This window comes from Jatrophihabitans sp. YIM 134969, from assembly GCF_054456675.1.
The window spans coordinates 1-57,609 of sequence record NZ_JBTJEQ010000032.1; the positions used below are offsets into that span (position 1 = coordinate 1).

Here is a 57,609-nt window from a genome sequence, read left to right on the forward strand (position 1 = left end):
GGCCGCCGCGACCGCGCCGGCCGCCGAACCCGCCGCCGCGCCGGTCGACGACCTGGCCCGGGGCTCGGCCCACCACCGGCTGACCGTGCCGGGCGAGCAGTTCGACCTCACCGTCGACTACTGGAGCACCACCCCGGTCACCGACTGGACCCTGGCCAGCGCCAAGACCGTCCACCTGTCGGCCCACCTCGTCCCGCACGCCGGTGGGTCGGCCCAGACCGTCGCGTTCGCCGAGGTCACGGCCGACACCGTGTTGCAGGGCGGCGAGCTCGCCGGGCGGGTCACCGAGACCTGGACCGACCGGGCGCCGGTGGTCGGCGACCTGCCGGGCTACCTCGTCACGGCCGACTACCCGTACGAGGCGACGCTGGAGCTCGCCGGCGACACCGCCGTGCTGCAGCAGGCCGCCGGGACGACGGACCCCACCGCCGCGGCCACGCTCGCCGCGCTCACCGGGCGCGGCGTCAGCGGGTACACGCTGCGGCTGTCCTACCGGGTCGAGGTGCGCAACCCGGGCGACGCCGGCTTCCACGTCCGCGAGGTCACCGACACCCTCCGGCTGCCCCTGACCTGACCGTTGCACCCCGCCCTCGCCGCCGCGGTGGGCGTGGGCAGGTGCCACGCGGAACGCCGTCGGTAGGCTTCCCGTGTGTCAGTGCGTGTGGGTGTGGTGACCTTCCCCGGCAGCCTCGACGACCGGGACGCCCAGCGGGCCGTGCGCATCGCGGGCGCCGAACCGGTCGCACTGTGGCACGGCGAACCGGCGTTGCACGACGTCAGCGCGGTCGTCCTCCCCGGCGGGTTCTCCTACGGCGACTACCTGCGGTGCGGCGCGATCGCCCGCTTCTCGCCGGTGATGGAGTCGATCGTCGCCGCCGCCCGTGACGGCATGCCGGTCCTCGGGATCTGCAACGGGTTCCAGGTGCTGTGCGAGTCGCACCTGCTGCCCGGGGCGCTGGTCCGCAACGACCACCGCCGGTTCGTGTGTCGCGACCAGGCGCTGCAGATCGAGAACGCCTCGACGGCCTGGACCTCCGACTTCGCCGAGGGCCAAGAGATCGTCATCCCGCTCAAGAACGGCGAGGGCGCGTTCGTCGCCGCCCCCGACGTGCTCGACGAGCTGGAGGCGAACGGCCGCGTGGTGGCCCGCTACCGCGAGGGCAACCCCAACGGCTCCTACCGCGACATCGCCGGCATCACCAACGAGGCGGGCAACGTCGTCGGCCTCATGCCGCACCCCGAGCACGCTGTCGAGGCCCTCACCGGCCCCGGTGTGGACGGCCTGCCGTTCTTCACGTCCGTCCTGCAGAAGCTGGTGGCCGCATCGTGAGCGCGACTGTTGCTGTCGACACCGTTCCGTACGCGGAACAGGATCCCGACCGCGCCCAGCCGTACCGCGAACTCGGTCTCGCCGACGACGAGTACGCCCGCATCCGGGAGATCCTCGGCCGCCGCCCCACGGCGTCGGAACTCATGATGTACGGGATCATGTGGAGCGAGCACTGCTCCTACAAGAGCTCGAAGGTGCACCTGCGCAAGTTCGGCACCATCGGCGATCCCGACGGCGTGCTGCTGGTCGGGATGGGTGAGAACGCGGGCGTCGTCGATGCCGGTGACGGCTGGGCCGTCACCTTCAAGATCGAGTCGCACAACCACCCGAGCTTCGTCGAGCCGTACCAGGGCGCGGCCACCGGTGTCGGCGGCATCGTCCGCGACATCCTCACCATGGGCGCGCGGCCCGTCGCCGTCATGGACTCGCTGCGCTTCGGTCCGGCCAACGCCGGCGACACCGGGCGCGTGCTTCCCGGGGTGGTCGCGGGGGTCGGCGGGTACGGCAACTGCCTGGGCCTGCCGAACGTCGGCGGCGAGATCGGGTTCGACCGTTCCTACCTGGGCAATCCGCTCGTCAACGCGCTGTGTGTGGGCGTCATGCGAGCCGACTCCATCCAGCTGGCGAAGGCCTCCGGCAAGGGAAACCTCGTCGTGCTCTTCGGCGCCAAGACCGGCCGCGACGGCATCGGTGGCGCTGTGTTGGCCAGTGCAACGTTCGCCGGTGACGACACCCCGGCCAACCGTCCGGCGGTCCAGGTCGGCGACCCGTTCGCCGAGAAGGTCCTCATCGAGTGCTGCCTGCAGATCTTCGCCGAGGACCTGGTCACCGGCATCCAGGACCTCGGTGCGGCGGGCATCTCCTGCGCCACGGCCGAACTGGCCTCCGGTGGCGACGGCGGCATGCGGGTCGAGCTGGACCGGGTCCCGCTGCGCGAGGCGTCGATGCCGCCCGAGGAGATCCTCGGCTCGGAGTCGCAGGAACGCATGATGGCGGTCGTCGAGCCAGAGAAGATCGAACGATTCATGGAGATCTGCGCGCGCTGGGACGTTCTTGCCACCGTCATCGGCGAGGTCACCGACGACGAACGGCTCCGGATCAGCTGGCAGGGCGAGACGATCGTCGACGTCCCCCCGCGCACCGTGGCCGTCGACGGACCCGTGTACGACCGGCCGATCCGCCGCCCGGCCGACCAGGACGCCCTCAACGACGACTCCATCTCGCTGCCCCGGCCGCGCACCGGCGAGGCGCTCAAGGCGACGCTGCTGCGCATGATCGCCGCGCCGGAACTGGCCGATCCGTCCTGGGTGACCGACCAGTACGACCGCTACGTCCTCGGCAACACCGTGCTCGCCCAGCCGGAGGACAGCGGCATGGTCCGGCTCGACGACACCACCGACCGCGGGTTCGCGATCGCTGTCGACGGCAACGGTCGCTACTGCAGGCTGGATCCCTACACCGGCGCGCAGTTGGCCCTCGCCGAGGCGTACCGCAACGTCGCCACCACCGGCGCGCGCCCGGTCGCCGTCACCGACTGCCTCAACTTCGGGTCCCCCGAGGACCCGGGCGTCATGTGGCAGTTCAGCGAGACCGTGCGCGGCCTGGTCGACGGTTGCGCCGCGCTGCGCACGCCGGTCACCGGCGGCAACGTCAGCTTCTACAACCAGACCGGCGGCACCGCGATCCTGCCGACCCCGGTGCTCGGTGTGCTCGGTGTCATCGACGACGTCACCCGCCGCACCCGTCAGGCCTTCAGCACCGACGGCGCGTTGATCTACCTGCTCGGTGACACCCGCGACGAGTTCGGCGGTTCGGCGTGGGCGCAGGTCGTCCACGACTACCTCGGCGGCCGCCCGCCCGCGGTCGACCTCGAGCGGGAGCAGTTGCTCGCCGACATCCTCATCAACTCCTCGCGCGACGGCCTGCTGGACTCGGCCCACGACCTCTCGACCGGCGGGCTCGCGCAGGCGCTGGTCGAGTGCTGCGTGGCTGGCCCTGCGGGCGCGCGGATCGTGCTGCCCGAGGGCATCGACCCGTTCGTGGCGCTGTTCTCCGAGTCGGCCGGCCGCGCGATCGTGACCGTGCCGCGCAGCGAGGAGATCCGCTTCACCGACATGTGTACGGCGCGACGCATGCCGCACACGCGTATCGGCGTGGTCGACGTGCTGTCGTCCGACCTCGAGGTGCAGGACCAGTTCAGCGTGCCGGTCACGCAGTTGCGCACGACCCGCCGCGCGACGCTGCCGGCGCTGTTCGGCTGAGCCGTGCCGCCCGCCCGGCTCGCCGGCGAGGTCGCCGCGTACGACGACCAGGCCGCGGCCCTCGCCGAGTGGGCGGCGGCGCTGCCGGCTGACGCCTGGGACGACCCGTCCGTCCTGCCCGGGTGGAGCGTGCGCACGCTGGTCGCGCACTGCGCCGGCAGCAAGGACGGTCTCGCCACCCACCTCGCCACCCGCGCCGACGGCCCGGCCACCCCGGTCGGCTCGCACGTCACGGCGTACCGGGTGGGCGCCGCTGACATCACCGCGCAGTCGGAGCAGATCGGCCGGACGACCCCGGTCGAGGAGCTCCTCGCGGGCCTGCGCCGACCGACCCCGGTGCCACCGCGGGCCGACGCCGACGTCGTGGCGGGTCCCCGCGGCCCGATCACCGCGCTCGACTTCGCCCGGACCCGCACGCTCGACCTCGTCGTCCACTGCGACGACGCGTCCCGCTCCCGGCCCGACGCCGACCCGGTGGAACTGCGCCGCCCGGCGTTGGCGGCCGCGGCCCGGGTGGCGGCGACGATCCTCACCCAGCAGGCGCCCGGCCGGTCGGTCGAGGTCCGGGTGCCGCCGTTCGTCGCGGTGCAGGCGGTGGCGGGCCCGCGGCACACCCGGGGCACCCCGCCCAACACCGTCGAGACCGATGCCGTGACCTGGTTGCGTCTCGCCACCGGCCGGGTGGGCTTCGCCGAGGCGCTGGCCGACGGCCGGGTCCAGGCCACCGGCGCCCGCGGCGACCTCACCCCGTACCTGCCGCTGCTCTCCTGACCCGGCGATGGCGTCAGCGCAGGAGCGCACCCACGGCGGCGAGGTCGCCCGGGTCGGCCGGCTGCGGCTGCCAGGGCAGGGGCAGCGGATCGTCGGCGTAGCGCGGGACCACGTGCAGGTGCAGGTGCGGCACGCTCTGCCACGCCGCCCGACCGCAGGCGTTGACCACGTTGACGCCCGCCGCGCCCAGCCGCTCGACCAGCACCGCCGCGACCCGCTGAGCCCCGACCGCGCAGGCGGCGAGGTCGGCTGCGTCGACCGCGAGCAGGTCACGCGCGTGACGGCGCGGCACGACGAGCGTGTGCCCGCGGGTGGCGGGGTTGACGTCGAGGAATGCCACGGTGAGCTCGTCCTCGTCGACCCGGACGGCCGGCAACCGCCCCGCGACGATGCCGCAGAAGATGCAGTCGGCCGGGTCGGGATCGGGCAGGGCGGTGGGGACCTCGACGCGCACGCCCCCAGCTTCGCTCACGACCGGGTGGTCACGGAGCGGTGAAGCGCGCGATCTTGTGGGTGCCGTCGCACCACGGTTTGAGGGCGGACTTGCCGCAGCGGCACAGGGCGACTGTCCGACGGACGTGGCGGATGGCGGTGCCGTCGGGGTTCTCGATGCGGACGTCGCCGCGGACCAGCAACGGGCCGTCGGGGTAGACGGTGATCGAGCCGTCGGTGCCGCCACGTTCGGCGAGCTCGGCCACCTGCAGGCAGGTCAGCTCGGCGTCGGCGCTCACGCCGCACGCGCCATCGTTGCAGGGTGCAACGACGACCGGCCCGCGGCCCACGCGTCGAGGACGTGGTCGGCGAACAGCTGGTCGAGGTACAGCCCGGCGACCGCACCGAACACGATGTCGCCGGCGAGGGCGGGCTCGGCCTCCGCGAGCGCACCGCACATGTCGTGCTGGGCGATCTGCTCGTGCACGGCGTCGGCCTCGACGTGCTCGTCGAAGAACACGCAGGCCGCGTCGTCCGCGCCCAGCCGCCGGAAACCCTGACCGTAGCGACGGTTCGGCGCCGACGACGTCATCTCGATCGCGGCGAGATGACCGGCTGCGGCACCTCGGTGGCGACGGTGCAGCCCGAACAGCGACATGACGTTGTTGGTCGCCAGGGTGATGCCGGGGACGTCGTCGACGTAGGTGCCGTAGGTGGTGTCGAGCCCGACGCTGCGCATGAGGTCGGCGAACAGGCTGGCGTGCATGCGCTCGGCCCGACCGCCGCCGTACTCGTCGGCCTGGATCTCCACCATCGCGGCCTTGGCCCGACCGGACAGACGCGGGATGGCGAAGGTGTGCGGGTCGGCCTCCTTCAGGTGGTACACCGACCGGTGGGTCACGAACTCCCGGAACTGGCCGAGGTCGGCGGTGCGGTGGATGTGACGCGACATCGACCGGCCGGTGTCGGCGCTGGTCCGACGCGTCAGCTCCGCGGCGACGTCGCCCGGCTCGACCTCGCACGGGCCGACGGCCTCGCGCAACGCGGCGAGGAAGCGCGCCTCGAGGGTGGCCCGCAGCTGCAGGACGTCGGTGTCCCACTCACGGTCGTCGTCGACCTCGTCGAACCCGCGGTAGTGCAGCTCGTAGCAGGTCCAGAGCGCGAGGTGCAGGTCGTCGTCCGTGAGCGGGTCGAGATCGGCTGCGACCGGCGGCGGCGGGGTGGTGGGGGTGCCGACCTGGTCGGCGAGGGTGGCGACGAGCCAGCTGCTGATCGGCCCGCGCGGCAACGGCAGACGCATCGACGCGTCCTCTCTGACGTCCGCGGCGTTCGTCTACACCTCGTACCGGAAGTACCCGGCATCCGAACGCGTTCAAACCCGGCGGCGGTGTGGGATGCGTCCGAACTGCCGGGCGGATGGCGGGTCGACGGGCTCCCGGTCCGTACACTCGAACCCGTGGCGCGCGGCGACGGACGGCTCACGCACGATCTCCTCCCGAACGAGAAGGGCCCGCAGGACGAGTGCGGTGTCTTCGGGGTCTGGACGCGCGGCGGTGAACCCGCCGAGGCCGCCAAGCTGACCTACTTCGGGCTCTACGCGCTGCAGCACCGCGGCCAGGAGGCGGCGGGCATCGCGGTCTCCGACAGCGCGAGCGTCGTGGTGTTCAAGGACCTCGGCCTGGTCTCCCAGGTCTTCGACGAGTCCACGCTCGCCACGCTGCACGGCCACCTCGCGATCGGCCACACCCGCTACTCCACCACCGGTGCGAGCAACTGGGAGAACGCGCAGCCGACGTTCCGCACCACCCAGACCGGCACCGGCCTCGCGCTCGCCCACAACGGCAACCTGGTCAACACCGCAGAACTGCGCGAGCAGGCGGCCCACGGCACGCGCGGTGAGCGGCTCATGGGGGCGACCTCCGACACCGACATCGTCACCGGCCTGCTGGCCGACCGGCCGGACGTCTCGCTCGAGCAGGCCGCGATGGAGGTCCTGCCCACCCTGCGCGGCGCGTTCTGCCTGGTGTTCATGGACGAGCACACGCTCTACGCCGCCCGCGACCCGCAGGGCGTCCACCCCCTGGTGCTCGGACGTCTCGAGCGCGGGTGGGTCGTGGCCAGTGAGACCGCGGCGCTGGACATCGTCGGGGCGAGCTTCGTCCGCGAGGTCGAACCCGGCGAGCTCATCGCCGTCGACGAGGACGGCCTGCGCAGTCAGCACTTCGCCACCGCCGAGCCCAAGGGCTGCCTGTTCGAGTACGTGTACCTGGCGCGTCCCGACACCACCATCGCCGGCCGCAACGTCCACTCGGCCCGGGTCGAGGTCGGGCGGCGGCTCGCGCGGGAGGCGCCGGTCGAGGCCGACCTGGTCATCCCGGTGCCGGAGTCGGGGACGCCCGGCGCGATCGGCTACGCCGAGGAGTCCGGCATCCCCTACGGCACCGGCCTGGTGAAGAACTCCTACGTCGGCCGCACGTTCATCCAGCCCAGCCAGACCATCCGGCAGCTCGGCATCCGCCTCAAGCTGAACCCGCTGCGCGACATCATCCGCGGCAAGCGCCTCGTCGTGGTCGACGACTCGATCGTGCGTGGCAACACCCAGCGCGCCCTGGTCCGGATGCTGCGCGAGGCCGGCGCGGTCGAGGTGCACGTGCGCATCTCCAGCCCGCCGGTGAAGTGGCCGTGCTTCTACGGGATCGACTTCGCGTCCCGCGCCGAGCTCATCGCGAGCGGCCTGGAGGTCGAGGAGATCCGCGCCTCGATCGGCGCCGACAGCCTCGGCTACGTGTCGGTCGAGGGCCTCGTGGCCGCGAGCGACCAGCCCCGCAACCGCCTGTGCCTCGCGTGCTTCGACGGCCACTACCCGATCCCGCTCGAGAGCCTCGCCACCGGCGGGCACGTGCTGGAGGGGCTCGACCGCAAGGTCGCGGGCGACGCCCTCGCCGACGAGCGGGCGAACGGGTCGATGGACCCCGGGCCGGACGCCGAGCTCGAACCCCTCACCCACACGTGAGCGAGACCCCCGGTCTGAGCTACGCCGGGTCCGGCGTCGACGTCGCGGCCGGTGAACGAGCCGTCGAGCTGATGAAGGGCGCGGTCGCGCGGACCCGACGGCCGGAACTGCTCGGCGGGATCGGTGGGTTCGCGGGACTGTTCAGCCTCGACGTCGCGAAGTACCGGCAGCCGGTGCTGGCCGCGGCCACCGACGGCGTCGGCACCAAGATCGCCATCGCCCGCGCGATGGACCGCCACGACACCATCGGCATCGACCTGGTCGCCATGGTCGTCGACGACATCGTGGTCTGCGGCGCCGAGCCGCTGTTCATGACCGACTACGTCGCGGTCGGCCGGGTCGTCCCGGAGAAGGTCGCGACCATCGTGGGCGGGATCGCCGAGGGGTGCGTCCAGGCCGGCTGCACCCTCATCGGCGGCGAGACGGCCGAGCACCCGGGGCTGATGGAGCCCGACGAGTACGACCTGTCGGGTTCAGGGGTCGGCGTGGTCGAGGCCGACGCCGTGCTCGGGTCCGACCGGGTGGCCGAGGGTGACGTGCTGATCGCGATGGCGTCGTCCGGGCTGCACGCCAACGGCTACTCGCTGGTGCGCCGCGCGCTCTTCAGCGACGGGATGCTCGACACGACCCCGCCCCAGCTCGACGGCCGCACCCTCGGCGACGAGTTGCTGACCCCGACCCGGATCTACACCAAGGACTGCCTGGCCCTGATCGAGGCGTTCGGCGCGGACGGCGTCCACGCCTTCTGCCACGTCACCGGCGGTGGGCTCGCGGCCAACCTCGCGCGGGTGCTGCCGGCGGGCGTCGACGCCGAGGTCGACCGTTCGACCTGGACGCCCGGCGGCGTGTTCCGGCTCGTGGCCGAGGCGGGCCCCGTGGCGCGCGACGACCTGGAGATCGCCCTCAACCTGGGGGTCGGCATGATCGCCGTCGTGTCCGCCGCACGGGCGGGCGACACCCTGGACCTGCTGCGCGGACGCGGCGTCGCCGCATGGCGGCTCGGAGCGGTGGTTCCCGGGTCCGGTCAGACCCGGATGCTCGGGGAGTACGCGCGCTGATCGCACGGGCTCCGGTGGGGGAGCCAGCTCGAGAGTCCGGCGGGCGAGAGCCCCCGGGACCCCGGCACGGGGAGGGTCAGCGGGCCGGAGCCCAGCGACCGTCGTCCTCGTAGTCGTCGTCCGCGTCGTCGTCCCACTTGGAGCTCGGCTGCGGGTTCTCGGTGTGTCCACCCAGTTCGTGCTGCAGCGCGCTCAGGTCCGTGCTGGGGGTGTTGTACTTCAACTCCCGCGCGACCTTCTGCTGCTTCGCCTTGGCCCGGCCACGTCCCATGGCTCGACCCCCTCGCTCACGTGATCATGACCGAATCCCTGGCACGGTCGAGCCCTCGGCACGCGGTTCCGGGACTACCGGTCTCCGGTGCGGAGGGCTCGTCGGGCGGGGCGTCGGTGTTGTCGGAGATTTCGACGTGCGCTCAGCCTACCTCCCCCGCGTCCGGCGTCGCACGTTCCCTCTGGGGCGTCACACCACGGCCGCCCGAGCGTGCCGGGACCGGTCGGTCCGCGGGGGCCGGAGGGCCCCCGGCGTCTCGGGAAGTGGGGGAAGTCAGCGACAACCAGCCGGAGGGAAGTGGTGGGACACATGACCTCTCTGTGTTCGAGTGATGTCAGGCGAGCCCGTAACAAGCTGCCACCGGCGTCGTCCGAAAGCCCTTTCTATGGGCCTCGAGGGCCCGAAACGTCGGCCTCGAGCGCGTCGGCACGTCAGAGGTGTCACAAGTTGCCACCAGTCCGATGTGAACTTGGCATCTAGTTCACGTAGGAGAATTCGGACTCGGCGTGCATAGTGGTTGACAGCGCCGGGACAGGACCTCGGTGCACGGAACTCGGGAAGCTGCCACTTCAAGGGTTTCGTTCTCCACCGCCTCGGCCCGGACCGAGGTCTCCCCAGCAAAGGGCTCCCACCATGACCACTCCCCGTCAGCGCCAGGACTCCGAGCCGCTGCTCACCCCGTCCGAGGTCGCGACGCTGTTCCGCGTCGACCCGAAGACCGTCACGCGGTGGGCCAAGGCCGGCAAGCTGACCTCGATCCGCACCCTCGGTGGCCACCGTCGCTACCGCGAGTCCGAGGTCCGCTCGCTGCTCGAGGGCAACACCAACCTCACCGCGGTCTGAGTCCCCCGAATCCCACGAGCCCTTCGGGGCTTGCCGGTTCGCAGGGCCCGCACCACCACACCTCCACACGAACGACTGGATCCCCCGAACCGGTCGTTGCGACGTTCCCCCGGTTCGTCGTTGCTCCACGGCCGAGGCCGTCACCCGTCTGCACACGGGTGGCGGCCTCTGTCGCGTTCCGGGGTCTTTCGACGCCACCCCGGAGCCCTGACCTGATCCGAACGTGACGCGGACCGGATCCGACCGTCCCGACTGGAACAGGATGCGTGCAGCGGGCATTCTGTTGCATGTGTCATGCAAGCAGTTGCTTTCAGCAACCAACCTGATGAGGCGCCCGTGAGCGCCTCCGTCCTCGACGTCGACCCGCCCACGGGCGAGACGCCGGGCACCACCCCCGACAAGCTGGCGGCCGTCGGCCGGCTCGCCGACCAGCTCGGTCAGACCGTGCACACCCTGCAGCGGGCGCGAGCCCAGATGCTCGCGCACGCCGGCGCCGGTGGCGCCGACTGGACCACCCGGGTGGTGCTGGCCAAGATCGTCATGACCGGCCCCAAGCGCGTGACCGAGCTCGCCGAGGCCGTGGGCGCCGACGCCTCCACCGTGAGCCGCCAGGTCGCCGCCATGGTCAAGGACGGCCTGCTCGAGCGGCAGGCCGATCCGGGTGACGGCCGGGCGAGCCTGCTCGTCGCCACCGAGGACGGCCGCGTGGCCGTCGACCGGTTCCGCGAGGCCCGCACCCGGGAGCTGGCCGGCACGTTGGACGCGTGGTCACCCGAGGACTGCGCGACGCTCGCGGACCTGCTCGAGCGCTTCACCACCGACATCTCGAACCACATCGCACCGCCACCCGCGGCACCCGCCGCGCAGAAGGAGCAGTAACCATGTCCACCGCCACCGAGCCACCTGCGACGGTCCAGCTCGACAAGTCCCAGCAGAAGAACGCCGCGGGCTTCACCCACCAGCAGATCATGCGCATCCTGGTCGGGCTCCTGCTCGGCATGTTCCTCGCCGCGCTCGACCAGACGGTCGTCTCCACCGCCATCCGCACCATCGGTGACGACCTGCACGACCTCTCGGCGCAGGCCTGGGTCACCACCGCGTTCCTCATCACCTCGACGATCGCGACGCCGCTCTACGGCAAGTTGTCCGACATCTACGGGCGCAAGCCGTTCTTCATGGCCGCGATCACGATCTTCATCATCGGGTCGGCCGCGTGTGCGTTCGCCACCTCGATGTACATGCTGGCGGCGTTCCGCGCCTTCCAGGGCATCGGCGCGGGCGGTCTGTTCACCCTCGCCCTCGCGATCGTCGGCGACATCATCCCGGCGCGCGAGCGGGCGAAGTACCAGGGCTACTTCCTCGCCGTGTTCGGCACCTCGAGCGTGCTCGGCCCGGTCGTCGGCGGCGCGCTCGCCGGCCAGAGCAGCATCCTCGGCTTCTCCGGGTGGCGCTGGATCTTCCTCATCAACGTCCCGATCGCCGCTGCGGCGCTCTGGGTCGTCTACCGCAACCTCAACCTCCCGCACACCCGCCGTGAGGGCGTCCGCATCGACTACGCCGGCGCCGTCTCCCTCGCCGTCGCGCTGGTGCCGTTGCTCATCGTCGCCGAGCAGGGCCGCACCTGGGGGTGGGGCTCGGTCGACGCCTTCGTCTGCTACGCCATCGGCGTGATCGGCCTCGTGGCCTTCCTGCTGTTCGAGAAGCGGGCCGGTGACAGCGCGCTGCTGCCGCTGCGGCTGTTCAAGATCGGCCCGTTCGCGGTCGGCGCCTCGCAGTCGTTCGTCGTCGGTGTCGGCATGTTCGGTGCCATCACCCTCATCCCGCTCTACCTGCAGATCGTGAAGGGGGCCTCGCCGACCAAGGCGGGTCTGCTCACCCTGCCGCTGGTGCTCGGCATCATGGCCGCCTCGGTCATCGCCGGTCAGATCACCTCGCGCACGGGCCGGTACAAGATCTTCCCGATCATCGGCTGCGTCCTGCTGGTCACCGGCATGCTGCTGCTCTGGCAGCTCGGCGCCGACAGCTCGCTGGTCTACGCCGACCTCGCGATGGCCGTCGTCGGCCTCGGGCTCGGCATGAACATGCAGACCATCGTCCTGGCCATGCAGAACGCGGTCGGCCCGCAGGACATCGGTGTGGCGACGTCGTCGACCACGTTCTTCCGCCAGATGGGCGGCACGCTCGGAGTCGCCGTGTTCCTCTCGATCCTGTACTCAGTCCTGCCGACCAGGACCGGCTCCGCGTACGACGCGGCGAAGGCCGACCCGGCGTTCCAGTCGGTGGCGGGCACGGCCGACGGCCAGAAGGTGCTGGACCTGGTCCAGAGCGGCGCGGCGTTCAACGACACCTCGCTGCTCAACTCCTTCCCGAAGGTCCTGACCGACCCGTTCAAGATCGGCTTCAGCAACTCGATGGACCTGGTGTTCCTCGTCGGCGCGGCCGTCCTCGCGGTGGCGTTCTTCCTGAGCCTGCTGCTCAAGGAGGTCCCGCTGCGGACCACCGTCGGCCAGGCGTCGGCGCCGGAGCAGACCCCGGCCCGTGAGGGCGTCGACGACGCCACCGCGGCCGCGGCCGGCACCGGCACGACGGCCCCCGCCACCACCGCGACCGCGGAGGAGCGCGACCGGGCCACCTCCGTGGCTGCGAACGGGCACGACCAGCTGGTCGGTCCCGAGGGTGGGCGGCACGAGATCGTCGACGACGCCCACGCTGTCCGGGTCGAGGACCTGGTCTCGGCCGTCGAGGCCGACGGCCGGTTCGCCCACGGTGCGCACGAGGCGCCGGTGGAGTCGCAGCGCGGCTGACGCCCCGAACCGACCCGCGACCCGGGTCCGACCTCCTGGTCGGGCCCGGGTCGTCCCGTTCGTCCCCTCCGTGCTCCCTGGCAGGGGATGTGCGGGGAACGACCTGGATGACATCGGTGTGAAGCAGTCCCCGGACGGGCATGCTGGCCGCGCGGATCCCCCCGGTCCGCACCGGACCGACCCCCGGGTCCGAGTCGCCGTGCAGGAGGTGTCCCGCCGTGTCGCTCGCCGTCGACGGCCTCGAGCTGGCGTTGCGCAGCATGCCGGGCGTGACCGTCGGCATGCTCGACGCGAACGGTCGACTGGTCGACGCCGCGGGTCACTGGATCCGGCGCACCGGCATGGCGCCCGAAGACCTCCTCGGCCGCAGCGTCGCCGAGATCGCCGGCCACGAACTCGCCGAGCGGTGCCTGCCGGCCGTCGAGGCGGCCCTCGGTGGTTCCACCACCCAGTTGCGGGTCCGCAACCCGCTGCAGGCCGTCGACCCCGGAGCCCCCGGCTGGATCGAGATCACGATGCAGCCCGCGACCCCGGTCGACGGCGAGCCCCGCGTGTTCTGGCTGCTGCGCGACGTCACCGGTGAGCACGACCTCGGTGACGCGCTGACGGCCGCCGAACAACGTCTCGACCTCGTCGGCGAAGGTGCCCGCGAGTACGCGATGTTCGCCCTCGACGTCCACGGCGTCGTCACGGTGTGGAGCGCCGCCGCCGAACGGCTGCTCGGGCACCCGTCCGCGAGCGTCGTCGGCCGGCACTTCTCCGTCGTCTTCCCCGCCGACACCGCCGAGCGCGGCCTGGTCCACGCCCTGCTCCGCGAGACCCTCACGAGCGGGACCCACCGCGAGGAGGTGTGGCTCGTCGACGACGACAGCCGCCGCGTCCGGTGCCAGCTGTCCCTGCGCGCCCTGCGGGACCGCCAGGACGAGCACATCGGCTTCGCCTGCATCGTCCGCGACCTCACCGAGGAGCGGCGCGCGCAGGCGGCGATCGCCCTGCGCGAGCAGATGTACAGCGCCGCGTTCGACGACGCCCCCTCCGCGATGGCCCTGGTCGAACACCACGTGGGCGGCTGGTGGCGCGTGGTCGAGGCCAACACCGCGCTCGCGAGCCTCGTCGGGCACTCCGCCTCGGCGTTGGTCGGCGGCGCGGCCCCGCTGCTCGGCGACGTCGGCGACGGCGTGGTCCGTGACGTGTTCGACGCCGCGTCCGCGAGCCCGGGTGGTCGCCGCGAGCTGGCCCTGATCCGCGCCGACGGCACCCGCCGCAGCGTCGTCGTCGGGTTGTCGCCCCTGGTCGTGCCGGGCGTCGAACCGGAGGAGTCGCGGCGGTACGTCGCCCAGTTGCACGACGTCACCGCCCGGCGCGAGGCCGAACGCGCCGTCGCCGACGCCCTGGCCAGCGAGCGCCGAGCGGGCGCGGAACTGCGCGAACTGCAGCGTCAGCGCAGCGACTTCCTCGCGACCGTCTCCCATGAACTGCGGACCCCGCTCGCCAGCGTGCTCGGGTACGTCGAGCTGTTCACCGAGGGCGACCTCGGGGACCTCGCCCCCGTCCAGCGACGTGCGCTCGCCACCATCGCCCGCAACGCCGGCCGGCTGCGCGACCTGGTCGGTGACCTGCTGGTGATGTCGTCCATCGAACGCGGTGTCCTGCGGGTCGACGGCTGCCCGGTGGAGGTCGACTCCACCCTGGCCGCGGCGGTCGAGGGCGTGCGGGCCGATGCGGACGCCCGGGACATCGCGGTCGTCACCTCCGGTGCTGCCGGCGCGCTCGTCGAGATGGACGCGAGCCTGCTCGGGCGGGTGCTGCACGCGCTGCTGACCAACGCGGTCAAGTTCACCGGCGCGGGTGGGCACGTCGAGGTCGACGTCGCGGGCACCGACGACACGGTCGCGATCAGCGTCACCGACGACGGCGTCGGCATCACCGCGGCCGACCTGCCCCGCGTCTTCGACCCGTTCTTCCGCGCCGCCGCCTCCGAACGCCTCGCCGTCAGCGGCACGGGTCTCGGCCTGTCGCTGGTCCGCAAGGTCGTCGAGATGGCGGGCGGGACCGTGACGGCCGAGTCCGAGCCCGGTGTGCGCACCTGCTTCACCGTGACCCTGCCGGCACGGGTCGAGGCGGCCGCGGCCGCAGGTGCGGCGTGACGCCTCCCCGGATCCTCGTCGTCGACGACGACCCCGACATCCGTGAGCTCGTCTTCTTCAAGCTCTCGGGTCTGGGTTACGACGTGCACACGCGGCCCGACGGCGACCAGGGCCTCGACGCCACCCGATCGTTGCTCCCTGCACTGGTCCTGCTGGACTGGATGATGCCGGGCCGCAACGGCATCGAGGTGCTCGAGGCCGTCCGGTCCGACCCGGACGACGCCGTCGCCCGTACCCCCGTGCTCGTCGTGACCGCCCGCAGTCAGCCCGAGGACCTCGCACTGGCGGAGTCGGCCGGCGCCAGCGGGTACCTGTCCAAGCCGTTCAGCCTGCGCGAACTCGCCGAGCGGGTCGCGGCCGAGGTGGGACCGGCCGCCTGACTCAGAGCGGCTGGACCAGGCTCCCGAACGCCGGGTGCGCTCCGCGCCGCTCGTAGAGCCGCGTGGCGTCGGTGTTGCTCGCCCGCACCCGGATGTGCAGCGCGACCGCGCCGCGCTCGCGGGCCCACTCCTCGCCGGCGCCCTGCAGGGCGCTGCCGATCCCGCGTCCGCGGGCGTGCGCCGCGCCGACCAACGTCGACAGCTCGATGTGGGGCCCGGTGGGTTCGACGATCGGCCGGACCAGGTCGGCCGGGTCGAGTTCGTACAGGTACGCCATGCCGTCCGGTGCGCCGCCGTCGTCGTGGACGAACACCACGCCCCGGCCCTCGGTCAGCACCCGCCGCGCGCCCGCGTGCCACCCCTCCCAGGCCACGGCGAACTCCCGGACCCGGTACCCCGGCACCGGCGGCAGGGCCGCGTGGTGGTCGTGCAGCGCGCGGCGCAGGTCGCGCACGAGGTCGAGGTCGTCGGGGTGCAGCGTGCGGATCACGGCGTCGATCCTGCCCGCCGGGCCCGAAGCCTTGGTGGCCCGAGAACGACGGAACCCCGCAGCCGTGGCGGCTGCGGGGCTCCGGTGTCGGTGGCCAGGGGCGGGGTCGAACCGCCGACCTACCGCTTTTCAGGCGGTCGCTCGTACCAACTGAGCTACCTGGCCGTCGAACGTCGGACAGCTTACCGGGCGGGCGGGGCGTGGCCATCCGGCAGACTCCGGGGCCATGGACCTCGACCTCACCGGACGCACCGCGCTCGTCACCGGATCCACCCAGGGCATCGGCCTCGCCATCGCGAGCGGGCTCGCCGCCTCAGGTGCGCGGGTCGGTGTGAACGGCCGCGGGGCCGAGGGGGTGGCCCGTGCGATCGGGCAGATCCGCGCCGACGTGCCCGGAGCCGACCTGGTCGAGGTGGTGGCGGACCTGTCCGACTCCGCCGGGGCGGACGCGGTGCTCGCCGCGTTGCCGCAGGTCGACGTCGTGGTCAACAACCTCGGCATCTTCGGCTCGGTCGACCCGTTCGAGATCGACGACGCCACCTGGGAGCGGTTCTTCCAGACCAACGTCATGTCGGCGGTGCGGATGCTGCGGGCGTACCTGCCGGGCATGGTCGAACGGGGCTTCGGGCGCGCGGTGCAGATCGCGAGCGACTCGGCGGTCGTCATCCCGGCCGAGATGATCCACTACGGCGTCACCAAGACGGCCCTGCTCGCGGTCACCCGCGGCTTCGCCAAGGCCGTCGCCGGGTCGGGCGTCACCGTCAACACCGTGATCGCCGGGCCGACCCACACGCCCGGGGTCGAGGACTTCGTCGCCCAGCTGGTCGGCACCGAGGGTGACTGGGACGAGCGGCAGCAGCGGTTCATGCGCGAGCACCGGCCGCAGTCGCTGCTGCAGCGGCTCATCGAACCGGCGGAGATCGCCAACCTGGTCGTGTACCTGTGCTCGGACCGGGCCTCGGCCACGACCGGCGGGGCGGTGCGGGCCGACGGCGGGTACGTCGACGCGATCCTGCCGTAGCCGGTCTCCGAGCCGCCGGGTGCGGCGCGGGTCACGTCCGCGGATGATCCGGGCCCGTCGTGCGGTTGGCAGGGGAGCAGTGTGATCCCAGGAGACGGAGCCCCCGCGTGAACGTGTTCGAGACGGTGTTGAACGCGCACTGGCATGTGCTGGGCGCCGACATCCTGTACCGCGAGATCGTCGGCAACGTCTTCGGACTGGCCTCGGCCGTCGGCGGCATGCGCCGCCGGCTGTGGGCGTGGCCGATCGGGATCATCGGCAACGTCCTGCTCTTCACCGTGTTCCTCGGTGGCGTCTTCAACACCCCGCAGGACCACGACCTCTACGGCCAGGCCGGCCGACAGGTCATGTTCGCCGTCGTCTCGGTGTACGGCTGGTGGCGCTGGCAGCAGTCCAAGCGGGCCGCGCTCACCGCGAACGACGCCGAGGGTGCGCCCGTGGTGCCGCCGGTGCGTCCGCACTGGGCGGGCTGGAGCGGTTGGGCGCAGATCGTGGTGATCGGCGCGGCCGGGACGGCCCTGTTCTCGTGGGTGTTCGGCCAGATCGGGACGTACTACGGCAACTACACCTCGACGGCCGACGCCTGGATCTTCACCGGCAGCTTCCTCGCCACCTACGGCATGGCCCGCGGCTGGAACGAGTTCTGGCTGATCTGGATCGGCGTCGACGCCGTCGGGGTGCCGCTGCTGGTCGACGCGCACCTCTACCCGTCGGCGATCCTCTACGGCGTGTACGCCGTCCTGGTGATCGTCGGGTTCGTGGTGTGGCTGCGCACGCAGCGCCGCGAGGAGGCGGCCGAGGCAGCCCCGGACATGACGAAGGCCCTCACCGGTAACCGGTGAGGGCCTGTCGCCTTCCGCAAGGCGACCCCGACGGGACTCGAACCCGCGACCTCCGCCGTGACAGGGCGGCACGCTAACCAACTGCGCTACGGGGCCTTGCGCGTCGCGTCACACGAGGTGAGCAACCCCGGAGACTCTACCCTCCGGCTGCGCGGCCGTTCACCCGGGTGGCACGCCGGCCGGGCCGAGCAGGGCGGCCAGGCGAGCCGGGGCGTCGCTGAGGACCAGCGACGCGGCCCCGAGGACGCCCGCGGCATCGCCGAGCCGACCCGGCACGATCGTGAGTTCCTCGGCGTGGGCGCTGAGCACGTTCTGCTCGATGGCGCGGCGCATCGGCGTGAAGAGCACCTCGCCCGCCTCGGCGAGTTCGCCGCCGACCACGATCAGTGCGGGGTTCAGGATCATCACGGCGTGGGCGAGGGCCTGCCCGACGGCCTCACCCGCCTCGGCCACCGCCCGGGCGGTCCCACGGTGTCCGGACCGCAGGAGGTCCACCACCTGCTCGGAGCTGACCGGGCGTCCGAAGCTCGCGGTGAGCAGCCGGGCGAGGTACTGCGGGCTCGCGACCGTCTCGAGGCAGCCGCGGTTGCCGCACCGGCAGATCAGGCCGTCGGGCCGGACCGTGACGTGTCCGAGTTCGCCCGCGAGCCCACCGGCTCCGGTCACGACCCGGCCGTCGGAGATGACGCCCGCTCCGATGCCCGCCGAGAGGCGGACGTAGACGACGTCGGAGACGCCGTGCGCCGCCCCGAGGCGGGACTCGGCGAGCAGGCCCGCGTTGGCGTCGTTGACCACGCCGACCGGTGCCGGCACGAGCGCGCCGAGCTCCGGGACGAGTTCCACGCCCGTCCAGCCGGGCAGGATGCCCTCGCTGCGCAGGGCTCCGGTGTGCCGGTCGACCGGGCTCGCGATGCCGACGCCGACCCCGAGCAGGGGCCGCTCGCCTGCGCCCCCGGCTGCGGTGCGGACCAGGTCGGCGGCCGCGTCGAGGGTCTCGCGTGGTCGGCCCTCGATGTCGAACTCGATGGGGCCGGTGTCGTGGACGGCCGTCCCGGTGAGGTCGCACAGCACGCAGCGGAGGTGGTCACGGGCGATGTCGACGCCGACGACGAACGCGGCGTCCTGGCGCAGGGCCACGGCGCGGGCGGGTCGGCCGAGGGGTGCGTCGCCCGAGGGGGAGACGGTCCCGGCGTCGCCGACCAGCCCCTCGGAGTCGAGGTCGGCGAGCACGGACCCGACGGTCGCCCGGGCGAGTCCGGTCGAACGGGAGAGCTCGGCACGCGAGCGCGGCCGGCCGTCGGCGAGGGCCGTCAGCACCCGCAGTCGACCCTCGAGGCGCAGGTTCGGCGGGGGTTCCCGCGACGGCGGCCCGGTGGACACGGGCGTCACCGTACAAGCCGGACGGCGGCCTGGCATGGGCGCGATCTGTCGGTCTTGACAGTTCTCGAACACGTTCGTCCCGGTTCGGGTCTTGACTTCTGTACAAACCCGGCGGATGTTGCTCAGTGTGACGCACACCTCTTCCACAGGTGGCGTCACCCGGCTGATCACGACCGGTCCCCGTCCCCTCCCGGAGGTCCGCATGACCCGTGCTCCCGCGACGCACCGCCGCGTCGCCCGTCCGCTGATCGGGGTGGTCGTCGCCGCAGCGGGCGTCGTCGCCCTAACCGGCGCCCCCACCGCGAGCGCCGCGCCCGCGGCCACGCCGACGCCGATCTACCTCGACACCCACCACTCCTTCTCCGAACGGGCCGCCGACCTGGTCTCGCGCATGACGCTGCCGGAGAAGGTCGGGCAGCTGCGCACCAACAGCGCCCCCGCCATCCCGCGCCTCGGGGTGCAGGCCTACACGTACTGGTCCGAGGCCCAGCACGGCATCAACCTGCTCGGCGCGAACACCAACTCGGGATCGGCCTCCGGCGGCCCGCACGCCACGAGCTTCCCGACGAACATGGCGTCGTCGATGAGCTGGGACCCGCAGCTGACCCTGCAGGAGACGACCGCGATCTCCGACGAGATCCGCGGCGAGCTCGACAAGTCGCTGTGGGGCAACGCCCAGAACAACATCGGCCCGGACCGCAACGCCTACGGCAACCTCACCTACTGGGCACCGACGGTCAACCTCGACCGCGACCCGCGGTGGGGCCGCACCGACGAGGCCTTCGGCGAGGACCCGTACTTCGTCGGGCAGATGGCCGGTGCGTTCGTCGACGGCATGCAGGGACAGACCCTGAACGGCACCTCGACCTCGCCGTACCTGAAGGTCGCGGCCACGGCCAAGCACTTCGCCCTCAACAACACCGAGGACACCCGGCACAGCGGCAGCTCCAACGCCTCTGACGCCGACATCCGCAACTACTACACGGCGCAGTTCCGCGACCTGGTCGAGAACTCGCACGTCTCGGGCCTGATGACGTCGTACAACGCCATCAACGGCACGCCGTCGCCCGCGAACACCTACACGACCAACGAGCTCGCCCAGCGCACGTGGGGCTTCGGCGGTTACATCACCTCCGACTGCGGCGGCGTCGGCGACATCTACTCGCAGTTCAGCCACGACTGGGCGCCACCGGGGTGGACCACCGCGCAGGTGAACGGCCAGACGGTCTGGACCGAGACCGCGACCGGGAAGACCATCCCGGGCGCGGCCGGCGCCGAGGCCATGGCGCTGCGCGCCGGCACGCAGGTCGACTGCACCGGCAGTGAGGTCACCGAGACCGGCATCGAGCAGGCCATCGCGGTCGGACTGCTGAGTGAGAACGTCATCGACGACGACCTCACCAAGCTGTTCACCGTCCGCTTCCAGACCGGCGAGTTCGACCCGCGTTCGAGCGTGGCGTGGACCGGCATCACCCGCGCGCAGATCGAGAGCCCGCAGCACCAGGCGCTCGCCCGCACCGTCGCCGACAACGCGATCGTGCTGCTGAAGAACGGCGCGATGACCGGCAGCAGCAAGGCGCTGCTGCCCGTGAGCCCGGCCGCCACCCACCACGTCGTGGTGCTCGGCAACCTCGCGAACACCGTCACGCTCGGCGGTTACTCGGGTTCGCCGACCTACACCTCGAACCTGGTGCAGGGCCTGACCAAGCAGCTGCCGGCGGGCACGGACATCCGGTTCGACGCCTGCGGCACCTCGACCGCGGCCACGACGCCCGCGGCGTGCTCCGCGGCGACCACGGCGGCGATCGGGAAGGCCGACCTGGTGGTGGTCACCGCCGGCACCGACGGCGCGACCGCCGGTGAGGAGAACGACCGCAACAACCTCGAGATGCCCGGCAACTACACGTCGCTCATCTCGCAGGTGACGGCGCTGCACAACCCGCGCACCGTGCTGGCGTTGCAGACCGACGGCCCCGTCGACCTGGCCGGGATCGCCTCGGAGTTCTCGTCCATCGTGTTCAGCGCGTACAACGGGCAGTCGCAGGGCGACGCGCTCGCCGACGTGCTGTTCGGCAAGCAGAACCCCGACGGGCACCTGAACTTCACCTGGTACCAGAACGACAGCCAGCTGCCGGCGATCACCAACTACGGGCTCGCCCCGGCCGACACCGACGGCCTCGGCCGCACGTACCAGTACTTCACCGGGACGCCGACCTACGCGTTCGGCTACGGCGGCAGCTACAGCTCGTTCGCCTACTCGGGCGTCAAGATGAGCCGCACCGCCATGGACGCCAACGGCTCGGCGACCCTGTCGTTCACGGTCACCAACACCGGCACCCGCGCCGGGACGACCGTTGCACAGGTGTACGTCGACCCGCCGGCGGTCAAGGGCGTGACGCTGCCGACCAAGCAGCTCGTCGCGTTCAAGAAGACGGCCAAGCTGCAGCCGGGGCAGGCCCAGAAGGTGAGCATCACCCTCTCGGGTCGGGCCTTGGCCCGGTACGACGAGTCGCAGCAGAAGCAGGTCGTCTACCCTGGTCAGTGGCGGTTCCAGCTCGCCACCGACGCCCGCCACCCGGTGGCCACCCTGCCGGTCGCGGTCTCCGGCACGCTCACGCCGCACGTCGCGTACGTGACGGTGCAGCCGGACCAGACGACCTTCACGCCGGGTCAGGGTCTCGACCTCTCGGGCACCAACCCGTGGATCGCCGACGACACCGCGCAGGCCGACCAGCACGTGAAGGCCGACGGCATCGTCGAGGCGGTCAACGACGACCAGTCGTTCGTCGACCTGTCGGGCACCACGGTGACCTACGCGAGTTCGAACCCGAAGGTCGCGAAGGTCGACGCCGCCGGGCACCTCACGGCCAAGGCCCCGGGGGTCGCGACCATCACCGCGACCGTCGACGGCGTCACCGGCTCCACGCCGGTGGCCGTGCGGGAACCGCTGACGGTGGAGGCACCGGCGCTCACCGCGTCCGGTTCGTCGTTCACCGCCACGGTGACGCTGCCCAACCCGGCCGGCGGTTCGCCGCTGACCGGCGTGACGCTGACACTGAAGGCGCCGGCCGGGTGGAAGGTCTCCCCGCTCGACCCGACCAGCTACCCGCGGGTCGCCGCGGGCCAGACGGTGACGGCCCGGTTCAAGGTGAAGCCGCCGACCGGCAGCACCGGCGGCAGCGCCACGCTCGCGGCGTCGGCGACGTTCACCTCGCCGGGTGGCACCGGATCGGCCAGCACGGCGGTCACGGTCCAGCAGCCGTTCGCCTCACCGACCGCGGCGTTCGACAACGTGGGGATCTCCGACGACAACAACATCGCGGCCGCCAGCCTCGACGGTGGCGGTCGGAGCTTCTCGGCGCAGGCCCTGGCCGCGGCGACGCCGTCGCTCACGCCGGGTCAGCCGGTCACCCACGACGGCCTCACCATCACCTGGCCCGACGTCGCGCCCGGCACGCCGGACAACATCGTGGCCAGCGGGCAGGCGGTCGACGTCGCGGGGTCGGGCACGACGCTCGTGTTCGCCGGCGCCTCGAACAACGGCACGGCGGGCGGCAGCGGCACGATCGTCTACACCGACGGGACGACGCAGGCCTACGACCTGTCCTACCAGGACTGGTGGGCCAACGCCGGCACCGCGACCAGCGACGTGCTGACCTCGACGCCGTACCTGAACTACACGGCGCAGGGCCGGCAGACGCAGCAGGTCAGCATGTACTGGGGTTCGGTGCCGCTGCAGGCCGGCAAGACGGTGCAGTACGTGACCCTCCCGCACGTCAGTGACGGCCCGGTCTCGGGCCTCGCGATGCACGTGTTCGCGCTGCAGATCGCGGGCTGATCCGCGGTTCTGCTGATCGGCGACGGCCGGTCGGACACCCCGTCGAATGGGGGTCCGGCCGGCTGTCGGCGTCTGGGGGTCTTCCTCCTGGGACGACGGCTGCGGCCTCGCCGCCGTCCAGTAGCGTTTCGTCGGTCGGGCCCTTCGAGACCTCGGGGTGTGCGCTCGACACGGCACGGTGGAGTGAATGGTGCACGGGCACGACGACGCGCAGGAGCGGTCCGCGACGGACCGGGTGGAGGAGCTGCAGCGGCAGCGCGAGGAGGACCTCGAGACCATCGCGGGTCTGCAGGAGCAGTCACAGGTCGACCGGGAGATCCTGGCCTCGCTGGTCGAGCAGGGCGTCGCCGACCGGGCGGAGATCGAACAGCTGCAGGCGGCGCTGGTCGCCGCCCGCCGCATCGGCGCGGCCATGGGCATCCTCATGGCCACGCTGAAGGTCGACGAGGACGGCGCGTTCGACCGGCTGCGCACGGCGAGCCAGCACACGAACCGCAAGCTCCGTGACGTCGCCGGTGATGTCGTCTACGCGGGCGCGTTGCCGGACTGATCCGGGCCTCCCTCGCGCTGGGCGCGAGACGGAGCGCTGTCGCGGCCTGTCGGGGGCGGGATCGGGAGCTGTGGGTGCCCCAGGCCACGGGGTCGCGAGCACGGTCAGGCTCGAACCGTTCTCGCCTGATCGCCGAGTCGTTCACGTCGACGGCGCCAGGCCGGGGCGTCGGGATCGGCCGCTCCTTCGCCCCCGACGCGACGCTCTCAGTACACCCGCAATTCGGCGGGGGTACTTGGGTCGCGGTCAAGCTGATCGCCGTACCGGGCTGAGCGCTGGTGCCCGGGTTGCATCGCACGGGTCGTCGCAATCGACGCACCTGAGCGGGCCAACCGCGTTCACGTGAACGCGGTCGGCGACGGAGCCATGGCGCAGCTGGTGCTGCGGAGGGTCCAGCGCCTCGGTCGACGAAAAGGCGGCCTCGTCTGCGGTGGCCGCGTTCAGCTGAACGCGGCCGAGCGGTCCACGCCCGGTGTCGTGGGCGCCCGACACGCCGAAGCGGGGAACCACAACTCCTCGATCGACCTCGAGGCAAGGCGGCCCGACGCAACTTCGGGCCGAGAGCTACCGCCTTGAAAGTCCGAGAAGGGCAGTTTTCGAGCAACCAGCGATTCCGGGCCTGGACGGCTAGAGGCCCCGTATTCATTGGGCTAGATGCTGCTGGTGGTTGCTGGCTGGAACTGGTTGTTACGAGCCCAGCTTGGACGTCCTGCGGACTGTTTGCGGACTAGCGAAGATCAACTTAGAGCGGTTGTTGCCTCGGCGGACGCGGCTGAGATCATGGACGGCGCTGGCGCACATAGCTCTACGGCGCTGCTTTGCCGCACTGTCGGCGAGCTGGTCGCTGTGAGAGACGGCCGACGACGAGCCGGCCTTCGACTGGGCCGGTCCGGGTGCCGTTGATGCGCCCGCCCACCCGCAACGCAAGGTGAGCAGCGGGTCCTGAGAGGCACGTCACATCGAGGCTGACAGTGAAGAAACGCTGCCGACACTGGGGCGCGACGCCTGGTCTTGTGTCGAAGCGACGCGACGAGGCGGCGTGGCAAGTGAACTAAACAGCTCAGACAGCTTTGTCTGGGCTAGCCTCACGTTCATGCCCGGTCTTCGACAGTCCGACGACGGTTGCTAACGGTGCTGCCCCCCATCGAGATGGATCTGACCTCCGTCGTGGTCCGGGGAATTTTCAATCCCGCGATTGTTGCTCCAGGGTGGCTCACAGCGCAGGAGCTCGTGAGTCCGAAAGAAGATGTCCAAGTCGAGGTGATTTCACCGGAAGTTTCAGTTTTGAAAACGGATTGGTTTCGACTTCAAGTCACTCGCGATGGTCTTCAAGTCGAGACGGAACGTGTCGAAGAGCGTGAGCGCGCCCGCGATATTGTGTTAGGCATCTTGCAAACTTTGCCTCACACTCCGCTGGTAGCTATTGGGATCAATCGAGCGGCGCATGCTCAACTGCCGAGTGCTGAGAAGTATCACGCAGCTGGCGATGCCATCATGCCTAAAGCTTTCTGGGAGAGCTTCCTGACCGCACCTGGTCTACGGAGTTCAACCATTTGGTCTGTGCGACCAGACACCTATGTTGGGCGGTTATCCGAAACGGTGGAGCCGTCTCAGGCTGTCAAGTTCGGTCTTTACATAGCACACAATGATCATTACGTACTTCAGAAGTACGACGAACCTGTGAGCGGACGCGACGACCCTCGATTCTTTGCGGAAGTTGCCCTCGAGCCGAAGCCAGAGAACTTCCCGCTTGCAATTGAAATCTTGCGTGACGACTGGACTAACGCAATGGCTCGTGCGGATGTGCTTGTCGCTAGGGTACTGGAGCTAACCGAATGACGTCTTTGCTTACTTCGTCGATTCATGCCAATTATAGCGTCAGTAACGCAAGGGATGACTCCTCGTCGGGGTTTACTTTTGAGATGCCGTCGGAGCCAGTGGTATATCGCATCAAAGCAGACACCGTTGATGATTCGACATCGAGGTCGCAGAAATCGACCTTGATAACTACCGCATCGCGAGTTGACGAACAGCGAATGCGCGACGCAACAAGCTTGCGCAAGCAAAAGAGAGTATTGCGGCCCGCTCAACCGTATTTCATCGATGGGCTTGAGAAGTGGGAGGGCGTTATCACGCAAGTTTACGCTCGGAACTTCAGTGCAAAAATGTCGAGGCCTGAGGATTTTACAGTGGTTGAAGCGGAGTTCGACCTTCATTTGATCTCAGATCTTGACGCGGATCGCATCAAGCCCGGCTCGCGGTTCTACTTCACGGTCCGAACGGTTGTGAACAGCCGGGGCCGTCCGGCTCGGACGGCATCAGTGGTGATGCAATGGCCCGGGCGGTGGACTGCGGAGGAGATCGTGGCGCGCGACGAGCGGGCGCGTTCGCTCGCCGCTACGCTCGCGGCGGCGATGGGTGACTAGTGCGGCGCAAGACGAGCCGCCGGCAGTGGAGGAGCTCGAGGTCTCCCTCTTTGGTCCAGGCGTCGGTGAATCCATCGCTCTGCACCTTCCGGGCGGTGAATGGCTTGTCGTTGATTCTTGTTTAGATCGGACCACCGGTAGGTCCGCAGCGCGTTCTTACCTCGAGCGCTTAGGTGTTACGTTAGACAACGTAAAGCTTATCGTTGCAACCCACATTCACGACGACCACCTTCGAGGCATCGCTGACCTGTTCGCCGATGCGCCAGCGGCGCGGTTTGTATTGCCTCAGGCCATAGGACCTCGCGAATTTGCGAACCTCATATCTTTCGATGAGGGACTCGCGGCAGCAGCCACCGGTCGTACCAATTCTGAGATCGCCGCGATCGGCCGAGAAGTTGTTAAACGAATCGAGTCTGGCAGTCCTGCATCGCCTGTTGCGAGAGCTGTAGAGGGGCGGGTCCTCCTCGAATCTGAGGAGTATGAAGTGCGAGCTCTATCGCCGTCAGACGAGGCGGTGACGCTAGCGATGCAGAAGTTGCACGAAGCCTTCACGTCGGAAGAACAGTTGAAAGAGTCTGCATTCATCGACCCTAATGAGCTAGCTATCGCGCTGTGGGTGCAAGCTGGTAACGCTTCGATTCTGCTGGGTTCTGATCTGACGAACGGACCGGAACGGTGTGGCTGGTCGGCGGTACTGGCAACGTTTGCGCCCGCCCAGAAAGCTTCGCTATTCAAAGTGCCTCATCACGGTTCGCCTACGTCGCAGAATGACGAGGTCTGGAGCCAACTTCTCGACGACGGCGCCGTTGCGGTCGTTGCGCCCTACCGTGCCGGTCGGCGGCCGCTTCCGAGCGAGACGGACCAAAAGTTTCTCGGCGATCGAGCTGGTGTTGTGTTTCAGACCGCGCCAACGCGAACCTCGCCGGAAACAGAGGAAGACAGACGGCGTTTGGCGTCGATCGCTACGCTCGGAAGTCATGTTCGTCTAGTCAGCGGAGATGTTGGGCAGGTACAACTCCGTTGCGACCCGAAGGAGGCAAGCCCGGTTTGGCGGGCCGCGCTCCGTCCGCCCGCCTATCGGGCTGCGTGACCGCCTCAGTCGCTACGCCACAGGATCAGCGTAGGCAGAGAAGGCGCGGGACGGCGGCTGAGGCGTGGCGGCGATCTATCCCTGCATGAGGTGCGACTCGCGGCGACGGATTGCCGCGACGACCTCGTTGACGGCTGTTGCGACTGTTGCAAGGTCGCGCTGGTAGACGCCGCCCGAGTGGAGATCGTGAGCCAAGCGGCGGAGCTCGGCCGGCCAGTCCCGGCGCGCTGGTGGCGGGGGAGCGGCGGGCGCCTGCGGTCGACACGCGACCTTGACGCGGCGCTCGACGACCTCGACGGCGCTGCGGCCGGAGGTGGCGGCGCGGGTCTGTTCCCATGCTCTCTGCCTGCACGAGGGTGAGCACCACTTCGGCAGCCGGCCCGTCTCCTTCACGTCGATCGCGCCGCCGCACCAGGCGCAGGTCGAGGCGGCGCGTCTGCGCTGCTGGGCGTCGGTGAGGTCCTCGTCCGCCATTGCTGACGGTGTCGACCGGGCGGCGCGACGGCGTTCCTGTTCGCGCCGGCGGGCTCGTTCGCGAGCCTTTCTGTCACGGCTCACGGCGTCCTCCTCGTCGCTCGTTTCGTCACGACGGAACCCGCGCCGACCAAAAGTGCATGAGGTGTGTGCGTCCGGCTGTCGTGCTGTCGAGGGTCGCGAGCGGGGGCCGCGGAGGGAAGCGGCGTGTGGCGTTGGGTTGCGCAATGCGTAGCTCAGCGCGCGACTGGAGCGGCGGAGCGGTGCGACGATGGGGCGACCATGGCCAGCATCGCGAGGCGGGACGACGGGCGCTGGCGCGCCCGGTACCGCGACCCGGCCGGCCGCGAGCACGCGCGGCACTTCACGCGGAAGGTCGACGCGCAGCGGTGGCTCGACGGCGTCGTCACCGCGGTGAACACCGGTGCATGGGTCGATCCGGCCCGGGCGCAGGTGACGGTCGCCGAGTGGGCCAAGGAGTGGCTCGAGGGACAGTCGCACCTGAAGCCGAGCTCGTGGGAGCGCTACGCAGGCATCCTGCGCGAGCACGTGCTGCCCGAGTGGGGCGAGCGGCGCATCGCCGACATGACCCACGCCGAGATCCAGCGCTGGGTCACGGGCTTGATGCTCGAGTCGTCACCGTCGACGGTGCACAAGATCCACCGCACGCTGTCGCTGGTGCTCAAGCTCGCGGTGAAGGACGGGCGGCTGGTCCGCAACCCGGCCGACGGCGTCAACCTGCCGCGCATCGTCGCGACTGAGCACGTCTACCTCACCCACGACCAGGTCGACGAGCTCGCGCAGCGGTGCGGGCCGCACCGGCTGACGGTGCTGTTCCTCGCCTATACCGGCGTCCGGTTCGGTGAGATGGCCGCGCTTCGGGTCCGCCGGCTCGACCTCCGGCGGCGCCGGGCCACCATCGCCGAGTCGGTGACGCTGGTCCGCGGCGAGCGTGTCTGGGGCACGCCCAAGGGCCACGAGCGGCGGGCGGTGCCGATCCCCCGGTTCCTCGTCGATGAGCTGGCCGAGCACGTCGCGGGCAAGGGCCGGGAGGACTTGGTCTTCCCGGGCGTCCGCGGCGGTCCGCTGCGCGCCCAGAGCTTCCAGCGCACCGTGCTGACCGACGCTGCGAATGCGATGGGCCTGACCGGCTTCCACCCCCACCTGCTGCGCCACACCGCCGCGAGCCTCGCCATCGCGGCCGGCGCCAACGTCAAGGTCGTGCAGTCGATGCTCGGCCACAAGACCGCGACCATGACGCTCGACCTCTACGGCCACCTGTTCGCGGACCAGCTCGACGAGGTGGCCGACGCCCTCGACGCGGCGCGTCAGCGCGGACTGTCTGCGGACTTTCTGCGGACTGAACGTTGCACCGGCGGTCAATCCCAGGTCGAGGCAAGTGCCTCTGCCCCAGCAAAGACGGGGCCTGTAGCGAAGTACCCCCAACGGGATTCGAACCCGTGCTACCGCCTTGAAAGGGCGGCGTCCTAGGCCACTAGACGATGAGGGCGTGCCAGGGGAGTTTAGGCGACCCGGTGGGCGCGGCGGGCACTCGGCTCCGACGGGCCGGCTCGGCGGTCGGGCGCCGGCGTTGTGCCCGCTACCGGGCACACGAGCGACCGGCGTGCCCGCTACCGGGCACATCGGGCCGCGATGTGCCTGCTACCGGGCACATCGTGCGCGCCGCGACCAGCCGCCCGCACCCGAACGACAGGGATCAGGTGTCGGACGTCTCGGTGTCGACGGACGCGGGGTCGTCGACCAGCTCGTAGGTGGGGTTCGCGAGGGCGAGGTGGCCCTTGTACTCACCCACCGTGCCCTTGGCGCGGACCCACGTGCCGGGTTCGATGCCGGGGATCGAGGTGCGGCCCATGAACAGCAGGCGGACGCCGCCGGTGTCGTCGAACAGCTGCGCCTCGAGGCTCTTGCCGGCCGACGTGCCGATCTGGACGGCGGTGATGCGGCCTTCGACGACCACGCGCTGCCGCCAGCTGACCGAGCCGATGGGGCTGGTGCCGTCGGCGCGGGGTTCGGCGGGGGCGGTGGCCTTCTCCATGCGGATCGCCTCGCGGCCGCCGTCCTCCTCGACCACGCGGGTGGGCGGCAGGGCCTTCTCCTGCGCGGCGCGCTCCTGCTGCTCCTCCATCCGGTCCTCGACGGCCGGGTCGAGGGTGGTGTCGAACGGGACGATGGTCGCGGCGACGTGGGGGATGCGGCCGACGGCCTCGGCGATGCGGTCGGCGGTGCGGTCGTGCAGCAGCCGCGAGCTCAACCGCGGGAAGGTGCGGCGGGGGAGCAGGACGGTGACCTCGGCGTGGTCCTGGATGACTGTCCGCAGCGCGAGTTCGGTCGAGGCGCGGATGAGGCGGCGGTCCTGGCACTCAACGATCTCCAGCGGCACCCGGTCGCCCAGGCCGCGCTCGATCCACGACCGCTCGAGGCGCTGCGCCACCTCGTTGTCGAGCATGATGTGCACCGCGCGGATCTCGGTGGGGCGCAGCGAGCCGGCGTAGCGGACCGCGCGCAGCACGGCGAGGTCGAGCCGGTCGACCGCCACCAGCACCACGTGCCGGGGGTAGTGCGGCAGGCCCTTGCCGTCCTTGCGGAAGCTCGTCACCAGGTCCAGCGCGCGCGACTCCCGCCGGTACTGCCGGTTGAGGCGCAGGGTGGCGTACCAGAGGATCGGGAACGCGACGATGACCACCCACGCGCCCTCGGTGAACTTGACGACGGCGAAGATCCCGACGACCAGCGTCGACACCACCCCGCCCGCCAGGTTGACCCAGAACTTCTTCTTCCAGCCCGGTTCCTTGTGGATCGTGTGGTACTTCGCCATGCCGTAGCCCGCGAGCGCGAACCCGGTGAACACGCCGATGGCGTAGAGCGGGACGAGCAGGTTGACGTTGGCGCGGGTGACGACGACCAGGACCAGCGCCACGATCGTCAGCACGATGATGCCGTTGCTGAAGGCCAACCGGTGCCCGCGGCGGGTCAGTTGCCGGGGCAGGAACGAGTCCTCGGCGACGAAGTTGGCGAGGAACGGGAAGCCGGTGAACGGGGTGTTCGCGCCGGTCAACAGGATCAGCGCGGTGGCGATCTGCACCACGGCGAACCCGACCCGGCCCGCCACCGAGTCCCCGAAGGCGGCCTTGGCCACCTGCGAGAGCACGGTCGGGGAGCCGGACTCGTAGGGCGTCGCGTGGGTCTCGTAGGCCAGCCACGAGATGCCCGCGACGAGCGAGCCCAGCATCAACGACATGATCGACAACGTGCGCCGGGCGTTGGGGCCGTTGGGTTTCTGGAACGCGCTGACGGAGTCGGAGATCGCCTCGAGCCCGGTCAGGGACGCGCCGCCGTTGGCGAACGCGCGCAGCAGTACGAAGATCGCGGCGCCGGACAGGATCGGGTTGTGCTCGTCGAGGACCTTGATCATGCCCTCGGTGGCGCCGGCGTCGTAGACCGGCAGATCACCGAGGATCTCCCGGATGATCCCGATGATGATCACCGAGCCGACGGAGATGACGAAGAAGTAGGTCGGGAACGCGAACACCCGCCCGGCCTCGCGCAGCCCGCGCAGGTTGGCGTACGCCAGCACCAGCACGATGACGACCGTCATCTCCAGCCGGACCGGGTCCAGGGTCGGCGCGAGCGAGGTCACCGCCGCCACGCACGCCGACGACTGCACCGCGACCGTGACGATGTAGTCGATGAGCAGGGCCACGGCCGCGAGTTGGGCCGTGCCGCGGTTGAAGTTGTCGCGCGCGACGACGTACGACCCGCCGGCGCGGGTGTAGATCATGACGACCTCGCGGTAGCTGAGGGTCATGATCAGCAGCACGACGAGCACGACGGCCGTCATCGGCAGCAGGATCTGGAAGCCGGACAGGCCGAACGCGACCAGCAGCGCCAGCAGGATCTGCTCGGTGCCGTACGCCGACGAGGAGATGCAGTCGCTCGACAGCACGCCGAGCGCGACCTTCTTGGACAGCTTCTCCTCGTGGAGCTTGGCCGTCACGAGCGGCGGGCCGAGCAGGACCCGCTTGATCCGGTAGCCGGTGCGCTCGGGGATGTCGACGAGGTTGGCGATCGCGTCGTGGTTCTTCGACGGCGGGGTCGGCGCGGGCACCGACGGGTCGTCCCGACCGACACCCGACGGGGGCGGTGACGGGTCGCCGGGGGCGGCCAGCACTCCGCCGGCCCCTGGGTCCGGCGCGCTCGCGCTCATGAGCGCTGAGGCTACGACGTGATCGCGCCGGGCACGCGCCGGGTGTGACGGGGCCGTGCGCGGGGTCTCAGCCGTCCAGCAGACCGGCGCGCACGCGCACGCTGCCGACCACGTCGGCGCCGCCGAGCACCGGTTGGGTCGACGGCGGCAGGTCACCGTCGGCGCCGAGCCAGGCGAACACGGCGCCGGCGACGACCTCGGCCGCCCGCACCGCGCCGTCGTCGATCTTCACCGCGAACGCCGCCCCACCCGGCAGGGCCGCCGCGAACACGCCCTCGGCGCCGTTCTTGGCCAGGACGCCGGTGACGCCCGCCAGCACGCGCGTGGTGAACCGGCCCGTGCCGTCGACCAGTACCGGCCGGGCCCGCATGGCCTCGGCGACCGGCGACTCCCGCAGCTCACGGAAGCTGCGGGCGAGGCCGCGCAGTGACAGGGCGTGCAGGGGTAGCCCGCAGCCGTCGACGGTGGACGCGGCGATCTTCTCGCCCGCGATCTGTTCGAGGGTGTCGCGCAGGTGGTGCTGCAGCGGGTGGTCCGGGTCGAGGTAGCCCGCGGTCGGCCATCCCTGCTGCTGACAGGCCCGCAGCAGCGCGGCGTGCTTGCCCGAGCAGTTCATGAAGATCCGTCGGCCGTCCTGCCCCGCCTCGTAGGCCGCGGCGAAGGCCGCGGGGTCCAGGGGCCAGGCGGGCGGGCAGCCGAGGTCGCTCTCGTCGAGGCCGCCGTCGGCCAGCGTCGAGGTGACGACCTCGACGTGCACCGGCTCGCCCGCGTGCGAGGCCGCGGCCATCGCGAGTTGCTCCTGGGTCAGCGTGACGCCCGCTGACAGGACTGCTGCTGCCTGCAACGGTTTGGCGGCGGAGCGCCAGAACACTGGCAGGTCCGGGCGTCCGCGTTCGAGGACGAGGTCGCCCCGCGGGCCGAGGACGACGAGGTGACCGGTGTGCACCGACTCCACGACCCCGCCGCGTTCGACTTCGACGAGCACCGGACCCGGCCCGGCCTGCGATGCGGAGAGGGTCACCGCGGCCGCATCCCGAGCAGGCGCACACCGTCGTCGTCGCGCAGGACGGCCGTCACCCAACCACCGGCGCGCCCGTGGGCCCGCAGCGACTCGGGATCGCCGGAGAGCTCGACCGGACCGAACAGGCGTCGTTCCCAGCCGATCCGCGCGGCGTGGCCCTGCTCGGCGAGCGAGAGCACCGACCCGCCGGAGGCCAGGGCGTCGCGCGCCTGCTGCAGTTCGGCGATGACGTCGTCGAGGGAATCGACCAGGGTGGTGTTGCCGTCACACCAACTCGCGACCAGCGGCGGCCGGGTGCGGGCCACGCGCGACCCGGACGTGTACGAGCCCGCGGCGAGACTCAGGGCGAGCGGCCCCGCGGCGATGCCGCTGACCGCGAGGGCCTCGCCCAGCATGTGCGGCAGACCGATGACCCGCGCGACCGCGGCGTCCTGCTCGGCGGCGGTGGTGGGCACCGGCTTCGCCCCGAGGTCGCAGGCGAGTTCGGCCATGGCCAGCCACGCCTCGAGGTCGGTGTCGGGCTCGATCGTCAGCGCCCACGGGGCGTCGCGGAACAGCATCGGGTCCGACGCCAGCCAGCCGCTGAACTCGGTGCCGGCCAGGGGGTGGCCGCCGACGAACCGCGCGCGTGGGGCGAGGCGGCGGACGGCCTCGAGGACGGGCAGCTTCAGCGTGCCGACGTCGGTGAGCACCGCCCCGGCGCCCAGGTGCGGCGCGGTGGCCTCGACGGCCGCGGCCAGTTCCGGCAGCGGCATGGCGAGCACGACGAGGTCGGCGCCGTGCACCGCGCCCTGCACGCTCGCCGCGACCGGGAACCCGCTGGCCGACACGGCCGACACGGTCGCGGCGTCGGGGTCGTAGCCGACCACGTCGTGGCCGCTGTGGCGCACCGCGCGGACCAGTGAGCCGCCGATGAGGCCGAGCCCGAGCACGGCGACGCGGCCGAAGGAAGCAGTCACGACGCTCAACCCTAAGGCCCCGGGATCGACATCCTCCTTCCCCCGCGGTCCTCCGGGGTGCCACCATGAGGGTGTGACCGCCACGACTTCCGATTCCGTCGGGTTCGCCGTGGCCGTCAGCCGCAGCGAGGGCCGCTGGCGCGTCGAGCCGCTGCCCCCGACCGTCCTCGACGACCTCACCGTGCTGCTCGCCGCGTTGCGCTCGCAACCGTCCGAGGGCGGGCCCTTCGTCGCCGCCGCCGTCGACGACGAGTTCTTCGTGCTCGCCCGCATGGACGGCCCGAAGATCGCGCTGTTGCTGTCGGATCTCACCGCCGCCGTCGAGTACCCACTGGCCGAGCAGGTGCTCGAACGTCTCGGCGAGGAACCCCCCGACGAGGACGAACTCGACGAGGTCTGGCCGATCGGCGACCTCGACCTGCTCTCCGACCTCGGGGTGTCCGAGGACGACCTCACCGACATCGTCGACGACCTCGACGCCTACCCCGACGAGATGCTCGAGGAGATCGCCGAGCGGCTCGACATCGCCGAGGACTACCTCGCGGCCGTTCGGACGGTCTCGCCCGCTCGCCGGTGATCGTCCGCCCCGCCGACGACGCCGCTCTCGCCCTCGCTCTCGAGCACGCCCGCCGTGCCGGTGACCGCGGCGAGGTGCCGATCGGAGCCGTCGTGCTCTCGCCCGCGGGCGACGTGATCGGTGTCGGGTGCAACGAACGCGAGACGACCCACGACCCGACCGGTCACGCCGAGGTCGTCGCACTGCGGGCTGCCGGCGCCGCGCTCGGGACGTGGCGGCTCGACGGCTGCACGCTGGCGGTGACGCTCGAACCGTGCACGATGTGCGCCGGCGCGTTGGTGCTCGCCCGGGTGGCGCGGGTGGTGTTCGGCGCGTGGGACCCCGCGTACGGCGCGGCCGGATCGCTGCGCGACGTCCTGCGTGACACCCGGCTCAACCACAACCCCGAGGTCGTCGGAGGTGTTCGCGCCATGGAGTGTCAGGCGGTGCTCGACGACTTCTTCGCCGCGCGCCGCACGCCCTGAGGGTGGACGCGGGCCGTCCGGCGTGTTCGGGTCGCGTCAGGCGGCCGGGAGACCGGAACACCCTCGGCGGGGCGGAGGTTGGGCCGGGAGCTGGGCCGCGTCACTGCGACCGAGGTCGGCCCTCGGGTCGACGCGCCGCCGAAGGTCTTCGCGCGGTCCCACCTGCGAGAGGTACCGCGCTCCATGACGCACGCGACGACCGGATCCGACGACGCCCGGACGCAGGTGGTCCCGCCGTCCGCTCCCACCGGTGCGGCCCACCCGGGCGGCCCGCAGGACGGCGCATCACCCCACCACGCGCGGCGCTGGCTGGTGCTGGTGGTCGTCGCGATCGCCCAGCTGATGGTCGTGCTCGACGCGACGATCGTGAACATCGCGCTGCCCTCGGCCCAGAAGGCCCTCGGGTTCGCCGACACCGACCGTCAGTGGATCGTCACGGCGTACGCCCTCGCCTTCGGCAGCCTGCTGCTGCTCGGCGGCAAGCTCGGCGACCTGTTCGGCCGCAAGACCACCTTCATCGTCGGGCTCGTCGGCTTCGCCGTCGCCTCCGCCCTGGGCGGCGCGGCGGAGTCGTTCGGAGTCCTGGTCGGCGCGCGCGTCCTGCAGGGGATCTTCGGTGCGCTCCTGGCGCCGGCGGCGCTCGCGACCCTGGCCACGACCTTCACCGACCCCCGCGAACGCTCCAAGGCGTTCGGGGTGTTCGGCGCGGTGGCGGGCGGCGGCAGTGCGGTCGGCCTCGTGCTCGGCGGTGCGCTCACCGAGTGGCTCTCGTGGCGCTGGTGCCTCTACGTCAACCTGGTGTTCGCCGCGGTCGCGGTGGTCGGCGCCGTCGCCCTGCTGCACAACGCCCGCGGGGCGACCCGTCCGAAGCTGGACGTGCCGGGCACGCTGCTCGCATCGGCCGGGCTGTTCCTCGTGGTCTTCGGCTTCTCGCACGCCGCGACCGACGGCTGGACCGACACCGTCACCCTGACCGCGATCGTCGCGGGCGTCGTCCTCCTGGGCGCGTTCGTCCTCGTGCAGCGCCGCGTCGCGCACCCGCTACTGCCGCTGCGGGTCCTCGCCAGCCGGGTGCGGGGGACCTCGTACCTCGCGGTGGGGCTGTCGGCCATCGCGATCTTCGCCGTCTTCCTGTTCCTCACGTACTACCTGCAGCAGGTGAAGGACTTCAGCCCGATCGTCACCGGGCTGAGCTTCCTGCCGCTGACCGCGGGCATCGTCACCGCGTCGACCAACGCCAACATCGTGCTGCTGCCGCGCTTCGGTCCCCGTCCGCTGGTGCCGACCGGCATGGCGCTCGGCGCCCTCGGGATGTTCCTGCTGGCCCGGCTGTCGCCGACGTCGAGCTACGCCGGCGGGGTGCTGCCGTCGCTGATCGTCCTGGGCCTCGGGTTCGGTCTGATCTTCGCGCCCGCCATCAGCAGCGCGACCTACGGCGTCGAACGCCAGGACGCCGGGGTGGCGTCGGCGATGGTCAACACCATGCAGCAGGTCGGCGGCTCGGTGGGCACGGCGTTGCTGTCGACCCTGGCGGCCAGTTCGACGGTGCGGTTCGCCCGGACCCACACCCGGTCCGACGAGCAGGTCCTCGCCGCGGTCCACGGCTACACCACGGCGTTCCTGCTGTCGGGCAGCATCTTCGTCGTCGGCGCCGTGCTGACGGCGCTGCTACTGCCGTCAGGCGTGCTGCGGCCCGAGCAGCCGGCCGCGCCCGCCGCCCACTGAACGCCGACGACGCGAGCGGGATCCCGCTCGCGTCGTCGGCAACGTTCTGACGTGGGTCAGCGCACCCCGAGCAGGTGCTCGAGCGCGAGGCGCTGGAGCCGGGCGTAGCCGTACCCCTGGTTCCGGGCGCCCTCGAGGTCGTAGTCCTCGTAGGAACTGCGGTCGGCGAGCAGGTCGTCGTAGCTCTCGCCGTCGTTCAGCGTCGACTCGGCCAGCTGCGCGACGCGGGCCGCAGCCAACGCCTCCTGCACCTCGGGATCGGCGCGGAACGCCCGCGACCGGTCACGCAGCGTCAGGTACAGCTCCATGTTGGCCAGCGCCGACTCCCACACGCCGTCCATGTTCTCGGTGCGCAGCGGCTTGTAGTCGAAGTGGCGGTCGCCGTCGTAGGTCGGCCCGCCGCCGGGCGCGCCGTTCTCCAGCAGGTCGACGGTGGAGAAGGCCTGGAGCAGGTCGCCGTACCCGAACACGAGGTCCTGGTCGTAGCGCGGACCCTTCTGGCCGTTGAGGTCGATGTGGAACAACTTGCCCTGCCACAGCGCCTGGGCGATGCCGTGCGTGTAGTTGAGGCTCGCCATCTGCTCGTGCCCGGTCTCGGGGTTGATGCCGACCATCTCGTGGTGCTCGAGCTGCGAGATGAACGCGAGCGCGTGACCGATCGAGGGCAGCAGGATGTCGCCGCGGGGCTCGTTGGGCTTGGGTTCGATGGCGAACCGCATGTTGTAGCCCTTGTCGATCGAGTACTGCGCGAGCAGGTCGATGCCCTCGCGGTACCGGTCGAGAGCGGACCGCACGTCCTTGGCGAAGTCGACCTCGGAACCCTCGCGGCCGCCCCAGAACACGTAGATCTCGGCGCCCAGTTCGGCGGCGAGGTCCATGTTCCGCATGACCTTGCGCAAGGCGTAGCGGCGGACGCCGCGGTCGTTGCTGGTGAAGCCGCCGTCCTTGAAGACGGGATCGCCGAACAGGTTGGTCGTCACCATCGGGACGACCAGCCCGGTCTCCTCGAGCGCGCCCTTGAACTCGGTGATGATCCGGTCGCGGTCGGTCGCCGAGGAGTCGGGCGGGATCAGGTCGTCGTCGTGGAAGGTGATGCCGTAGGCGCCGAGGTCGGCCAGCTTGTGCACGGCCTCGACGCCGGCGAGCACGGGGCGGGTCGCCTCGCCGAACAGGTCGCGGGCCTGCCAGCCGACGGTCCACAGACCGAAGCTGAACTTGTCCTCGCGGGTGGGAACGGGCGCCATGAGAATCCTCTGGTGGTCGGGAACGGGGTCGGAAGTCTCCCCTTCAGAGCCCATACCGCAACGGCGACCGGTTCTCTCCGTGGAGTGACTTTAGGATCCGCGGCCCCGTCCGACTACCGGTCGGCGAGGGCGTCGACCTCCGCCATCTGGTCGTCGGACAGTTCGAAGTCGAAGACGTCGAGGTTCTGCGCGATGCGCTCGGGCTTGACGGACTTCGGGATGGCCACGACGTCGTGCTGCACGTGCCACCGGAAGATGACCTGCGGGACGGTCACCGCGTGCTCCTCGGCGATGCGGACCAGCGCCGGGTCGTCGAGGTCGGTGATCTTCAGCGCGCTGTAGCCCTCGAGCACGACCCCGCGTTCGGTGAGGTCGGCGGCGAAGCCCGGGTCGTAGTCCGGCGGCCCCCACCGCACCTGGTCCAGCGCCGGTGCGACGCCGGTGGCCTTCGTCAGTTCGTCGATCTGACTGATCGAGTAGTTGCTGACGCCGACCGCGCGGGCGAGGCCGTCCTCCCGCGCCTGGAGCAACTGCTCCCAGAGCGGGACGAGCGCGGAGCCGTCGCTCCAGTGGATGAGCCAGAGGTCGAGGTGGTCGGTCTGCAGGTCCTCGAGCGACTTCTCCAGCGTCGCCCGGGCCTGACCGGCGCGGTCCGGCGGGATCTTGGTGGTGAGGAAGACGTCGTCGCGGGCGACGCCGCTGTCGGTCATCGCCCGCCCGACCTCGGTGTGGTTGCGGTACATCCAGGCCGTGTCGACGTGGCGGTAGCCGAGCTCGAGGGCGGTGGTGACCGACTCGTACGCGTCGTCGCCGCGTGCCTGCCAGGTGCCGAAGCCGACAATCGGGATCGCGCCCGCGTGGCCGTGGTGGAACGGGAGGGAGGGGATCTCCGGGGTCGCCATACAGGCAGGCTGCCCCACCAGGCGGTCCGCTACCCTCATCGGCGGTGGCGTGTCCGAGCGGCCAAAGGAGCACGCCTCGAAAGCGTGTGTGGGTAACACCACCGTGGGTTCGAATCCCACCGCCACCGCCAAGGACAACGCCCCGCGTTCGGATGGACGCGGGGCGTCGTGCATCCCGGAACACTTCCCGGTGGTTGAGCGTTCAACCGGCCATGAAGCACATCGGGTTCCTCTCGTTCGGACACTGGTCCGACTCCCTGTACTCCAAGACGCGCTCCGCGTCGGACGTGCTGCTGCAGTCGATCGACCTCGCGGTCGCGGCCGAGGAGCTCGGTGCCGACGGTGCGTACTTCCGGGTGCACCACTACGCGCGGCAGCTGGCCTCGCCGTTCCCGCTCTTGGCGGCGGTCGGCGCTCGCACCAGCCGGATCGAGATCGGCACCGGCGTCATCGACATGCGGTACGAGAACCCGCTGTACATGGCGGAGGACGCCGCCGCGGCCGACCTCATCTCGGGCGGCCGGCTGCAGCTCGGCATCAGCCGGGGATCGCCGGAGCAGGTCATCGAGGGCTACAAGTACTTCGGCTACGTCCCCGGCGAGGGCCAGGACGACGCCGACATGGCCCGCGAGCACACCTCGGTGTTCCTCGACGTGATCCGCGGTGAGGGGTTCGCCGAGCCGAACCCGCGCCCGATGTTCGCGAACCCGCCGGGACTGCTCCGCATCGAGCCGTACTCGGAGGGTCTGCGCGACCGGATCTGGTGGGGCGCCGGCACACGCGCGACGGCTGAGTGGACCGCGCAGCAGGGGATGAACCTCATGAGCTCGACGCTGCTGTCGGAGGACACCGGCGTCCCGTTCCACCAGCTGCAGGCCGAGCAGATCCTGCGGTTCCGCAAGGCGTGGGCCGACGCCGGCCACCCCCGCGAGCCGCGCGTCTCGGTCAGCCGGAGCATCTTCCCGATCGTCACCGACGAGGACCGGGCGTACTTCGGCAACGACACCCGCAGCAGTGACCAGGTCGGGTTCCTCGACGGCGGCAAGGCCCGCTTCGGCAAGACCTACGCCGGCGAGCCGGACCAGCTGGTCGAGCAACTGCGCGAGGACGAGGCGATCGCCGCGGCCGACACGCTGCTGCTGACGATCCCGAACCAGCTGGGCGTGGACTACTGCGCCCACGTGCTCGAGTCGCTGCTCACGCACGTCGCCCCGGAGCTCGGCTGGCGCTGACGCCTCTTCTCGCACCCACGACCGCCCGTGTCCCCCGGACGCGGGCGGTCGTTCGTGTTCGGGGTGGTGTGGTCGGTGGGCCGGGGGGGTGACGAAAGTCCGTCTTCCGGTCGTCCCGGGCCCTGCGGGCGGTGAAGGGCACGGGCGTGTCGGCGGGGCGGACGCCCCGCGCACTAGCCTGCGGGCGACTCGGTCACCGACACCGGAGAGGGCGGGCATGCGCGAGCCGCACGACGAACTGAGGGGCCGCACCGCGATCGTGACGGGCGCGGCGAACGGCATCGGGCGGGCGATCGTGCGGCGGTTCGCAGCCGAGGGGGCGAACGTCGTCATCGCCGACCTCGACGGGGACGGCGCGGCGAACGCCGCGGCCGAGCTCACGGCGGCGGGCGGGACGGCTGTGGCGGTGCCGGCCGACGTCGGGCGCGCCGAGGACGTCGACCGGGTGGTGCAGACGGCCGTCGACCGGTTCGGCACCGTCGACATCCTCGTGAACAACGCCGGCGACGTCGTCACGCTGCGGCACTTCCTCGACGGCGACGAGGACTGGTGGGACGCGATGATCCGCACCAACCTCAAGGGCCACTACCTGTTCATCGACCGGGTCGCGCCGATCATGGCCGCGGCCGGGCGGGGTGTCATCGTCAACATGAGCAGCGGCGGCGCGACCCGCTCGCACCGCGGGGCGGTCGGCTACGACGCGTCCAAGGGCGCGATCGAGGCCATGACCCGCAGCCTCGCGCTCGAGCTCGCGCCGTACGGGATCCGCGTGAACGCGCTGGTGCCGGGGCTCATCGCCACCCGCCCCGAGCACCTGGAGGGCGGCTCGAAGGAGCGCCGCGACGCCACCGTCCCGCTCGGCCGCGGCGGCTCACCCGACGACCTCGCCGGTCCCGCGCTGTTCCTCGTCTCGGACGACGCCGCGTACGTGACCGGGCACTGCCTGGTCGTCGACGGCGCGGTGCTCGTGCAGCAGCGACCGCCGCAGATCGAGGTCTTCGGCCTGGACCGGTTCCCGCGGATCCCGGGCAGCCGGCTGCCCTGATGGCCGTGGTCGGCGTGCGCAGCTACGGCGCCGAGGCCCTGCTGGTCGACGTCGACTCGGCCGCGGCGGTGACGGCGTTGCGCGCCCGGCTGACCGATGAGGCGGGCGTCGTCGAGACCATGCCCGGCCTGCAGACGGTGCTGGTCCGCTTCGACCCGGCGCGCGTCGACCCGACCGTGCTCGGCCACCGGCTCGTGGCCCTGGCGGCGTCGGCCGACGAGCTCCCGCCCCCGACCGCGGCCGAACCCCGGCTCGTGCGCGTCGCCTACGACGGCCCTGACCTCGACGACGTCTGCGGCTTCACGGGCCTCTCGGCGGACGACGTCGTCGCCGCGCACACCGCCCCGACCTACCGGGTCGCGCTCATCGGCATGGCGCCCGGCTTCTACTTCCTCGCCGGCGGCGACGACCGCCTGCAGGTGCCGCGCCGACCCTCGCCGCGGACCAAGGTGCCGCGCGGCGCCGTCGGCCTGGCCGGGGCGTTCACCGGCGTCTACCCCAAGCTCGGGCCGGGCGGCTGGCAGCTGATCGGCCGCGCCCTCGACGATCTCTGGCGAGCCGACCGGTACCCCGCGGCCGTGCTCGCGCCCGGCGACACCGTGCGGTTCGAGGCGGCGTGACCCTCGAGGTCGTCGAGGTCGGCGCCGGCGCCACCGTGCAGGACCTCGGCCGCACCGGCCACGCGGCGTGGGGCGTCGGCGGCGGGGGAGCGGCGGACCGGGCCGGCTTCCGTCTCGCCCAGCGACTCGTCGGCACCGCCGAGGACGCCGCCGCCTTCGAGGTGCTGTTCGGCGGCTTCGGGCTGCGGACGACGACCGGGGCGTGGGTGGCCGTCACGGGCGCACCCGTTCCGGTCGCGGTCGGGGAGCGGGTCGGACGGTTCGACGGGCCGCAGTGGGTGCCGGCCGGTGCGACGCTGCGACTCGGTCGACCTTCCGCCGGGTTGCGCATCTACGTCGCGGTGCGCGGCGGCCTCGACACCGAGGTCGTCCTGGGCTCGCGGTCGGTCGACGAGGCGAGCGGGATGGGGCGCGCGGTGCGGGCCGGCGACCGGTTCGAGGTCGGCCGGGCGGTCGTCGGTCCGCTCCTGGTTGACCTGGCGGCGGTCCGGCGGGCAGATCCGACCGTGCTGACCGGCGTGCTCGGCCCCCGCGACGAATGGTTCACGGCCGCGGCGCTCGAGGCGTTCGGTACCTCGGAGTTCACCGTCGAGCCGGAGTCGGACCGGGTGGGGGTGCGGCTGTCCGGGCCGTCGCTGGATCGGGCGGTGCGCCGGGAACTGCTGTCGGAGCCGACGATCCGCGGCGCGGTCGAGGTCCCGGCCGACGGACGTCCGATCGTGTTCGGTGCCGACCACCCGACGACCTGCGGGTACCCGGTCATCGCCGTGCTCGACCCGGAGAGCGTCGACGCCCTGGCCCAGTGCCGCCCGGGCGAGGTGGTGCGCTTCCGCGTGCGCCGGGCCGTCGTGCGGATCGGCGGGACCTGACCGCTTTACCTGCGACGCGCTGTCACGCTAGCCTTGTTGAACGCCGTTCAGGAGGCCGTCATGACCGACACCGTCGTCCCGATCCGTCGCACCACGCCTGCGACCCGCGAACCCGCGCTGCCGCCCGGCGCGCCGCTGCCCCGCCTGGTGCAGACCGTCGTGTTCGGGCGGTTCCGCCCCGCGTTCACCCGCTGGCTGCGCCGCCGCCACGGAGACGTGTACTCGATCCGGATCATGCCGGGGCGGGACTTCGTGGTCGTCGCCGATCCGGCGCTGGTCAAGACCGTCTTCACCGGCTCGACGTCGGTGCTGCACGCGGGCGAGGGCAACAACATCCTCGAACCCGCGATGGGCGACCGTTCGGTGCTGCTGGTCGACGAGGCCGACCACCTCCGCATCCGCAAACTGCTGATGCCCGCGTTCCACGGCGCACCGCTGAACGGGTACCGCGAGGTCGTCACGCGCGTGGCCAAGGAGAACGTCGAGCGGTGGCCGGTCGGCCGGACGTTCGCGGCGCACGACTTCACCACCGAGGTCACCCGCGACATCATCCTGACCGTCGTCTTCGGCGTCACCGATCCGGCCCGGCTCGCGGCGCTCACGCCGCCGGTCGACCGGATCGTCAACGCCTCGCTGCTCGTGACCCTCGGGCTGCAGTCGGCGAAGCTCAAGGTGCTGCCGCCGTGGCGGGGGTACGCGGGGGTGGCGGCCGAGCTCGACGAGCTGCTCTACGCCGAGATCGCCGAGCGGCGGACGGTGCCCGATCTCGCCGAACGCACCGACGTGCTCTCGCAGCTGATCCGGCAACGCGACGCGGGCGACGGGCTGTCGGACAAGGAGATCCGCGACAACCTCATCACGCTGCTGCTCGCAGGCCACGAGACCACCGCGACCTCGCTCGCCTGGACGTTCCACGAACTCGCCCGCCGCCCCGACGTCCAGGCCCGCGCGCGGCAGGCGGCCGACGAGGGCGACGACGCGTACCTCGAGGCCGTCCTCAAGGAGGCGTTGCGCGTGCGACCGGTGATCTGGGAGGTCGCCCGTCTGACGAAGGAACCGTTCCTGGTCGGCGAGCACCTCGTCCCCGCCGGCGTGCGGATCATGCCGGCGATCGGGCTGGTGCAGCTGGACCCCGAGAACTTCCCCGACCCCCACCGCTTCGACCCGTCGCGGTTCCTCGGTCAGAACCCCGCGCCGAACACCTGGATCCCGTTCGGCGGCGGCACCCGTCGGTGCCTGGGCGCGGCGTTCTCGCTGATGGAGTCGGTGATCATCCTGCGCGAGGCCCTGCTGCGGTACGAACTGACGGCCCCCGATCCGCGTCCGGAGGCGGCCCTGCCGCGCAACGTCACGCTGACGCCGGCGAAGGGGTGCCGGCTCGTCGCCCGCCGCCGCTGAAGGGGGGTCCGACCGGACCTGGTTCGCAGGTCGGTGGAAGGGCAGACTGGGTCGGGTGAGCACTCCTGACTCCTCCGCATCCACCGAGGGCACCGCCGACATCGGCGTGACCGGCCTCGCGACCATGGGCCGCAACCTCGCGCGCAACTTCGCGCGTCACGGTCACACCGTCGCCGTCCACAACCGTTCCCGCGCCAAGACCGACGACCTCGTCGCGAACTTCTCCGACGAGGGGACGTTCGTCCCGTCAGGCCCGATGAAGGACTTCGTCGCGTCACTGAAGAAGCCGCGCACCGCGATCATCATGGTCAAGGCCGGCGGCCCGACCGACGCCGTCATCGACGAACTGGCCGAGCTCATGGAGCCCGGCGACATCATCGTCGACGGCGGCAACGCCCACTTCCTCGACACCCGTCGACGCGAGAAAGCCCTACGTGACAAGGGTTTGAACTTCGTCGGCACCGGCGTCTCGGGCGGTGAAGAGGGAGCGTTGCACGGGCCATCGATCATGCCCGGCGGCTCCAAGGAGGGTTACGCGACGCTCGGCCCGCTGCTCGAGTCGATCTCCGCGCACGTCGACGGCGAACCGTGCTGCACCCACATCGGGCCCGACGGCGCCGGCCACTTCGTCAAGATGGTGCACAACGGCATCGAGTACTCCGACATGCAGCTGATCGCCGAGGCCTACGACCTGCTGCGGTCCGTCGGCGGTTACACCCCGGCCGAGATCGCGGGCGTGTTCGACGAGTGGAACAAGGGCGATCTCGAGAGCTACCTCATCGAGATCACCGCCGAGGTCCTCAAGCACACCGACGCCGAGACCGGCAAGCCGTTCGTCGACGTCGTGGTCGACCAGGCCGAGCAGAAGGGCACCGGCCGCTGGACGGTGCAGAGCGCGCTCGACCTCGGCATCCCCGTCACCGGAATCGCCGAGGCGACGTTCGCCCGCGCGCTGTCCGGCCACGCCGAGCAGCGGGAGGTCGCGGGTGAGCTGCCCGGCCCGGACGGCAGCGCGGTGTCGATCGACAGGGCGCAGTTCGCCGACGACGTCCGCTCCGCCCTCTACGCGTCGAAGATCGTGGCGTACGCGCAGGGCTTCGACCAGATCCTCGCTGGGAGCAAGGAGTACGACTGGGGCGTCGACCCCGGTGCCATCGCCAAGATCTGGCGCGGCGGCTGCATCATCCGGGCCCGCTTCCTCAACACCATCTCCGAGGCGTACGCGGAGAACCCCGAGCTGCGCTCTCTGCTCGTGGCGCCGGCGTTCGCCTCGGTCGTCTCCGACGCGAACGACGCCTGGCGCCGGGTCGTCGTCACCGCGACCCAGGCGGGCGTGCCGATCCCGGGCTTCTCCTCGGCGCTGTCGTACTACGACGCGCTGCGCCGCGACCGCCTGCCCGCCGCGCTCATCCAGGGCCTGCGCGACTACTTCGGCGCCCACACCTACCTCCGCGTCGACAAGGAGGGCGTCTTCCACACCCTCTGGGCCGAGGAGGGCCAGCGCGAGGTGCAGACCGACGCCGCCGACAGCGGGGAACCCGCCGGTCACCGCTGACCGCCCGTCACGTCCGCCACCTCGGCGAGTGGTCAGAAAGCCCCCCGAATGGTCAGCAGTTCGTGACCACTCGGGGGGAGAAGTGACCACTCGCCGGTGTGGGGGTGCCGACGTACGGGACGCCGCGGCCCGCACCGGGTAGGAGACGGGCATGGCAGCGGACATCGTCGACCTCATCTTCGAAGACCACACGTGGCTCCGGACCCACTTCTTCTACCTCGACTCGGCCAAGACCAAGGACGAGCTCACCGCGATCTGGGAGCCGCTCGCGACCCGGCTGGACACCCACGCCGACGCCGAGGAGACCGTGTTCTACCCGGCGCTGCTCAAGAAGGGGCACGAGGGCGACCCCGAGGACGAGACGGAAGACGCGATCGAGGACCACAACGCGATCCGCGACGCCGTGGCCGAGTCGCGCGAGCACGAGGTCGACAGCAAGGAGTGGTGGGACGCGGTCAACAAGGCCCGCCACGAGAACGGCGAGCACCTGGACGAGGAGGAGCGCGACGCGCTGACCGACTTCATCAAGTCCACGACGCCGGACCTGCGGCGCGACCTGGCCATGCAGTGGCTGAAGTTCTACCACCAGCACCCGGCGGGCAAGGGCGTCGACGAGAGCGACAAGGACGCCTCCACGTACATCGCCGAGAACAGCTGATCAGGGTCGTGTAAACCGGCCATCCGAGGTGTTTCCCACCTGTGAAGCGTGTTAGCTTCACGCGCCGCTCCTGCACGAGCGGCGTCAACCCTGGGAGCTCCTGTTGCGTCGTGCTGTCCTCGTCGGCCTGTCCGTCCTCGGTCTGATCGGAACGTTGGCCGTCGCGCCCGCGTCCGCCGCGCCGGTCACTGTCCCCACCCCGCTGTACTTCGCGCTCGGCGTCCAGGCCTCGGCCGGCGCTGACTCCGGGGGCGCGGCGGAATCAGGCGGTGCGGTCGAGGTGACCGGCGACGGTGTCGACAAGGTCGCCCTCGACGCCGACACGGCCCGCTTCACGTCATCCGGCGGCACGATCCGCCTGGACTTGTTCGCGCCGACCGGCACCTCTTGGGAGACCGGCCAGGTCCTCGCGGTGAGCACGAGCGGCGGGACCGACTCCGCCATCGTCCGGGTCGGGAACCTCCCGAACCGCGACTGCACCACGCTCGGGGCGAGTTCCGGTTCCGTCACCATCGTCGACGCGACCTACGACGGTGACGCGCTCACCGCGTTCGGCGCCGACCTGCAGGTCGCGTGTGGCTCGGACCAGTACTCGGCCTACGTGCGCTGGCACTCGCAGGTCGACTACGCGGGTCTGACGCTCACCGAGTCCGTGGCCTACCCGACCGTCTCGCTCGGGGCGTACACCGACCGCACGGTCACCCTCACGGCGACCGGCACCCAGCCGCTGCCGTTCATCGACGATGCGACCTTCGGCGGTGCCCAGCCGGAGGCGTTCAGCGTGGTCGGCAACGACTGCAAGCAGCAGGCGCTCGCGGCCGGAACGTCGTGCAGCATCGTGGTGCGGGCACGCCCGCTCGTCGCCGGCAACTCGACCGGCACGTTGGTCCTCGTCCACGACACGGCGACCCCGTGGGAGGTCGCGCTCAGCGCCGGCGCGACCGACGTCGCCGAGGGCACGTACCGGACCTTCGGCCCGACCCGCCTGCTCGACACCCGCAGCGGCCTCGGCGGCCACCGCGGCCCGCTGCCCTCCGGCGGGATCCTGCACCTCGTCGTCACCCGGTCGCCCGCGACCGTGAGCGCCGTGGTCCTCAACCTCACCGTCGACCGCCCGAGCAAGCCCGGGTACCTCACCGCCTACCCCACCGGCAAGGCGCGGCCGACCACCTCGAGCATCAACTTCCCGGCCGGCTGGCAGGGCGCGAACCTCGTGACCGTCCCGGTCGGTGCGGGCGGCCAGATCGACATCTACAACTACCTCGGCAACACCTCGGTCATCGCCGACATCGTCGGCTACTACGCGAAGGGCACCGCGGCGCGGTCCACCGGTGGCGGCTACCACCCGACACTGGTCGAGCGCCTGCTCGACACCCGCACCTGGGGCTACGGCAAGCTCCCCGCCGGTGCGTGGGTCTCGATCCCCGTCTCGTACAAGAACGACGACGAGAACATCGCGGCCATGTCGGTGACGGTCACCGCGGTCCGCCCGACGACCCAGGGCTACCTCACGACCTGGAACAACGGCCCGTCGATCCCCAAGACGTCGACGTTGAACTTCAACCGGGCCAGCGGGGTCATCTCCAACGCGGCGATCGTCCCGGCCGGTTACAACGACAGCTCCTGCCCGCAGTGCGCCTGGATCGCGGTGCGCAACGTGTCCTCCGCGCCGATCGACCTCGTCGTCGACATCAACGGGTTCTTCGACCACGGCGGGCTCGTGGCGAACTACCGGTACCGGCCGCTGGCCTCGCCGACCCGCATCGTCGACTCCCGTTCAGGACTCGGCACGACGCCGTTCGGCCCCGGCACCACCCACACCGTCACCGCCCCGACCAGCGTGGCGGGCTACGACACGGTCGCGCTGGACAGCAACGTCACCGCGGTCGCGCCGTCGTTACCGACCTACGTGACGGTCTGGCCGACCTACGACGACTACCCGCGCCCGGTCGCGTCGCTGCTCAACCCGAACGCCAAGCAGACGATCGCGAACCACGCCATCGCCGAGGTCGGGTACAGCAACCGGTTCAACCTGTTCAACGCGGCCGGGACGAACAACCTGTTGGTCGACGTGTCCGGGACCTTCGAGCTCTACCCGCACACCCCGGCCGACCAGCTCCCGCGCGGCAAGAACGGAGCGGTGGTCGAGCGTCCGGCCGCCCAGGCCGCGGGCGGCAACACCGCCGGGATCCGGCCGTCGGCCCACTCCGGCTGAAGCCGTCGGCCCAGCTGGAGCCGTCGGCCGGACCGGGTCAGACCGGTCCGGCTGACGGCGCCCCGGCCACTGCCGCGCCGCGCTGCAGGACGCCCGCGAGGCGCGGCTCGGGGCACCGGGCGGCGAGGTCGAGCAACACCGTCGCCGGGGCGAGCTGCGCCAGGGCCGTGGCGAGCGCGTCGAGGTCGACGTCGGGTCCGCTCGAGCGGGTCGTGAGCGACGGCTGCGACGCGGCCACCTCGGCCAGGCCGGCGGTCCGGGCCGCGGGGTCCCCGTTCGCGACCTCCGGGCGCCGGGCGAGCTCGTCGAGCCGCAGCAACCGCCCGTAGACGGCCGGGTTGCTGATCTTCACCCGGCGCCCGCTCGCCAGCTGGCTGAGCATGGGCGCGCTCAGGCCGATGACCTCGGCGAGGCGGGACTGGGGTATGCCGAACGCCGTCAGCACCCGGCCGAAGACCTGGGCGAGCGGCTCGCCGTAGAGCCGGATCTGTTCGGCCACGGCGTCGTTCGGTTGGGGAGGGTTCACCATCGCTCGTCCTTGCGTCCGGAATTCGCGAGTGCAAACATCGAGTCATCGGTTTGCACCTGCAAAGACTAGGGGAGACGTCATGACACGCACCACCCACCGCCGTCGGGGCTGGCGGGCCGTTGCGCTCACCGCCGCGGCGTTCGCCGCACTCGGCGCCGTGTTCGCCGGGCCCGTCGGACCGGCCGCCGCCACCGAGGGATCCGGCGCTCCGGCAACCGGCGAGACCCTCGCCCCCGTGATGATCGTGCTCGACGCGTCCGGGTCGATGAACCAGACCGACGCCCCCGGCTCGCGGATCGACGCCGCCAAGACGGCCGTGCGCAACCTGGTCGACGGCCTGCCGACCGACGCCCGGGTCGGCCTGACCGTCTACGGCACCCACACCGGGTCCTCGAACGCGGAGAAGACCGCCGGCTGCAAGGACATCTCGCAGCTGGCGGCCGTCGGCCGGGTCGACAAGGCCGCGCTCACCACGGCCGTCGACGGCATCCAGGCCAAGGGCTACACGCCCATCGGTGCGTCGTTGCAGAAGGCCGCCGCGGCGCTGCCCGCCGAGGGGCCGCGCTCGATCGTGCTGGTCTCCGACGGTGAGGACACCTGCTCCCCGCCGCCGCCGTGCGACGTCGCGCAGCAGCTCAAGCAGCAGGGTGTGGACCTGATCGTCCACACCGTCGGGTTCAAGGTCGACGCCGCGGCCCGGGCGCAGCTATCCTGCATCGCCCAGGCGACCGGTGGCACCTACTCCGACGCGTCCGACGCCGGCAGCCTCGGCACCAGCCTGGAGACGCAGGTGACGCGCGGGCTCGAGCCGTACGACGTCACCGGCGATGTCGTCGTCGGCAGCGCCGGCCCCGGTGGCGCACCGGAGCTCGCTCCCGGTCAGTACCAGGACACGCTGGCCAACGGCGGCGACGACTACGGGCGTTCCGGGCCCGGCAAGTACTACGCCGTGGACCTGCACGAGGGGGAGACGCCGTACCTGTCGGCCACGATCGTGCCGGCGGCGACGCCCAGTGACTCCGCCATCGTCAGTCAGATGCTGCTCACCGCCACGTTGACCGCCGGCGCGGCGGACACCAGTGGCTGCTTGATCCGCCGTGACACGCAGAGCGTGTCCGCGCTGCGCAAGTTCCTCACCACCTCGATCGTGGTGGCGCCCGGTGAGGTGGGCGGCCCCGACTGGCCTTCCGGCTGCCCGACCGAGGGCACGTTCTTCTTCTTCGTGACCCGCAACTTCGGCGGGGCGGACCCGTTGCCGATGGAGATCGCCTACCGGTCCGAGCCCGCGGCCGACACCGCCGGCCTGCCCGAGCCCGCCACCGAGCGGACCTCGCCGCCGCTGCCGACCCCGAGCCAGGACGTGCAGGAGGTGACGGGTGGGTCGAGTTTCAACTCGGCCGTGCCGATCGAACCGGGCCGGACCGTCTCCGACACCATCGTGTTCGGCGAGGACCGCTACTTCAAGGTCCACCTCGACTGGGGCCAGCAGCTCGCGTTCCGCTTCGACACCCAGAAGGTCCCGGGCATCTCCCAACTCGGCGGGGTGCAGAGCCGGGTGTACGCGGCGAGCCCGGTGCGGCAGGAGCTCGGCGACGTGACCGTCGGCTCTGCGGTAGCTCTGCCGTTCCTGGGCGGCCTCGCGGGACAACTTGCCGGGTCGACCGCGTACCCGGTGCGGTGGACCAACCGGGACTCCAACGACAGCCTGATCCAGCCGTACGCGATCGACGGTGACTACTACCTCATCTTCTCGGCGGGCTACGACGCTGACGGGACGAAGACGGCCGTGCCCTACACGCTGACCGTCGACGTGACCGGCGCCAAGGAGAAGGGGCCGGTCTACGGCGCCTCGGAGCAGCCGACGCAGGGTCCGACCGACGATCCTTCCGGTGCACAGAGCAACGGTTCGTCGACCGTTGCTGGTGACAACGATCGCGAGGTCGCGGCCGAGTCGACGTCGTGGTCGACCCAGCGCACGACGCTCGTGGGCGGGTCGGTCGGGGTGGCCGTGCTCGCCGCGATCGTGCTCGGGTGGTTGCTGCTCGGTCGCCGTCGCGCGCCCCGGCCGGCGAGCCCGCCGATCATGCCGCCGCCCGGGGGCATCAACCGGGACTGACCGCCCGGGCGTTCAGCGCCAGACGTAGCCGTCACCGGTGGCCGTGCACGTGACCCGTGCACCGCCGCTGGTGACGGCGTCGTCGTTCTGCTGCTGCCACGAACACGTCGACCCGGCCGAGACGACCAGGGTGGTGCCGCTCGTGGACGGGCCGGGCGTCGGGCCGCCGGTGCCGCCGCCGGAGCTGCCGCCCGCGGTGACGGCCGCGGTGACGGCGGTGGCGACGGCCGCCACGAGCACGGCCGCGGCGATGCCGACGCCCCACGGCCGTCGTCGACGAGGGGTACGGGTGCGGTCCAGCGGCACCGGGGCCGCCGGGGCAGCTGGAGTCGGCGGTGTGGGCGCGGCTCGGACGGCGTCCGGCTCCGGCGCGATGCCCGTGGCCCGGGAACGGGGCGGCAGCAGCGCGGCCGGCGTGGTGGCGGGGGAGTCGTCGCCGAGGTGGGTCAGCTGGTCGAGGATGTCGACCGGCTCGCCCTCGGCCGTCCGGGGCACCGGGTCGCCGTGGGCGGGAGCCAGCAGGGCGAGGGCGGCCGCGGCGTCGGCCGGGCGGGCGTCGGGATCGGCGTCGGTGAGCGCGGCCAGGGTGTGGCGCAGGGCCGGGTCGCGGATGCGACCGAGCCAGATCTCGCGGGGGATGCCGTCGGGCTGCACGCCCGTGAGCAGCGATCCCGCGAGCTGGCCGAGGGCGTAGAGGTCCTGCGGCGGACCGGGTGGGACCTCGGGGCGGAAGACCTCGGGAGCGAGGTACCCGGGCGTGCCGATGACCGTCCCGTGTTCGGTCAGCCGGGCGTCGTCGGGGCGCAGCGCGAGACCGAAGTCGGCGAGCGAGGCGTCGAGCGGTCCGGTGCCGGTGGCGTGGAGCAGGACGTTGGCGGGCTTGACGTCGCGGTGGACGAAGCCGACGTCGTGCACGTGGCCGAGCGCGACCAGCAGTTGCCGCACCACCTCGACCACGGTCGGCTCGGCGAGCGGCCCCCAGTCGCCGGACAGCGTGGCGAGGCTCCCGCCCGAGACGAGTTCGCTGGCGATGACGACGTGTTCGTCCTCCGCGGCCCACGAGTACGGGGTCAGCACGTGCGGGTGACGCAGCCGCACCGCCTGCTCCCGGGCGAAGCGCAGCAGGTCCCCGCCGTCACGCCGGCGCATCACCTTGGCGGCGCACGGCTTGTCGAGCTTGAGGTCGCGGGCGGTCCAGACCGTCCCGGAACCGCCGCTCGCGATCGGCTGCTCGAGGGCGAACCGGCCGGCGACGACGTCGGTGCGGTGTCCGAGCGGCGCCGTGGGCCGGTCGCCGCGCGGAGTCGTCACGCGGGTCATGGTCTCATCCACGGCCGGACCCGGCCCGGAGACGGGACTGCGCGCGACCGTGGCGAGACGGTCGCGCGCAGCTCCGGGCGGAGGATGGGGGATTCGAACCCCCGACGGGTTTCCCCGAACACGATTTCCAATCGTGCGCCCTAGGCCAACTAGGCGAATCCTCCGCCGGACAGCATAGAGAGCCGTCTCCGGCGGGTTCGGGCCCGGCCCACCGCGCCCGCTAGACTCAGGCCTCGGCTCCCCGCGCGGCGTCCATCCTCTGAACCTCCCCAGGGCCGGAAGGCAGCAAGGATAAGGCGGCTCTGACGGGTGCGCGGGGGGTCCTCTCCCCTTCTGGCCGAGCCCGGCAGGCCCCTGTCGGAGCCCGCCGAGACTGTCGGAGCCCGGCGCTACCCTCGCTCCCGTGACGACCCCGGCCGGCCCAGCAGCGGGGCTCGCGCTCTACCGCAAGTACCGGTCCGCGACCTTCGCCGAACTCATCGGCCAGGAGCACGTCACCCGTCCGCTCTCGACCGCGCTGGACCACGGCCGCATCAACCACGCCTACCTGTTCTCCGGCCCGCGCGGCTGCGGCAAGACGTCGTCGGCGCGCATCCTCGCCCGGTCGCTCAACTGCGTGCAGGGCCCGACCTCGACGCCCTGCGGGGTCTGCGACAGCTGCGTCGAACTCGCCCCGAACGGGCCGGGCTCCATCGACGTCATCGAGATCGACGCCGCGAGCCACAACGGCGTCGACGACGCCCGTGACCTCCGCGAGCGGGCCTGGTACGCCCCGGTGCGCGACCGGTACAAGGTCTACATCGTCGACGAGGCCCACATGGTCACGACGGCGGCGTTCAACGCGCTGCTCAAGCTCGTCGAGGAACCGCCGGACTTCCTGGTGTTCGTCTTCGCCACCACCGAGCCGGACAAGGTGCTGCAGACCATCCGGTCACGCACCCACCACTACCCGTTCCGGCTGGTGCCGCCGAGCATCCTGCGCGGGCACCTCGAGGCGATCTGCGCCCGCGAGGGCGTCACCGTCGAACCGACCGTCCTGCCGCTGGTGACCCGCGCCGGGGGCGGCAGCGTCCGTGACTCGCTGTCGATCCTCGACCAGTTGCTCGCCGGGTCCGGTGACGACGGCCTGCTCTACCGCGACGCGATCGGCCTGCTCGGGGTCACCGACAGCGCCCTGCTCGACACCGTGGTCGACGCCCTCGCCGCGGGCGACTCCGCCGGGGTGTTCGGCGCGGTCGACCAGGTCGTCGAGGCCGGGCACGACCCGCGCCGGTTCGCCGCCGACCTGCTCGACCGCTTCCGCGACCTGGTCATCCTCGACGCCGTCCCGAACGCCGGCGAGAGCGGCCTGCTCGACGTCCCGGCCGACATCCTGGAACGGATGTCGGACCAGGGTCGGAGGCTGGGTCGGGCGAGCGTCACCCGGTTCGCCGAGATCGTCCACCAGGCGCTTGTCGACATGCGTGGCACGACCGCTCCGCGCCTGGTGCTCGAACTGGTCTGCGCCCGGATGCTGCTGCCGGACGCCGCCTCCGACGCCGCCGCCCTGCTGCAGCGGGTCGAGGCCCTGGAGCGTCGGGCCTCGATGTCGGGATCGGCTGCGGCTGCCCCGGCCGCCCCGGCCGCCGCCGCCCCGCGTTCAGCTGAACGCACTGCGGAACCGGCGGCGGCGAGCAGCCCGCCGCGTTCACGTGAACGCGCTCCGGAGCCTCCTGCCCCGAGCCCCGCGCCCCGTCCAGCTGACCGCGCCCCCGAACCGAAGCCGGCGGATGCCTCGCCGCGTTCACGTGAACGCGCTCCGGAACCCGGCGCCGCGAGTACACCGCCACGTCCGGCTGAACGCGCTCCGGAACCCGGCGCCGCGAGCACCCCGCCACGTTCAGCTGAACGCGCCCCGGAGGCGAAGCCGGCGAGCGCCCCGCCGCGTCCGGCCGAACGCACCCCTGGACGCACCCCCGAACGCACCGACCCACCGGGCGCCGCCGAGCCGGTCACGGTGACCGGCCCGAGCGCCGCGGCCGACGCCGCGCCGGTGCGGCAGGTCCCGGCCGCGGACGGTCTCGACGCCAACCGGGTCCGCGAGCTGTGGGAGAACAGCATCCGCGACTCGATCCCGTCGCGCCGGACCCGCGCGCTGTTGCACGACGCCCAGGTCCTCGGGGTCGACGGCAGCTCCCTCACGTTGTCGATGCCGCACGCCCCGCTGGCCAAGATGCTGTCCGAGGAGAGCAACCTCGGACCGATCCGGGCCGCCCTGCAGCAGGCGTTGGGCGGGACCTGGAAGGTCGAGGTGGTGGTCGGCGGCGCGGTGAACTCGACCCCGGTCGTGGAGCCACCGGTCGGGTCCGGCAGTGCCAGCACCTGGTCCGGGGGCGCGAACGACCGTCCGGCCCGCAAGCCCGCGACCCCCGACCAGGTGGCCGGGGAACCGCCCGCCGACCCACCGCCGCCGGACCCGATGGACTCCCTCGACCCGCGCGACAACAGCGAACCGCTCGGCGATCCCGACCCGGCCACGGGCCGGCGAGCGCATGATCCGGAGATCGCGGCGATCGACCTGCTGCGCAACCAGCTCGGCGCGAAACCGGTCGACCCCTCCCTCGGCCAGTAGGGCGCCGGGCCGGGTCAGGAGGCGAGTCGCTCGAAGACGTCGATACGCAGGTCCTGGTCGGAGTAGCCGCCGGTGCGCAGCACACCGCGCAGGCCGAACAGCCGGGCGTGGACGTCGTCGCCGCCGCCGGGGTAGATCGCGGTGGGTGTGCGACGGTGCACCGCGACCAGCACGCCGCCCGGGACGAGCGTCTTCGCGCAGTGCTCCATGACCTGGTCCAGCTCGTCCGGCGCCAGGAAACAGCCGACCTCGCTGATGAGGATGAGGTCGGCGGTGCCGTCCGGCCAGGCGTGCGGCAACGCGGCCTGGGCGACCGAGACGTGTCCGGCGTCGGCCAACCGGGCGGCCGCGGCGGCCGCGGCGGCGGGGTCGGAGTCCCAGCACACGACCTCGTCGCACCGGGTGGCGAGCAGCGCGGTCAACCGGCCGTCGCCGCAGCCGGGCTCGAAGGCCCGGTGGTAACGACGCGACGGCAGGACGGCGACCGTGAGGTCGCGCTTGTGCTGGCCGTACCAGCCGTCACCGTCGTCGGGGTCCAGGCCCGGGGGTGTGGTGTCGTGCACGAGGTCGTCGGACACTGCGTCGTGCCCTCCTTGCGAGGTGTGATCATCTCCGCGGAACGGGCTCTGATCCGAACCCCCGAGCTCTTCCCGTGTACCCGGGACCAGCGACGGCGTCACCCGGTGGCACCAGCGTGGCGTGACGACCTGGGATCAGGGTATGTAGGAGCACGGGTCCGATCCAGCGCCCGCTCGCCGGAGACCGGAAGAGGTACACAGCCATGACCACGTCCGACATGGGCCCTGACACGGCGGAGCGGGAGTACACGGTCCCGGCCGACGCCGCCGAGTTCGCGCAGCTCGCCTCGCACCTCGAACTCCAGGAGGCCCTGGTCGCGCTGGGCACCCTGTTGCTGTCCACGCCGTCGCTCGAGGCGTACCTGGTCCGCGTCGCCGACCTCGCCGTCCAGGTGTTCGACCCGCCGGCCACCTGCGGCGTGTCCCTGTACGTCGACGACACCCCGGTCACGGTCGCCGCGAGCGGCCTGGTCGCGGGGCAGGTGGAGGAGACCCAGTACGCGGCGGGTGAGGGCCCGTGCCTGCACACCATGCGCACCGGCGAGACGGTCGACGTGCCCGACCTCGCGGCCGACAGCCGGTGGCCCGCCTACCGGACCCACGCCATGGCGCTCGGCCTCGGCTCCTGCCACACCGTCCCGCTCAGCGACGGTGTCCGCACGGTCGGCGCGCTCAACGTCCACGCCGCGACCGTCCACGCGTTCGACGACGACACCCGCCGCGCCCTGCGGCTGTTCGCGGCCCAGACCTCGGCCGCGCTGGAGTTGCTGCGCCGGGAGGCCCAGCAGCGCAAGCTCGGCGAACAGCTCCAGGAGGCCCTCGCCTCGCGGGCGGTGATCGACCAGGCCATGGGGATCGTCATGGCCACCCGCCGGTGCACGGCCGAGGACGCGTTCGCGTTCCTGCGCCGCACCTCGCAGAACGCCAACCGCAAGCTGCGCGACGTCGCCACCGACCTGGTCGGCGCGGTCGCGGAGGGCCGGGGCCCGGGGCCGACCTCCGAGGTCTCCCGGTCCGGCGCTCGCCGATGACCCCACGTGCGGGACACCTCCGCCGGACCTGACGACGCCCCCGTCTGGGAGGGCGGACTGTCAGGACCGCCGGTTACGCTGAGCCGATCAGATCAGGGCGTGCGCCAGGCCGCCCACCGGCCGGCGTCGCGAGGCGCCCCGAGCTGACGGAGACCGAGTCGGCGTGAGTCCGCAGAGCAAGAACCGCAAGGGTGCACGGAGCAGCTCTGGTGGGCACCGCGGCGGTGGCGGTCGCCCCGGCGGCTTCGGCGGCGGACCGCCCAACGTCCAGCAGCTCATGCTGCAGGCGCAGCGGATGCAGGCGCAGATGGACGAGGCGCAGGCCGAGCTGGCCGACCAGGAGGTCACCGGCACCGCGGGCGGCGGCATGGTCACCGCGACCATGACCGGCGCGGGCGAGCTCACCGCCCTGGTGATCGACCCCCGCGCCGTCGACCCCGAGGACGTCGAGACCCTGCAGGACCTCGTCGTGGCCGCGGTGCGCGACGCCGCACGGGCGGCCACGGAGCTGTCCGAGGAGACGATGGCCCCGATCAGCGGTGGCGCGGGCCTCCCGGGCCTGTGATCTACGAAGGCGCGGTCCAGGACCTCATCGACGAACTCGGCAAGCTCCCGGGGGTCGGCCCCAAGAGCGCCCAGCGGATCGCGTTCCACCTGCTGGCCACCGAGTCCGCCGACGTCGAGCGGCTCGCGTCGACCCTGCGTCGGGTCAAGTCCGAGGTGAAGTTCTGCAGCATCTGCGGCAACGTCGCCGAGGGTGAGCAGTGCCGGATCTGCCGCGACCCCCGCCGCGACCCCGCGCTCATCTGCGTGGTCGAGGAGCCCAAGGACGTCCTCGCCGTCGAACGCACGCGGGAGTTCCGCGGCCGGTACCACGTGCTGGGCGGCGCGATCAGCCCGATCGACGGCGTCGGCCCCGACGACCTGCGCATCCGGGAGCTGCTCGCACGGCTCGCCGACGGCGCCGTCACCGAGGTCATCCTCGCCACCGACCCCAACCTCGAGGGCGAGGCCACGGCGACCTACCTCGCGCGCGTGCTCGGCCCCCTCGGGCTCACCGTCACCCGGCTCGCGAGCGGTCTGCCGGTCGGCGGCGACCTCGAGTACGCCGACGAGGTGACCCTCGGACGGGCGTTCTCCGGCCGTCGCCGGCTGGACTGAGCCCAGCCCCGTGTCGACCTCCGAGACCAGCTGGCCGGCGCCGCCGCTGCAGCCGGACCCGACCCGCCCGCCGGGGCCGCCACCGTTCTGGGCCTACACCCCGCCGCCGCCGCCCCGGGCCCGCTGGCGCCGG

Annotated in this window: 49 protein-coding genes, 5 tRNA genes, 1 other RNA gene and 1 pseudogene; 37 read left to right on the forward strand and 19 right to left on the reverse strand. The window is 71.7% G+C overall.

The window, feature by feature from the left end; genetic code table 11:
- The 4 genes from ACXR2U_RS16240 to ACXR2U_RS16255 all read left to right on the forward strand — a co-directional run.
- On the forward strand, window positions 1-574 hold a 574-nt coding region (locus ACXR2U_RS16240; protein ID WP_458826112.1), incomplete at its 5' end, for a hypothetical protein.
- 75 nt (window positions 575-649) lie between these two features.
- Window positions 650-1,330 (forward strand): phosphoribosylformylglycinamidine synthase subunit PurQ, encoded by a 681-nt coding sequence (purQ, locus tag ACXR2U_RS16245; RefSeq protein ID WP_458826113.1) that lies wholly within the window; start codon window positions 650-652, stop codon window positions 1,328-1,330.
- Window positions 1,327-3,591 (forward strand): phosphoribosylformylglycinamidine synthase subunit PurL, encoded by a 2,265-nt coding sequence (purL, locus tag ACXR2U_RS16250; protein ID WP_458826114.1) that lies wholly within the window; start codon window positions 1,327-1,329, stop codon window positions 3,589-3,591. Before purQ ends, purL begins: the two co-directional genes overlap by 4 nt.
- A 3-nt stretch (window positions 3,592-3,594) precedes the next feature.
- Window positions 3,595-4,362 carry a sterol carrier family protein gene (locus tag ACXR2U_RS16255; protein WP_458826115.1) on the forward strand — a complete coding sequence of 256 codons (768 nt, stop codon included), beginning with the start codon at window positions 3,595-3,597 and terminating at the stop codon, window positions 4,360-4,362.
- 13 nt (window positions 4,363-4,375) lie between these two features.
- Here ACXR2U_RS16255 and ACXR2U_RS16260 read toward each other — a convergent pair whose 3' ends face one another.
- Genes ACXR2U_RS16260 through ACXR2U_RS16270 form a run of 3 tightly spaced genes read right to left on the reverse strand, consistent with a single transcriptional unit; the run spans window position 4,376 to window position 6,094 of the window.
- On the reverse strand, window positions 4,376-4,792 hold the full coding sequence (locus ACXR2U_RS16260) for an HIT family protein (protein WP_458826157.1): 417 nt from the start codon (window positions 4,790-4,792) through the stop codon (window positions 4,376-4,378).
- A gap of 52 nt (window positions 4,793-4,844) precedes the next feature.
- Window positions 4,845-5,060 (reverse strand): CDGSH iron-sulfur domain-containing protein, encoded by a 216-nt coding sequence (locus ACXR2U_RS16265; protein WP_458826158.1) that lies wholly within the window; start codon window positions 5,058-5,060, stop codon window positions 4,845-4,847.
- Between the two features lie 29 nt (window positions 5,061-5,089).
- Window positions 5,090-6,094: an iron-containing redox enzyme family protein gene (locus tag ACXR2U_RS16270; RefSeq protein WP_458826116.1), complete on the reverse strand. Its 1,005-nt coding sequence runs from the start codon at window positions 6,092-6,094 to the stop codon at window positions 5,090-5,092.
- A 156-nt stretch (window positions 6,095-6,250) separates the two neighbouring features.
- Here ACXR2U_RS16270 and purF point away from each other — a divergent pair, with 156 nt between their 5' ends.
- Both purF and purM read left to right on the forward strand, forming a co-directional pair.
- Complete coding sequence (gene purF, locus ACXR2U_RS16275; RefSeq protein ID WP_458826117.1) at window positions 6,251-7,807, forward strand: amidophosphoribosyltransferase; 1,557 nt, start codon at window positions 6,251-6,253, stop codon at window positions 7,805-7,807.
- Complete coding sequence (gene purM, locus ACXR2U_RS16280; RefSeq protein ID WP_458826118.1) at window positions 7,804-8,865, forward strand: phosphoribosylformylglycinamidine cyclo-ligase; 1,062 nt, start codon at window positions 7,804-7,806, stop codon at window positions 8,863-8,865. The genes purF and purM overlap by 4 nt, the downstream gene beginning before the upstream one ends.
- Window positions 8,866-8,941: 76 nt before the next feature.
- Here purM and ACXR2U_RS16285 read toward each other — a convergent pair whose 3' ends face one another.
- On the reverse strand, window positions 8,942-9,136 hold the full coding sequence (locus ACXR2U_RS16285) for a DUF3073 domain-containing protein (protein WP_458826119.1): 195 nt from the start codon (window positions 9,134-9,136) through the stop codon (window positions 8,942-8,944).
- Between the two features lie 633 nt (window positions 9,137-9,769).
- On the opposite strand from ACXR2U_RS16285, the gene ACXR2U_RS16290 reads away from it, so the two are divergent.
- The 5 genes from ACXR2U_RS16290 (at window position 9,770) to ACXR2U_RS16310 (ending at window position 15,310) form a co-directional block, all read left to right on the forward strand.
- A complete protein-coding gene (locus ACXR2U_RS16290; RefSeq protein WP_458826120.1) occupies window positions 9,770-9,979 on the forward strand; it encodes a BldC family transcriptional regulator in 210 nt (69 codons plus the stop codon).
- A 336-nt stretch (window positions 9,980-10,315) separates the two neighbouring features.
- The gene (locus tag ACXR2U_RS16295; protein WP_458826121.1) at window positions 10,316-10,858 is read left to right on the forward strand and encodes a MarR family winged helix-turn-helix transcriptional regulator; all 543 of its coding nucleotides are present in this window, start codon (window positions 10,316-10,318) and stop codon (window positions 10,856-10,858) included.
- Between the two features lie 2 nt (window positions 10,859-10,860).
- A complete protein-coding gene (locus tag ACXR2U_RS16300; RefSeq protein WP_458826122.1) occupies window positions 10,861-12,783 on the forward strand; it encodes an MDR family MFS transporter in 1,923 nt (640 codons plus the stop codon).
- Window positions 12,784-13,001: 218 nt separating this feature from the next.
- The gene (locus ACXR2U_RS16305) at window positions 13,002-14,930 is read left to right on the forward strand and encodes an ATP-binding protein (protein ID WP_458826123.1); all 1,929 of its coding nucleotides are present in this window, start codon (window positions 13,002-13,004) and stop codon (window positions 14,928-14,930) included.
- Complete coding sequence (locus ACXR2U_RS16310) at window positions 14,927-15,310, forward strand: response regulator transcription factor (RefSeq protein WP_458826124.1); 384 nt, start codon at window positions 14,927-14,929, stop codon at window positions 15,308-15,310. Before ACXR2U_RS16305 ends, ACXR2U_RS16310 begins: the two co-directional genes overlap by 4 nt.
- 1 nt (window position 15,311) lies before the next feature.
- On the opposite strand, the gene ACXR2U_RS16315 is transcribed toward ACXR2U_RS16310, so the two are convergent.
- Together ACXR2U_RS16315 and ACXR2U_RS16320 are read right to left on the reverse strand one after the other, a co-directional pair.
- On the reverse strand, window positions 15,312-15,800 hold the full coding sequence (locus ACXR2U_RS16315) for an N-acetyltransferase family protein (RefSeq protein ID WP_458826125.1): 489 nt from the start codon (window positions 15,798-15,800) through the stop codon (window positions 15,312-15,314).
- A 91-nt stretch (window positions 15,801-15,891) separates the two neighbouring features.
- Window positions 15,892-15,965, reverse strand: a tRNA-Phe gene (locus ACXR2U_RS16320).
- A 61-nt stretch (window positions 15,966-16,026) separates the two neighbouring features.
- On the opposite strand from ACXR2U_RS16320, the gene ACXR2U_RS16325 reads away from it, so the two are divergent.
- Both ACXR2U_RS16325 and ACXR2U_RS16330 read left to right on the forward strand, forming a co-directional pair.
- Window positions 16,027-16,821: an SDR family NAD(P)-dependent oxidoreductase gene (locus tag ACXR2U_RS16325; RefSeq protein ID WP_458826126.1), complete on the forward strand. Its 795-nt coding sequence runs from the start codon at window positions 16,027-16,029 to the stop codon at window positions 16,819-16,821.
- A gap of 107 nt (window positions 16,822-16,928) precedes the next feature.
- Window positions 16,929-17,663, forward strand: a complete 735-nt coding sequence (locus ACXR2U_RS16330) for a nicotinamide mononucleotide transporter family protein (protein ID WP_458826127.1) — start codon at window positions 16,929-16,931, stop codon at window positions 17,661-17,663.
- A 22-nt stretch (window positions 17,664-17,685) separates the two neighbouring features.
- On the opposite strand, the gene ACXR2U_RS16335 is transcribed toward ACXR2U_RS16330, so the two are convergent.
- Together ACXR2U_RS16335 and ACXR2U_RS16340 are read right to left on the reverse strand one after the other, a co-directional pair.
- Window positions 17,686-17,759, reverse strand: a tRNA-Asp gene (locus tag ACXR2U_RS16335).
- Between the two features lie 63 nt (window positions 17,760-17,822).
- Window positions 17,823-19,043: an ROK family protein gene (locus ACXR2U_RS16340; RefSeq protein WP_458826128.1), complete on the reverse strand. Its 1,221-nt coding sequence runs from the start codon at window positions 19,041-19,043 to the stop codon at window positions 17,823-17,825.
- A 202-nt stretch (window positions 19,044-19,245) separates the two neighbouring features.
- Between ACXR2U_RS16340 and ACXR2U_RS16345 the strand changes: the two genes are divergently transcribed.
- The 5 genes from ACXR2U_RS16345 (at window position 19,246) to ACXR2U_RS16365 (ending at window position 26,947) form a co-directional block, all read left to right on the forward strand.
- Window positions 19,246-22,881 carry a glycoside hydrolase family 3 C-terminal domain-containing protein gene (locus ACXR2U_RS16345; protein WP_458826129.1) on the forward strand — a complete coding sequence of 1,212 codons (3,636 nt, stop codon included), beginning with the start codon at window positions 19,246-19,248 and terminating at the stop codon, window positions 22,879-22,881.
- 187 nt (window positions 22,882-23,068) lie between these two features.
- Window positions 23,069-23,431: an ANTAR domain-containing protein gene (locus ACXR2U_RS16350; RefSeq protein ID WP_458826130.1), complete on the forward strand. Its 363-nt coding sequence runs from the start codon at window positions 23,069-23,071 to the stop codon at window positions 23,429-23,431.
- Between the two features lie 1,131 nt (window positions 23,432-24,562).
- The gene (locus ACXR2U_RS16355) at window positions 24,563-25,270 is read left to right on the forward strand and encodes a hypothetical protein (RefSeq protein ID WP_458826131.1); all 708 of its coding nucleotides are present in this window, start codon (window positions 24,563-24,565) and stop codon (window positions 25,268-25,270) included.
- 197 nt (window positions 25,271-25,467) lie between these two features.
- A complete protein-coding gene (locus ACXR2U_RS16360) occupies window positions 25,468-25,857 on the forward strand; it encodes a hypothetical protein (RefSeq protein WP_458826132.1) in 390 nt (129 codons plus the stop codon).
- A gap of 25 nt (window positions 25,858-25,882) precedes the next feature.
- Window positions 25,883-26,947: an MBL fold metallo-hydrolase gene (locus ACXR2U_RS16365; RefSeq protein WP_458826133.1), complete on the forward strand. Its 1,065-nt coding sequence runs from the start codon at window positions 25,883-25,885 to the stop codon at window positions 26,945-26,947.
- A gap of 75 nt (window positions 26,948-27,022) precedes the next feature.
- Here ACXR2U_RS16365 and ACXR2U_RS16370 read toward each other — a convergent pair whose 3' ends face one another.
- Window positions 27,023-27,421 carry a hypothetical protein gene (locus ACXR2U_RS16370; protein ID WP_458826134.1) on the reverse strand — a complete coding sequence of 133 codons (399 nt, stop codon included), beginning with the start codon at window positions 27,419-27,421 and terminating at the stop codon, window positions 27,023-27,025.
- Between the two features lie 282 nt (window positions 27,422-27,703).
- Here ACXR2U_RS16370 and ACXR2U_RS16375 point away from each other — a divergent pair.
- Window positions 27,704-28,645, forward strand: a pseudogene (locus ACXR2U_RS16375) (tyrosine-type recombinase/integrase); the annotation flags it as partial.
- A gap of 213 nt (window positions 28,646-28,858) precedes the next feature.
- Here ACXR2U_RS16375 and ACXR2U_RS16380 read toward each other — a convergent pair.
- The 4 genes from ACXR2U_RS16380 to ACXR2U_RS16395 form a co-directional block, all read right to left on the reverse strand.
- Window positions 28,859-28,931, reverse strand: a tRNA-Glu gene (locus ACXR2U_RS16380).
- Between the two features lie 207 nt (window positions 28,932-29,138).
- Window positions 29,139-31,646 carry an amino acid permease gene (locus tag ACXR2U_RS16385; RefSeq protein ID WP_458826135.1) on the reverse strand — a complete coding sequence of 836 codons (2,508 nt, stop codon included), beginning with the start codon at window positions 31,644-31,646 and terminating at the stop codon, window positions 29,139-29,141.
- A 67-nt stretch (window positions 31,647-31,713) separates the two neighbouring features.
- Complete coding sequence (locus ACXR2U_RS16390) at window positions 31,714-32,667, reverse strand: asparaginase (RefSeq protein WP_458826136.1); 954 nt, start codon at window positions 32,665-32,667, stop codon at window positions 31,714-31,716.
- On the reverse strand, window positions 32,664-33,626 hold the full coding sequence (locus ACXR2U_RS16395) for a prephenate dehydrogenase/arogenate dehydrogenase family protein (protein ID WP_458826137.1): 963 nt from the start codon (window positions 33,624-33,626) through the stop codon (window positions 32,664-32,666). The genes ACXR2U_RS16390 and ACXR2U_RS16395 overlap by 4 nt, the downstream gene beginning before the upstream one ends.
- Before the next feature lie 73 nt (window positions 33,627-33,699).
- Here ACXR2U_RS16395 and ACXR2U_RS16400 point away from each other — a divergent pair, with 73 nt between their 5' ends.
- The 3 genes from ACXR2U_RS16400 (at window position 33,700) to ACXR2U_RS16410 (ending at window position 36,392) form a co-directional block, all read left to right on the forward strand.
- Window positions 33,700-34,203 (forward strand): tRNA adenosine deaminase-associated protein, encoded by a 504-nt coding sequence (locus ACXR2U_RS16400; protein WP_458826138.1) that lies wholly within the window; start codon window positions 33,700-33,702, stop codon window positions 34,201-34,203.
- A complete protein-coding gene (tadA, locus tag ACXR2U_RS16405) occupies window positions 34,200-34,667 on the forward strand; it encodes a tRNA adenosine(34) deaminase TadA (protein WP_458826139.1) in 468 nt (155 codons plus the stop codon). Before ACXR2U_RS16400 ends, tadA begins: the two co-directional genes overlap by 4 nt.
- A 183-nt stretch (window positions 34,668-34,850) precedes the next feature.
- A complete protein-coding gene (locus ACXR2U_RS16410; protein WP_458826140.1) occupies window positions 34,851-36,392 on the forward strand; it encodes an MFS transporter in 1,542 nt (513 codons plus the stop codon).
- A 56-nt stretch (window positions 36,393-36,448) separates the two neighbouring features.
- Here the strand turns inward: ACXR2U_RS16410 and xylA are convergent, their stop codons facing one another.
- Both xylA and ACXR2U_RS16420 read right to left on the reverse strand, forming a co-directional pair.
- A complete protein-coding gene (xylA, locus tag ACXR2U_RS16415; protein WP_458826141.1) occupies window positions 36,449-37,636 on the reverse strand; it encodes a xylose isomerase in 1,188 nt (395 codons plus the stop codon).
- A gap of 113 nt (window positions 37,637-37,749) precedes the next feature.
- Complete coding sequence (locus tag ACXR2U_RS16420) at window positions 37,750-38,538, reverse strand: aldo/keto reductase (protein WP_458826142.1); 789 nt, start codon at window positions 38,536-38,538, stop codon at window positions 37,750-37,752.
- 43 nt (window positions 38,539-38,581) lie between these two features.
- Between ACXR2U_RS16420 and ACXR2U_RS16425 the strand changes: the two genes are divergently transcribed.
- From ACXR2U_RS16425 to ACXR2U_RS16465, 9 genes are all read left to right on the forward strand, one after another.
- Window positions 38,582-38,669: transfer RNA gene (locus tag ACXR2U_RS16425), tRNA-Ser, on the forward strand.
- 81 nt (window positions 38,670-38,750) lie between these two features.
- On the forward strand, window positions 38,751-39,770 hold the full coding sequence (locus ACXR2U_RS16430; protein ID WP_458826143.1) for an LLM class flavin-dependent oxidoreductase: 1,020 nt from the start codon (window positions 38,751-38,753) through the stop codon (window positions 39,768-39,770).
- Between the two features lie 217 nt (window positions 39,771-39,987).
- Entirely contained in the window at window positions 39,988-40,815 is an 828-nt protein-coding gene (locus ACXR2U_RS16435; protein ID WP_458826144.1) for an SDR family NAD(P)-dependent oxidoreductase, read from the forward strand.
- Window positions 40,815-41,435: a 5-oxoprolinase subunit B family protein gene (locus ACXR2U_RS16440; protein WP_458826145.1), complete on the forward strand. Its 621-nt coding sequence runs from the start codon at window positions 40,815-40,817 to the stop codon at window positions 41,433-41,435. Before ACXR2U_RS16435 ends, ACXR2U_RS16440 begins: the two co-directional genes overlap by 1 nt.
- A complete protein-coding gene (locus ACXR2U_RS16445) occupies window positions 41,432-42,304 on the forward strand; it encodes a 5-oxoprolinase subunit C family protein (protein WP_458826146.1) in 873 nt (290 codons plus the stop codon). Before ACXR2U_RS16440 ends, ACXR2U_RS16445 begins: the two co-directional genes overlap by 4 nt.
- A gap of 60 nt (window positions 42,305-42,364) precedes the next feature.
- On the forward strand, window positions 42,365-43,702 hold the full coding sequence (locus ACXR2U_RS16450; protein WP_458826147.1) for a cytochrome P450: 1,338 nt from the start codon (window positions 42,365-42,367) through the stop codon (window positions 43,700-43,702).
- A gap of 46 nt (window positions 43,703-43,748) precedes the next feature.
- A complete protein-coding gene (gene gndA / locus ACXR2U_RS16455; protein ID WP_458826159.1) occupies window positions 43,749-45,257 on the forward strand; it encodes an NADP-dependent phosphogluconate dehydrogenase in 1,509 nt (502 codons plus the stop codon).
- 151 nt (window positions 45,258-45,408) lie between these two features.
- The gene (locus ACXR2U_RS16460) at window positions 45,409-45,915 is read left to right on the forward strand and encodes a hemerythrin domain-containing protein (protein WP_458826148.1); all 507 of its coding nucleotides are present in this window, start codon (window positions 45,409-45,411) and stop codon (window positions 45,913-45,915) included.
- A 103-nt stretch (window positions 45,916-46,018) separates the two neighbouring features.
- The gene (locus tag ACXR2U_RS16465; RefSeq protein WP_458826149.1) at window positions 46,019-48,130 is read left to right on the forward strand and encodes a choice-of-anchor D domain-containing protein; all 2,112 of its coding nucleotides are present in this window, start codon (window positions 46,019-46,021) and stop codon (window positions 48,128-48,130) included.
- A 37-nt stretch (window positions 48,131-48,167) separates the two neighbouring features.
- On the opposite strand, the gene ACXR2U_RS16470 is transcribed toward ACXR2U_RS16465, so the two are convergent.
- On the reverse strand, window positions 48,168-48,656 hold the full coding sequence (locus tag ACXR2U_RS16470; RefSeq protein WP_458826150.1) for a DNA-binding protein: 489 nt from the start codon (window positions 48,654-48,656) through the stop codon (window positions 48,168-48,170).
- An 82-nt stretch (window positions 48,657-48,738) separates the two neighbouring features.
- Here ACXR2U_RS16470 and ACXR2U_RS16475 point away from each other — a divergent pair, with 82 nt between their 5' ends.
- Window positions 48,739-50,775 carry a vWA domain-containing protein gene (locus ACXR2U_RS16475; protein ID WP_458826151.1) on the forward strand — a complete coding sequence of 679 codons (2,037 nt, stop codon included), beginning with the start codon at window positions 48,739-48,741 and terminating at the stop codon, window positions 50,773-50,775.
- Window positions 50,776-50,787: 12 nt separating this feature from the next.
- On the opposite strand, the gene ACXR2U_RS16480 is transcribed toward ACXR2U_RS16475, so the two are convergent.
- Both ACXR2U_RS16480 and ACXR2U_RS16485 read right to left on the reverse strand, forming a co-directional pair.
- Complete coding sequence (locus ACXR2U_RS16480) at window positions 50,788-52,086, reverse strand: serine/threonine-protein kinase (RefSeq protein WP_458826152.1); 1,299 nt, start codon at window positions 52,084-52,086, stop codon at window positions 50,788-50,790.
- A gap of 87 nt (window positions 52,087-52,173) precedes the next feature.
- Window positions 52,174-52,259: transfer RNA gene (locus ACXR2U_RS16485), tRNA-Ser, on the reverse strand.
- A gap of 68 nt (window positions 52,260-52,327) precedes the next feature.
- On the opposite strand from ACXR2U_RS16485, the gene ffs reads away from it, so the two are divergent.
- Window positions 52,328-52,424: signal recognition particle sRNA small type (gene ffs / locus ACXR2U_RS16490), an RNA gene on the forward strand.
- A 74-nt stretch (window positions 52,425-52,498) separates the two neighbouring features.
- On the forward strand, window positions 52,499-54,706 hold the full coding sequence (locus tag ACXR2U_RS16495) for a DNA polymerase III subunit gamma and tau (protein ID WP_458826153.1): 2,208 nt from the start codon (window positions 52,499-52,501) through the stop codon (window positions 54,704-54,706).
- 14 nt (window positions 54,707-54,720) lie between these two features.
- Here ACXR2U_RS16495 and ACXR2U_RS16500 read toward each other — a convergent pair whose 3' ends face one another.
- Window positions 54,721-55,284 carry a class I SAM-dependent methyltransferase gene (locus ACXR2U_RS16500; RefSeq protein WP_458826154.1) on the reverse strand — a complete coding sequence of 188 codons (564 nt, stop codon included), beginning with the start codon at window positions 55,282-55,284 and terminating at the stop codon, window positions 54,721-54,723.
- 203 nt (window positions 55,285-55,487) lie between these two features.
- On the opposite strand from ACXR2U_RS16500, the gene ACXR2U_RS16505 reads away from it, so the two are divergent.
- The 3 genes from ACXR2U_RS16505 (at window position 55,488) to recR (ending at window position 57,476) form a co-directional block, all read left to right on the forward strand.
- Window positions 55,488-56,315 (forward strand): GAF and ANTAR domain-containing protein, encoded by an 828-nt coding sequence (locus tag ACXR2U_RS16505; RefSeq protein ID WP_458826155.1) that lies wholly within the window; start codon window positions 55,488-55,490, stop codon window positions 56,313-56,315.
- A gap of 163 nt (window positions 56,316-56,478) precedes the next feature.
- Window positions 56,479-56,880, forward strand: a complete 402-nt coding sequence (locus ACXR2U_RS16510) for a YbaB/EbfC family nucleoid-associated protein (RefSeq protein WP_458826156.1) — start codon at window positions 56,479-56,481, stop codon at window positions 56,878-56,880.
- Window positions 56,880-57,476, forward strand: coding sequence for a recombination mediator RecR (recR, locus tag ACXR2U_RS16515; RefSeq protein WP_458826160.1), 597 nt, complete (start codon window positions 56,880-56,882; stop codon window positions 57,474-57,476). Before ACXR2U_RS16510 ends, recR begins: the two co-directional genes overlap by 1 nt.
- Window positions 57,477-57,609 lie beyond the last annotated feature (133 nt).

Coding starts and splice junctions, on each gene's coding strand:
- ACXR2U_RS16270 (WP_458826116.1), bottom strand. CDS start 6,094: ATGCGTCTGCCGTTGCCGCGCGGGCCGATCAGCAGCTGGCTCGTCGCC.
- ACXR2U_RS16285 (WP_458826119.1), bottom strand. CDS start 9,136: ATGGGACGTGGCCGGGCCAAGGCGAAGCAGCAGAAGGTCGCGCGGGAG.
- ACXR2U_RS16290 (WP_458826120.1), top strand. CDS start 9,770: ATGACCACTCCCCGTCAGCGCCAGGACTCCGAGCCGCTGCTCACCCCG.
- ACXR2U_RS16300 (WP_458826122.1), top strand. CDS start 10,861: ATGTCCACCGCCACCGAGCCACCTGCGACGGTCCAGCTCGACAAGTCC.
- ACXR2U_RS16325 (WP_458826126.1), top strand. CDS start 16,027: ATGGACCTCGACCTCACCGGACGCACCGCGCTCGTCACCGGATCCACC.
- ACXR2U_RS16345 (WP_458826129.1), top strand. CDS start 19,246: ATGACCCGTGCTCCCGCGACGCACCGCCGCGTCGCCCGTCCGCTGATC.
- ACXR2U_RS16350 (WP_458826130.1), top strand. CDS start 23,069: ATGGTGCACGGGCACGACGACGCGCAGGAGCGGTCCGCGACGGACCGG.
- ACXR2U_RS16360 (WP_458826132.1), top strand. CDS start 25,468: ATGCGCGACGCAACAAGCTTGCGCAAGCAAAAGAGAGTATTGCGGCCC.
- ACXR2U_RS16370 (WP_458826134.1), bottom strand. CDS start 27,421: ATGGCGGACGAGGACCTCACCGACGCCCAGCAGCGCAGACGCGCCGCC.
- ACXR2U_RS16385 (WP_458826135.1), bottom strand. CDS start 31,646: ATGAGCGCGAGCGCGCCGGACCCAGGGGCCGGCGGAGTGCTGGCCGCC.
- ACXR2U_RS16410 (WP_458826140.1), top strand. CDS start 34,851: ATGACGCACGCGACGACCGGATCCGACGACGCCCGGACGCAGGTGGTC.
- xylA (WP_458826141.1), bottom strand. CDS start 37,636: ATGGCGCCCGTTCCCACCCGCGAGGACAAGTTCAGCTTCGGTCTGTGG.
- ACXR2U_RS16420 (WP_458826142.1), bottom strand. CDS start 38,538: ATGGCGACCCCGGAGATCCCCTCCCTCCCGTTCCACCACGGCCACGCG.
- ACXR2U_RS16430 (WP_458826143.1), top strand. CDS start 38,751: ATGAAGCACATCGGGTTCCTCTCGTTCGGACACTGGTCCGACTCCCTG.
- ACXR2U_RS16435 (WP_458826144.1), top strand. CDS start 39,988: ATGCGCGAGCCGCACGACGAACTGAGGGGCCGCACCGCGATCGTGACG.
- ACXR2U_RS16440 (WP_458826145.1), top strand. CDS start 40,815: ATGGCCGTGGTCGGCGTGCGCAGCTACGGCGCCGAGGCCCTGCTGGTC.
- ACXR2U_RS16450 (WP_458826147.1), top strand. CDS start 42,365: ATGACCGACACCGTCGTCCCGATCCGTCGCACCACGCCTGCGACCCGC.
- ACXR2U_RS16460 (WP_458826148.1), top strand. CDS start 45,409: ATGGCAGCGGACATCGTCGACCTCATCTTCGAAGACCACACGTGGCTC.
- ACXR2U_RS16475 (WP_458826151.1), top strand. CDS start 48,739: ATGACACGCACCACCCACCGCCGTCGGGGCTGGCGGGCCGTTGCGCTC.
- ACXR2U_RS16505 (WP_458826155.1), top strand. CDS start 55,488: ATGACCACGTCCGACATGGGCCCTGACACGGCGGAGCGGGAGTACACG.